The organism is Nocardia sp. NBC_01499 (assembly GCF_045040275.1).
GTDB lineage: Bacteria > Actinomycetota > Actinomycetes > Mycobacteriales > Mycobacteriaceae > Nocardia.
In genome coordinates this window covers 10,228,817-10,283,473 of the sequence record NZ_CP109426.1, presented here as the reverse complement: position 1 = coordinate 10,283,473, position 54,657 = coordinate 10,228,817, and the positions used below count along the sequence as shown (strand labels likewise).

Sequence of the window (54,657 nt, the reverse complement as noted above, 5' to 3'; positions counted from 1 at the left end):
TGGCGGCGAACGCCGCGTCAAATCGCCTGCGCAGCTCGAGAATTCGCAGGTCAAGGGCCCTGACATGGACCGAGGATCGGCGCGGATCACACGAATGTGACTCAGACCACCGAGACTTCGCTCGAACGCCCCCAGCGGGCCTGCTCGAGCACCCCGTCAGTTGGCCAGCGCGTGCTGTGCCCCGCGATGCAGCGGGACCGGGTTCGTATCGCGCGCGGTGTCGCGCACGATCCCCTTGGCCGCGGCGTTCGCCTGTTCCAGTTGCGGTTTGCGATCGAAGAGCGCCTTGGTGAGGACGCAGGCGACATCGGCGTCCAGGTTGTCGCGAACCAACAGCACGTTGGGCACGACGATGGACGGCACATCTTCAGGCAGTCCATAGGTAGCCGCCGGAATGGCGCCCACCTCGTACACCGGGCTCAGGATGCGCATGCCTGCCAGCACGCCGGAGGTGTCGAGGAGACGGAACTTGTCCTTCCCGCCCGCGAACAACTCGGTGATGCCCGGTGTCGGCAGTCCACCGGAAAAGAACAGTGCGTCGAGCGAGCCGTCCTTCATACCGGCGACCGCCTTGGGGAGATCCAGGTGATTGACCGCGATGTCACTGTCCGGGTTCAGGCCGCCGGCCCGCAGGATGCGGCGGGCGAGCACCTCGGTGCCTGAGGTGGGCGAGCCGGTCGATACCCGCTTGCCGCGCAGGTCGGCGATGGAGGTGATGCCGGAACCGGCACGCACGACCACCTCTGTATAGCTGGGGTAGAGCCGCGACAGCGCCTGGACCGGCTGCTTGTCGCCGTCGAAGGTGCCGATGCCGAGCACCGCGTCGGCGGCGATATCGGCGAGCGAGAACGCCACCTGGTACTTGCCTGCCACCAGCTGCTGGATGTTCTGTACCGATGCGAGGGTTTCGGTGGCCGTCGCCGTGACCTTGCCGTCGGTGGCCAAAGAGATCTGATCGGCGTAGGCATTGCCGAGCGCCGAGTACACACCGGTCGCGTTACCGGTGGCGATATCGACCTTGGTTCCCTGCTTCACCTGGCAGGTAACCGGAGCACCCGAGTCGGTGGGCGGCCCGTCCTGATGCTCGCCGCAGCCCGCGACGAACCCCGCCGACACCGATACCACGGCGAAAACGATCGCCACTCTTCTCATCTCGTCCTCCCTGGAGCGAGCCGAGCGACCGCAACGGCCGCGACCAACCCGCTCGTCCACCTACTCGACGCCCATGCGGGCAGCTCCACGTCATCGACCACCGGCGCCGATCCGCCGCGGTGTTCGACAAGGCGAGACGATATCAACGCACGGCCCCCAGCTAATGAAAAGCGTTGGTATCTGGTCGATTTTCAGCGCCGCAGCAAAGGCGCAGCGGACGCTGCATCCGGTTCGCCTGCCGCGCGAATGAGTTTGGCGCCGACGTCGTGCAGCAGGCGCTTCATCTCCGGTGGTTCCTTGACCTCGAACTCCACGCCGAGGTGGGCGATGCGGAGGGCGATCCATTCCAGGGAGTCGGCGCTGGTCCGGATCAGGCAGCTGCGGTCGTCGATCGGCTCGACCTCGTCGGGGCGTACGCGAAAGATTTCGGCGAGTTGCTCGGCGGAGGTGTGTACGAGGAAGACCACGCTGTGCGTCGGGCGTGAGCGGGCCAGCTGGCTGGTGACGAATGCCGCGGCGTCGGCGGCGGGCAATTCCCTTGGTGCGCAACGTACTCCGGTCGGGAACGGGGTGTCGATCCGGTCGACGCGGAAGGTCCGCCAATCGGCACGGTCCACGTCCCAGGCGACCAGATACCAGCGGCGACCCGCGGAGACGAGGCTGTGCGGCTCGGCGAATCGTTTGCTCTCGGTGTCGTCCTTGGCGTGATAGTGGAAGCGGATGCGCTCGCCGTCGCGGGCCGCGGCGGCCAAGACGACCAGGGTCTCCGGGTCGACGCGCGGTCCGGCGGCCGGGCCGCCCATCGAGACGGTCGCCGAATCGATGGCGTCCACCCGCCCGCGTAGCCGAGACGGCAGCACCTGCTGGAGTTTGACCAGGGCCCGCGCGGCCGACTCTTCGATGCCAGCGACCGAACCCTGTGCGGCGCTGCGCAAGCCGAGGGTGATCGCCACCGCTTCTTCGTCGTCGAGCAGTAGCGGCGGCAGATCGGTGCCAGCTTCCAGGCGATAGCCGCCGACCGAGCCGAGGCTGGCGTGTACGGGGTACTCCAGTTCACGCAGCCGTTCGATATCGCGACGCACGGTGCGCACGGTGACGCCGAGGCGGTCGGCCAGTTCGGGGCCGGTCCATTCGCGGCGGGTCTGCAGGAGCGACAGCAATTGGAGCAGTCGTGCGGCGGTCTCGGTCACCGTTTCAGTATGGCTCGCAATGAGGACTGATCCTGACCTCATTGCCGCATACCGTGGATATCGTGAACGCAGAGCGAGACACCATCCAGATCGTCGGAGCCCGCGAGAACAACCTGCGCAACATCTCGCTGGCGATCCCGAAGGGCAAGATCGTGGTCTTCACCGGGGTGTCCGGGTCAGGCAAGTCATCGATCGTCTTCGGCACGGTCGCGGTCGAGTCGCAGCGTCAGCTCAACGAGACCTACACCTGGTTCATCCGCAACCGGCTACCGAAGTACGAGCGCCCCGAGGCCGACGCGATCGACAATCTGGCCCCCGCCGTGGTGGTCGACCAGCGGCCGATCGGCGGCAACTCCCGTTCCACGGTCGGCACCATGACCGACATCCAGTCGGTCATCCGGGTGCTGTTCTCCCGGCACAGCGAGCCGAGCGCCGGTGAGGCGACGAGCTATTCGTTCAACGACCCGCTCGGCATGTGCCAGGAATGCGGCGGGCTCGGCCACGTGGTGCGGCCGGATATGGACAAGCTGCTCGACACCGACAAGTCGCTCAACGAGGGCGCGATCATCTTCGCGCCGTTCGCCATCGGCACCTTTCAGTGGCAGCTCTACGCGCAGTCGGGGCTTTTCGACCCGGACAAGCCGTTACGCGACTTCAGTCCGGAAGAATGGCAGGTGTTCCTGCGCGGCAACGGCTTTCGGGTGCCTCGGCCGAACAAGACCGGGGGCACCGGCAGCAACGCCTACGAAGGTCTACTCGAACGGCTCGATCGCCTCTACATCAAGCGCGATCTCAGCTCGCTGTCGGACAGGAACCGGGCGGCCGCACGAGAAGTGGTCACCGAGGAGGTGTGCCCGGCCTGCGGCGGGGCGCGGCTGAGCACGGCCGCGCTGGCCAGCCGGATAAACGGGCTCGGCATCGCCGACTACGGCAGGTTCGAGGTGACGGATCTGATCGAGGTGCTCGGGTCGATCGATGATCCGATGGCCGAGGTGATCGCCGGTGCCGCCGTCGCTCGGCTGCGAAGGATCGAGGAGGTCGGTCTCGGCTATCTGTCGCTGGATCGGGAGACGTCGTCGCTGTCCGGTGGCGAGGCGCAGCGGCTCAAAGTCGTTCGGCACCTTGGTTCGAGCCTGACCGGCATGACCTACATCTTCGACGAACCGAGCGTCGGCATGCACCCGCGCGACGTCGGCCGACTCAACAGCCTGCTGATCCAGTTGCGCGACAAGGGAAATACGGTGCTGGTCGTCGAGCACTCCCCCGATGTCATCGCGATCGCCGACCAGGTGGTCGACATGGGCCCCGGCGCGGGCGCGCACGGCGGGCAGATCGAATTCCAGGGCACTGTCGAAAAGCTGCGCGCCTCGGGCACTTTGACCGGTGAGCGGCTGCGCCGGGTGCAGCCGGTCAAGGCGGCGACCCGCACGCCGACCGGCTGGCTGACCGTTACCGACGTCGATCTGCACAACCTGAAGAATGTGACCGCGCGGTTCCCGACCGGTGTGCTCACCGCGATCACCGGTGTTGCTGGTTCGGGCAAGAGCACGCTGGTCTCCGGCGCGTTCCTGGCCGCACATCCGGACGCGATCGCGGTGAGCCAGTCGGCGATTCACGCGTCCCGCCGCTCCAGTCCCGCCACCTATATCGGCATCATGGATCCGCTGCGGCAGTTGTTCGCCAAGGAACACGGCGTGAAGCCCGGCCTGTTCAGCTTCAACTCCGAGGGCGCCTGCCTCGAATGTGGTGGCGCCGGCGTCATCTTCACCGATCTGGCGTATATGGATCCGATCACCACCGTGTGCCAGACCTGCCACGGCAGGCGATTCCGGCCGGAGGTGCTCCCCTATACGGTGCGCGGCGCGTCCATCGCCGACGTGCTGGATATGACCGCCGAGCAGGCCCTCGACTTCTGGGACGGCAACGCCGACAGCAAGATTCGCACGCCATTGCGTTCGCTCAACGAGGTCGGCCTCGGCTACCTCACCCTCGGCCGTTCGCTCAGCTCGCTGTCCGGCGGTGAACGCCAACGCATCAAGCTGGCCGATCACCTGCATCGCAGCGGCCGGGTCTACGTCCTCGACGAACCGACCACCGGCCTGCACATGGCCGACGTCGACACGCTGATGGCGCTGCTCGACCGCCTGGTCGACGCGGGTAACACGGTGATCGTCATCGAGCACGACCTCGATGTGGTCAAACGCGCGGACTGGGTCATCGACCTCGGCCCGGACGGCGGCAAGCACGGCGGCGAGATCGTGTTCACTGGCACGCCCGCCGCGCTGCTGGCGGACGAGAACTCGATCACCGCCGACTACCTGCGGCGCAGCATGGCCGAAGCGGCTTAGGTCGCACACCGGGCGGCCCGGCCGAAATACGCCGCGTTGAAACGCGAACCGTAGCCGCGAGGATGATGAGTGTATGGCTATGTGCGAAGTGGTGAGAGCTGGCGCCTTTGCGCTGATCTACGATCCAGGGGTCGGGGAGCCCGAGGCGTGGTACATCAACGATCACACGATCGTTCAGGACGCCGAGGGGAAGTGGCATCTGTTCGGCATCACGCACCCCGAACCCGCGAATCCGTTCGAGGAGGTCGAGTTCGCGCATGCGACCGCGGACCAACTGCTCGGGCCGTGGACCAAGCAGCCGCCCGCGCTCGAGGTCGACCCTGACTATGGCGAGACCCATCTGTGGGCGCCGCATGTGATCGCGGCCAATGGGCAGTACTACATGTTCTATGCCGGAGGCGGCGACGATCGGACCGCCGTCGAGATCAACCTGGCCACCTCGACCGACCTGTTCACCTGGGAGCGTGCGTCTTCCGGCCCGCTGTTCCGTGACGGCTACGACGCGCGCGACCCGATGGTGACCAGGGTCGGCGACCAGTGGGTGATGTACTACTGCGCGACAAGCGATCCCACGGGCGGCAACCACGTGGTCGCCTATCGCACCAGCACCGATCTGCTGCAGTGGAGCGACCGGAACATCGCCTACACCGACCCGACCACGGGCACCGAGGCGGGAAATACCGAGTCCCCCTTCGTCGTACAACAGGATGGCTGCTGGTACCTGTTCATCGGACCACGCCCGGACTATGTCGGCACCGATGTGTTCTTCAGCGACAACCCCTTTTCCTTCGACATCGGCAACACGGCGGGCCATATCCGATCCCACGCGGCCGAACTGGTGCAGGACGGCACGAGCTGGTGGATCAGCAGCGCGGGTTGGGGCCAGGGCGGTGTGTACCTCGCACCGCTGACCTTCCCATCGCCGTGCGATCCGAAAGCCGTGCCCCAGTAGTCGATTCAGGCGGCCCGGCCCGGCGCCGACAACCGCCTGGCGCGCTGGATGGCGGCGATGATCTCGGCGGCCCATTCGGCCGGATTGTGCTGTCCGAGTGACTCACTCAGGCGGGCCATCCGTTCCCGGCGTTGTGTGGCAGGAAGATTCAATGCTCGGTGCAGCGTGTCAACGAGGTCGCTCGGTGAATTCGGCTCGGTCAGCAAGGCTCCGGTCGCCAACTGTTCGGCGGCGCCGGTATGCCGGGAGAGCACGAGCGCGCCGCTGCGGCCAACGGCCCACTGGGCGGCGATGAATTCCTTCGCGGTCAGGTTCATGCCGTCCTGTAGTGAGGTCACCCAGAACACGTCCGCGGCGAGGTAGTGGTCGATGACCTCGGGGAAGCTCAGGAATGCCGGGAAGTACTCGATGGGTTGCCATTCGCCGAACGCCCAGGCGCGGTTGACCTCGTCGACGCGGCGCTCGAGGGCCTGTCTGGTCGCGTCGTAGGCGGCAATGCCGGGTTCGGGTGGCGGGCAGACGAGCCGGAAGCGCAGCGCGCCACGCAACTCCGGATGGCGGACGAGTAGCTCCGCGATGGCGTCGACCTTCTGCACGGGCGCTTTGATGTAGTCCAGGCGTTCGACCGAAAGCACTACGGGGCCAACGGTTCTCCGCCGGTCGAGCGGGCGGGTGCTGGCAAGCTCTTCGATCGCGGGGCGGTCGATGCCGAGCGGATGAACGCCGACGCGGGGCGGTCGCGCGAGGTCGGAGAGCGAACCGAGGAAGCGTTCGGCGAAGACCCCGGTGTGGAAACCGGCCCAGTCCAGCCCACCGAGCGAGGCGCGGATCTCGGCGGCGGGCGGCAGGGCGGCGAACACGTCCGGCTCGGGAAATGGCGTGTGGTGGAACAGGCCGAGTCGCAGGTCGGGTCGTGTCTCGCGCAGTCGGCCCGGCACGAGCCACAGGTTGTAGTCGTGCAGCCACACCGTCGCGCCGGGCGCGGCCCGGACGCTGATGTGGTCGGCGAAGCGCATGTTCACCGCGCGGTAGGCGGCCCATGCGGCGGGGTCGAAGCGCAGTCGGTGCGGTTGCGACATCAGGACCGGCCAGAGCGCTTCCTTGCAGGCTTTGTGGAAGTATCCGCTCCACTCGGCCGAGGTCAGCGGCAGGAAGGCGAGTGGAAGGCCGGTGTCGTGATCGTCGAGGTGGGCGGCGGATTCGTGGGGTTCGATGACCACACCCGTTGCCCATACCGCGCGCAGGTCTCCGGTGAACACGCTGTTCAGGGTCGGCAGGATGCCGTTGGGGCTCGACGGGGTGCGCCAGCCGTCGGCGGTCCAGGTGATCGGTGCGCGGTGGTATCCGATCACCAGTGGGTAGTCGGGCTCGACCCAGCCGAGTTCCTGTAGCGCGGCGAGGATGCCCGCGGCGCCGGGCCGGTCTGGCCGATGCGCCGCGTCCGCGGTGGGGGTCGCGTCGAGCAGGGCGCGTTCGGCGTTGCCGACGATGACGCCGTGCGCGCCGCGGCCGAACATCGAACGGTCGTTGCCGGAATCGCCAGCGACCAGGACCGTGTCGAGCGCCCAGCCTTGCGATTCGGCGAGCGCGACGAGTGCGTTGCCCTTGTTCGCTCGCGCGGGCAGCACGTCGAAGTAGGTGTTCGCCGAGTACTGCCACGAGCAGCCGAGTGCCAGGACAGTGTCGGTCAGTTCTCGTGTCAGGGCCTGGGGCGGCAGGTGGAACGAGCAGCGGCCGTCCTGGGCGATACCGTCCTGGTAGGTCAGTGCCGGAAAGTGCCGTAATGCGGCGCGGACATGTTCGGCGCCGGGCCAGTCGGCGCGCAAGGCCGTTTCCAACGCCGTCATGGGGGTCAGGTCCGTGCCGTCGATGATGCTCGCACCGACATCGGCGATGATCCACCGTGGCTGCGGCACAAGAGGATCACGCAGCACGTCGCGGATCGACTCGATCCCGCGGCCCGTCGCGAAGACCACCGTCACCTCGGGGTGACGGGTCAATGCGTTCTTCAGCCGCAGCCGATCGGCGTCGGTGCCGCCGAGCAGGGTGCCGTCCAGGTCGGTGACCAGGATGTTGCCGGAGCCGACGGCGCTCGCAGCGACACCGCAACATCGATTGCCGGATGAACTGGCTTCCGGCTCAACAGATTTGGAACCATCGCCGGTTGCCATCCATACAACGATAGCAGGCACGCATCAGGGAATCGGCGCGAACTTCAGATAGTCCGGGCGCCCGGCACCTTCGCGAGCCACCGCGGCAACTCCGTCAAGTCCGGTGCGGCACTGGACCCGAGGGCCGTGGTCGCCGCCGCGCCACAGGCCACCGCGGTCGCGAGGCAATCGGGCAGCGAATGTCCGGTCAGGTGAGCGTGCAGGAAGCCCGCGTCGAAGCAGTCGCCCGCGGCGGTGGTGTCGACGACATCGACAGGGACGGCGTCGATCTCGCACCGCAGACCGTCCCGGACCGCGATGGCTCCGCCGCTGCCCCGCTTGACAACGACCGTATCCACCAGGCCCGCAAGGATATCGACGGCGGCGTCGAGCGTGGCCGCGCCGGTAAGTCGCAGTGCCTCATCGGCGTTGGGCGCGAAAAAGTCCACCTCGGCGAGGATCTCGCGCACCGTCGGCGTATCCAGGGTGCACGGGACGTCCTGGCAGTCCATGAACACCTGGGTGCCGAGCCGATGCGCGACCTGAAGGGCGGCCCGCACGCCCTCGCCGTATTGCAGCTGCGGCAGGATCACTAGTCGTGGCCGGTATTCCCGCAGCAGTACAGCGAGCGGGTAGGGCGTGACCGGGTCCTGATAGCTCACCATCGCCCGGTCCTCGGCCGACGACAAAGCCGCTGTCACGCTGCGTACCGGCACCGTGTGCATGCGAAAGCCGGTGTCGTCGAGACCTTCCGCGCTGGCCGCGGCCAGCACCTGCTCGCTGAACAGATCGGTGCCGAAGTCGGTCGACCACACCACGTCGTGCCCGAGCCTGCGCATCGCCATCGCGGGCGTGAACGCGCCGCCCGGCAGTATCGCGAAGCCGCGAGCAAACACCTCGGTACCGGGTCGAACGGGCCGCGAGAGGCCCTGGAAGACGAGATCGGCGAAGTAGGCGCCGACTACGAGCACCTCGCCGCGGTATCGCCGACTGTTCGATGAGGTCGCGGCATCGACCCGCCCCGCCGGGTCCGTTCCCATCCGGCGAGATTAGCAAACCGCGCGCCATCGACGTGGTGGTCGAACGATTTCGCGAATCCGCCCAAAGGCGCTGTTCTGCCTGGTAATTCTTGAGTCGAACCGGATATTCGCGCGGAGGGACCGGCATGGCCCGTATCGGTGTTATCAGCATGTCCGACGGTCGCGACTATGTGCACGCTGGCATCGCGGACTTCATCAGAACGACCGAGGACCACTTGGTCGCGGCGCTGACGCGGGCCGGGCATGAGGTGGTGCGCGGCACGGAAACGGTCAGTGACAACGCGCTGGCCAGTTCGGTGGCGCGTGGCGTGGCGGCGGCCGAGGTCGATTTGACCGTATTCCATTACGCGGTCTGGGCTTTCCCGCATTTCACGATGCTCGCCGCGGGCGCGACGCCCGGCCCGCTACTGCTGCTGTCGAATATCGACCCGGTGCAGCCGGGCATGGTCGGCATGCTGGCCGCCGGTGGCGCGCTGGATCAGATCGGTCGCACGCATGCCCGATTGTGGGGTGATCCGGACGATTCCGCGCTCATCGACGCGATCGGCGTGCGGGCGAGCGCGGCCGCGGCGGTAGCGAGCTTGCGCGGCAGCACGTTCGGGCGGTTCGGCGGACGACCGATGGGGATGAACACCGCGGTCGCCAATACCGATCAGTGGCAACGGATCTTCGGCATCGACGTCGAGGAGATCGATCAGTGGGAGATCGTGCGGCGGGCCGAGCTGGCCGACGCGAGCGAGGCGAAGGCGGCGCGCGAGTGGCTGGAACAGCATGCCGCCGGCGTGCACTACGACGGCGCGAAGCTGACGCCGGAAATCCTGGAGCGCCAGATCCGTTCGTATCTGGCGGTGCGTGAACTGATCGCCGAATGGCGGCTCGACTTTTCGGGCATCAAGGGTCAGCCCGAACTCACCCAGTACTTCGCGACGATGGATATCACCGAGGCGTTCCTCAACGATCCGTACGACTGGAACGGGCCGAAGGAAACCCACGTGTGCGCCACCGAGGCGGACATGGACGGCGCGCTCACCATGCAGCTGCTCAAGCAGATCGCCGGTACCCCGGTGCTTTTCGCGGATGTCCGGCACTATCACGCCGACCGCGACATCTGGGATCTGTGCAACTCCGGCCAGCACGCGACGTGGTTCGCCGCCCGCAGCGCGGACCCGGCCGAGAACCTCGCCAAGGTGCACCTGTACCCGGAGGTGTTCTTCTTCCCCGCCGGTGGCGCCTCGGTCCATCACCTCGCCGCACCGGGCGGCATGACGCTGGCCCGCCTCACCCGCAAGGACGGCGAGTATCGAATGCAGTTGATGCTCGGCGAGTTCGAGACCTACGACGACCAGACCAACGAAGCGCTGATGAAGCAGTCCACCTGGGAATGGCCGCACGCGTTCGCCCGGCTCGATGCCCGCGCCGAGGATTTCCTGTCGCGCTTCGGCGCCAACCACATTCACGCGGTACCCGGCGACCATCGGGCGGCACTGCGGGCGGCCTGTGATCTGCTCGGGGTCACCCTCGACGAGTTCGTCCGGTGACGAGGTTCCTCGGCGTCGACATCGGTACCTCGAGCTCGAAGGGCGTGCTGACCGACGAGCACGGCACCGTTCTCGCTAGATCCGAACGGGCGCATGGTGTTTCGACGCCGCAGCCGGGCTGGGTCGAGCACGATGCGGAACTGGTGTGGTGGGCGGACTTCGTCGCGATCATCGGCGACCTCGTTGCCGCGGCGGACGGCGCGACTCTGGACGGACTAGCCGTCTCTGGCATCGGCCCGTGCCTGCTCCCGGCCGACGCGAACGGCCACCCGCTGCGTCCCGCCATCCTCTACGGCGTAGATACCAGGGCGACCGCCGAAATCGCCGAACTCAACGCCGAATTCGGCGCACCGGCGGTGCTGGAACGCGCCGGTTCGCCGCTCACCAGTCAAGCCGTCGGCCCGAAGCTGCGCTGGCTGGCCCGGCACGAGCCGCAGGTCGCCGCGGCCACCAGTATGCTGCTGATGGCGAGTTCCTTTCTGGTACACCGGCTTACCGGCCGCTACGTGCTCGACCATCAATCGGCCAGCCAGTGCGTCCCCATGTACGACCTGCGGCGCCGCGAATGGGCCACCGACTGGGCCGAACAGGTGGCGCCCGGCTTACGACTGCCCGAACTCGCCTGGCCGACCGAGGTGATCGGACACGTCTCCGCCGACGCGGCGGCGAGTACCGGTCTCCCCGTTGGCCTTCCGGTCACCACCGGCACCATCGACGCCTGGTCCGAGGCCGCCAGCGTCGGCGTTCGCGCGCCGGGCGACGCGATGATCATGTACGGCACCACCATGTTCCTTGTGCAGGTGCTGACCGACCCGCGCCCGCACCCCGGTCTGTGGGGCACCTGCGGAACATGGCCTGGCACATACACTCTCGCCGCTGGCATGGCCACCTCCGGCGCGGTGACCGACTGGCTGCGCAACCTGGTCGGCGGCGAGTTCGCCGACCTCGTCACGGAGGCCGCGCATGCGCCGGCGGGCAGCCGGGGACTGCTGGTGCTGCCCTATTTCGCCGGAGAACGCACTCCCCTGTTCGACCCGGACGCCAGGGGCATCATCGCGGGCCTGACCCTCGGACACGGCCGCGCCGAGCTGTATCGGGCGGTGTTGGAGGGCATCGCGTACGGGGTGCGGCACAATCTCGCGGCGATGACCGAGGCCGGTGGGCAGGCCGCGCGGCTGGTCGCGGTCGGTGGCGGCACCAAGGGCGGGCTGTGGACGCAGATCGTCTCCGATGTGACCGGGCTGCCGCAACAACTGCCCGCCGATACGATCGGCGCGTGCCTCGGCGATGCCTTACTCGCGGCCGAGGCGGCGGGTGTCGACACCGTCGGCTGGAATCCGGTTGTCGCCACCGTCGAGCCCTATCCTGAACGCACCGAAGAATACGACTCGTACTATCAGCGGTACCGCGAACTGTACGAATGCAGTACCGCTATCACGCATTTCCTCGCGAGCGAGCAAAAACGCAAGGGGGTGCTGTCCTGATCCTCGCCGATCATGCGAGGATGCAGGGTTGCTCCGTCGATATCAATACGAGGATCTCATGCCCACTGTCGCCCTGAACCCGCACAACTTCGAAGCCATCATCACCCGCAACCCCATCGTGCTCGTCGATTACTGGGCGGACTGGTGCGGATGGTGTACACGTTTCGCGCCGGTCTACGAATTCTCGGCCGAGCGGCACCCCGACGTCGTGCACGGCACCGTCGACGCCGTGGCGGAGGAGGCGCTGAAGGAGGCGGCGGAGGTCAGCGCGTACCCGACGCTGATGGCGTATCGCGAAGGCCTGCTGGTTTATAACGAGGCGGGATACCTCGAGCCGGAAGCACTCGAAGAGCTGGTCCAGAACATAAAATGGATGGATATGGAAAAGATCCGTCGCGAAGTGGCCGAGCAGATGCCGTTCGATCCGAACGGCGCGATCGTCACGGCGACTCCAGGGGCGAGTACCCGGATGGCGGGACTCGCGCCAACTCCTAGTCGATATGGATGGCCAGGCTTGTGACTCCGGACCTATGGCAGCTGGACAACACGCGCACTCGGTCGATCAGCGCCGAGAATCCGACGGGCGCGCCGGGCGCGGGTGGTCGCGCGACCACCGGCACCGGCGCGAACGCGGCGCGATTCCTCGGTGTCGGGTGGAAGATATCGCCCTCGATCTTGGTGGCGGACGGCGAAACCGCTACCCTCGCAGACATTTCCGGCCCCGGCGTGCTACGGCACTTTTGGCTGACGACCGACCGCACCACGCTGCGGGCGCAGACGCTGCGGGTGTACTGGGACGACGCTGCCGAGCCCGCGATCGAGATGCCGCTGGGCGACTTCTTCTGTAACGGTTGGGACCAACTGGCCCTGGTCGACTCGGAGATGGTCGTCGTCAATCCGGCGGGCGGCTTGAACAGCTACTGGCCCATGCCTTTTCGCGGGCACGCCAGGATCACGCTGGAAAACAACTCCGGTCATACGGTTCCGGTGTACTACCAGGTCACCTACACCGAGGAGGACGTGCCGGACGCCGCCGGATACCTGCACACCCGGTGGTCGCGCAACAACCCACTGGGTAGCCCGGCCATCCACACGATCGTCGACGCCGTGCCGGGCCCGGGGCGTTATGTCGGTACCTACCTCGCGATGCAGCCCAATGCCTCCGGCTGGTGGGGCGAGGGCGAATTCAAGTTCTATCTCGACGGCGACACCGACTTCCCCACCATCTGCGGCACGGGCACCGAGGACTACTTCGGCGGCGCGTGGAATTTCGATATCGACGGGACGTTTCGCCAGTATTCCACGCCGTATCTTGGACTGGTCCAGGTGATACCGCCCGATCAGGCCTACCAGCCGCAGCAGCAATTCGGCATGTATCGGTGGCATGTGCGCGACCCCATCTGCTTCGACAGCGCGCTGCGCGTCACCGTGCAGGCGCTCGGCTGGCAGGACCCGCAAACCTATCTGCCACTGGAGAACGCGGACATCGCCACCACCGCGTGGTGGTATCAGGCCGTAGCGTCAGGGTAATTCGTCGGGCTCGGCCGCCAACTCGGGCGCTGCCGTCAACTCGTCGATATCCAGCGCGAGCAGCGCGTCGGCGCGGGCCATCGCGTCGTCCATGGTTGCCTCGATGCCGTCCAACACCGACATGCCGCCGAGCAGACTCTCGAAATCGCGGAGCACGGACTGCACCTCGGCGACGGCCGGGTCGACCCGGTACCAGGCGACGGCGTCGCACCACCAGGGGTTTTCGTCGACCCACGCGAACATGACGTCACGGACCAGGCGGGCGTCGGGGGTGTACACCTGGAAATGCTCGTCGGACCCGGCCGCGCGATGCTCGATCTCGTAGACGCCGTCGGGCAGCAGACGGGTCTGGATGTACGCGTCATCGCCGCGGTTGATCACGATGAACGGGCATTCCGGATCGGGTGGCTCATCGAACAGCTCGGTGAGCACATCGTCGGTCAGCTCCGGCACCGGTGTTCCGTCACCGGTCCGGACGTGCACGTCGGCAGGTCGGTCCGGATCGTCAGTCACCGGGCCAGTGTGCCCGATCCGGCGGTCGAAAACCCGAAATGCGCCGTGCGGAGGCGTTTCGGGTGCAAGGTGGAGCTATGTGCGCGGCGACGGTGGCCGGGGTGGACAGCTCCACCCAGTCCTGCAAAGTGGTGATCTGCGATGCGGCGACCGGCGAGATATTGCACCAGGCGCACGCACCGCATCCGGACGGCACCGAGGTCGCGCCGCAGGCCTGGTGGGACGCGTTGTGCACGGCGGGCGCTGGTTTGCTCGAGCATGTGGACGCCATAGCGGTGGCGGGTCAGCAGCACGGCTTGGTCGCGCTCGACGCCGAGGGGCGGCCGGTGCGCGACGCGCTGCTGTGGAACGACGTCCGCTCCGCCGCTGCGGCCGACGAACTGATCGCCGAACTCGGTGGCCCGCAGGCTTGGGCCGATGCCGTCGGCAGTGTCCCGCTCGCGGCGTTCACCGTGACCAAGCTGCGCTGGCTGGCCGATCACGAGCCGGACCTCGCCGACCGCACCGCGCGGATCATGCTGCCGCACGACTACCTGACCTGGCGGCTGCGCGGCGGCCCCTCGGTCGAACCGACCACCGATCGCGGCGACGCCTCGGGTACCGGCTACTGGTCACCGGCCGACTGTGACTATCGCAAAGATCTACTCGCCCTTGGCTTTCGCGGCCGGACGCCCGAGTTGCCCCGGGTGCTCGCGCCGTCCGAGGCCGCGGGGCGCACCCCGTCCGGGGTGCTCGTCGCGGCGGGGACCGGTGACAATGCCGGTGCCGCACTGGGTCTCGGCATCGGCGATGGCGATGTGGTGGTTTCGCTCGGCACCAGCGGCACCGTCTTCGCCCGCGCCGCCGCGCCGAGCGCCGATGCGACCGGCGCGGTGGCCGGATTCGCCGACGCGACAGGGGCATTCCTTCCGCTGGTGTGCACCCTCAATGCCGCACGCGTCCTCGGATACGCCGCCGATTTGCTCGGTGTCGAGCTCGCCGCGCTCGAATCGCTTGCCGCGCAGGCACCGCCGGGCGCCGAAGGACTCGTCCTGCTCCCCTATCTGTCCGGCGAGCGCACCCCGAACCTGCCGCACGCCACCGGGAGCCTGCACGGTCTGCGTCCAGAGACCATGCGCCCCAGCCACTTTGCCCGCGCTGCCTTCGAGGGCATGCTCTGCAACATGGCCGAGGCGCTCGACCATCTCCGCGCGCGAGGTACGGGGGTGCGTCGCGTGTTGTTGATCGGAGGGGCCGCGCGTTCGCCGCTGGTCGCCGAGATCGCCGCGCAGATCTTCGGCGTCCCGGTCACCGTTCCCCAGCCGATCGAGTACGTCGCGCTCGGCGCGGCCCGTCAGGCTGCCTGGGCGCTGAGCGGCGCGGCGCAACCACCGACCTGGCCCGCCCGCACCGCCGCCGAGGTCCCCGTCCCGAGCGAACCCGCGATCGGTCGCCGCATCCGTGCGGAATATCAACGGGCGCAAGGAGATCTCTACGGCCGATCCGGTGCGGGGATAGCTACTCCGGCACCACGGCGTCGACGGCGGCGGCGAGGTCACGAGTGAACCGGGTGGCAAGCAGGTAGCGACCGGCGTCGGCGGGGATGGCCTCGGGTGGCTGTCCGTGCGACGATGTACGCAATACCGGTAGTACCAGATACCGTCAGACATGGAGTGGCGCAGATGACGCAGTACGACGTGGTGATTCGCGGCGGGTCGGCCTTCGACGGCGCGGGATCGCCACCGCGTATCGCGGATGTCGGCGTCAAAGACGGCAAAGTGGTCACGATCAGCGAGTCACTGCCCGATGGCGTGCGGAACGTCGACGCGACCGGCAAATGGGTCATTCCGGGCATGCTCGACGTGCACACCCATTACGACGCGGAAGTGCTCGGCAATCCCGGGCTCGGCGAGTCGGTGCGGCACGGGGTCACGTCGGTGGTGATCGGGAATTGCTCGCTGTCCACGGTGTATTCCGGCGCCGACGATTGCGCGGATATGTTCGCCAGGGTGGAGGCGCTGCCCTGGGATGCGGTGCATTCGGCGGTCAAGGAGCACAAGACCTGGGACGGCCCGCGCGCCTATGTCGAGTCGCTCGCGTCGCGTCCGCTCGGCGCGAATGTCGCCGCGCTACTTGGTCATTCGGATATTCGCGTCGCCGTCATGGGGCTCGGTCGCGCGGTGGACCCGCAGGCGACACCGACCGGCGATGAGCTGAATCGCATGCGGCAGATGCTCACCGACGCGCTCGATGCCGGATTCCTCGGCCTGTCCACCATCCGCAGCTCGTTCTCGAAGCTGGAGGGTGTGCGCTTTCCGACCAGGCGGCTGCCGTCGACCTACGCCAGCTGGCACGAATACGCGGCGCTGAACAAGATTCTGCGGCACCGCGATCGGATCCATCAGAGCACACCGAACCTCACCTCCCGGCTGGAGATCGCGCGCTACTTCGCGCAGAGCGCTGGCCGATTCCGCAAGCCGCTCAAGACAACCCTGATCGCGGGCATGGACGTGAAGGCCGATCGCACGACGGCGCGCGCCGCGACCGCGGCGGCGTGGATCGCGAACACCGTTGGCGGGGCCGAGTTTCGGTGGCAGCACCTGCCGGTGCCGTTCGAGGTCTATGCCGACGGCGTCGATCTGGTCGTCTTCGAGGAGTTCGGCTCCGGTGTCGCGGCGCTGAACATCCGCGACGTGATGAAGCGCGGCGAGTTGCTCGCCGACGAGTCCTATCGCAGGCAGTTCCGCAAGGATCTCGCCAAGAAGTACGGTCCTCGGGTGTGGCATCGGGATCTGTACGACGCGCAGATCGTGTCCTGCCCGGAGGCCGAGGTGGTCGGCAAGTCGTTCGGCGAGGTGGCCGACGAGCGCGGCATCCACCCGGCCGACGCGCTGCTCGACCTCGCCGTCGCACACGGCGCGAAACTGCGCTGGCGCACCGTGATCGCCAACGATCGCGACGACGTGCTCGACCGGCTGCAACGCTCGCCCAATGTCCAGGTCGGATTCGCCGATTCCGGTGCGCACCTGCGCAATATGGCCTTCTACAACTTCGGTATTCGCATGCTGGAGCGGGCGCATCAGCGCAAGTTCATGCCGATCGAGGCGGCGGTGCACCGGCTCACCGGCGAGCTGGCCGATTGGTACGGCCTTGACGACGGCCGCCTGTGCGAGGGCGCCCGCGCCGATATCGCCGTCATCGACCCGGCGGGCTTCGACGGTTCCAGCGCCGAGTACGCCGAAACGCCGTTCCCCGGCATCGCGGGGCTCGACCGGATGGTCAACCGCAATGACCAGGCCGTCGCCGCCACCCTGGTGGGCGGCCATCTCGTCTACGAGTACGGCACCTTCGCCCCCGGTTTCGGCACCACCCTGCACGCGGGCACCTTCCTCACCCCTGCCTAGCCAGCGCGACACGCCGTTGTGAAACGGCGAGAACCCACTCTGCGCCATACCGTCCAGTTTTAGGCATAGCATCGCCGGACGGGACTTTCCCGACAAAATCCGAAGTAAGTCCGCGGCAGCGGCCCGTTCCGGGCACCTCCCGGGCGTGTGGCATCTCAGAACGTGGGGGATCACGGCGAGGAGCGACGATGACGGATAGCGCGGTGCATGCGGCGATCACGGCGGAGCGGACCGATCTCGCCGAAATACTGACGGGCCTCGATGCCAAAAGCTGGGACGCGCCGACGCTGTGCCGCGGCTGGCGGGTGCGCGAGGTCGTCGCGCACATCACCCTGCCCTTCCGCCTCTCCGAAGCCCGCTTCGCACTCGAAGTGCTGCGGGCGGCAGGGGATTTCAACCGAATGGCCGATCATGCCGCCCGGCAGGACGCGGCCAGGTTCACCCCCGAGGATCTGCTGAAGTCACTGTGGGACAACGTCGCTCACCCCTGGACACCGCCGGGTGGCGGCTTCGAGCACGCGTTGAGCCATGACGTCATCCACGGCCTTGACATCACCGTCGCCCTCGGGCTCGACCGAAACGTCCCCGAGGACCGACTGCGCCGCGTGCTGGACGCCGTAAAACCCCAGTGCGTCAAGTTCTTCGGGGTCGACCTCGACGGAATCCAGTTGTGCGCAGAGGATCTCGACTGGACCTACGGTTCCGGCGAGATCCTCTCCGGCGCCGCCCAAGACCTACTGCTGGTCCTGTGCGGACGCATCCTGCCCGACGGGAAGCTGCACGGGATGAAGGCCGATCGGTTCTCCCGCGCCGGGCAGCGGGGCCGTCACCGCAGGCACCGTTCACAGCCCCGGCTACGCACCGAGAGTCACTGGCAGAAAGTGTAACCACGGCGCGTTCGTAGCCGTGCCGATGTCGAGCCCATCATGCAGATTGCGGCCGGTCTCCACCAAATGGCCCGATTGGGTGGCGCCCCGGCGCGGGGAGCGGGATGATCGCGGGCGGAGGCGACACTATGACCGATACCGAGGTGCGTAGAGCGATTACGGGTGAGCGGACCGATCTTGCTGAGCTATTGGCTGGGTTGGACGCCGAGAGTTGGGATGCGGCGACGCTGTGTCGGGGGTGGCGGGTGCGTGAGGTGGTCGCGCATATGACGATGCCGTTTCGGTTGTCGGGGGCGCGGTTCGCGCTGGAGATGGTGCGGGCGGTGGGGAGTTTCAATCGGATGGCCGATCGGACGGCGCGCAACGATGCTGCCGAGCTGACGGCGGAGGATCTGTTGAAGTCGCTGTGGGACAACGTCGCTCATCCGTGGAAGCCGCCGGGTGGTGGGTTCGAGGGGGCGTTGAGTCACGATGTCATCCACGGTTTGGATATCACGGTCGGCCTGGGGCTTGACCGAAAGGTGCCGGAAGATCGGCTGCGCCTGGTGCTCGACGCCATCAACCCGAAGAGCGTCAAGTTCTTCGGGGTCGATCTCGAGGGAGTCGAGCTACGCGCCGACGATCTGGACTGGAGTTACGGGTCAGGCGAGGTCGTGTCCGGCGCCGCGCAGGACCTATTGCTGGTGTTGTGCGGGCGCACGCTGCCCGCTGGAAAGCTGAACGGCGACAAGGCGCGGCGGTTCACCCGCACCGCCTAGTCGGGACAATAATCGCGCGCTCCGAATGACCTGGTCGCGTTACAGTCAACCGGGTGAACTGGAGCGCGCCCGACCGCACCCGAACCAGACCGCCGCAGATCAGCGACGAACGGCCGATGCGGCAGAGCTGGCTCGACTATCACCGTGACACGCTGCTGGTGAAATGCGCGGGGCTCGATGCGAAGCAGCTCAAGCAGCGTTCGGTCGAACCGTCGACGATGTCGCTGCACGGCATGGTCCGGCACATGACCGAGGTGGAGCGCGGCTGGTTCCGCCTCGCCGCCGCGGCCGAAGACATCGAGTACATCTACTGCAGTGAAGACAACCTGGACGGCGACTTCGACGACACCGAACAGGCCGACGCCGCAACCGATTTCGCGACATTCCGGCGCGAGATCGAACTGGCCGACGCGGCGGTGGCCGACCTGCCGCTCGACCACATCTTCCGGCATCCGCGGCGACCCGAACTGGAGTACAACCTCCGGTGGGTCTACATGCACATGATCGAGGAGTATGCCAGGCACAACGGCCACGCCGACCTGCTCCGCGAACGCATCGATGGCGCTACCGGCGACTGACCCGATCAGAGGCCGTGTTCACTGACCCATGCCGCGACCTGCGCTCGTGATTCGAAGCCGAGCTTGGTGAGAATGTGGTCGACGTGGCTTTCCGCGGTGCGAATCGAGATGACCAGTTCGGCGGCGACGCGTTTGTTGCTGTAGCCGGCGGCGACCAGTCGCGCCACGTCCTTCTCGCGGCGCGTGAGCTGTTCGTCGGCAACGGTTTTCGGCGGCGGCGCGGCAGGCTGTTCGACGCCGAGGGCGTAGTGCACCGCCTCATCCAGTGTGAGCGCGACGCCGCTGCCGTACGCGGAACTAAAGTCCTTGTCCCCCATTGCATTAAGCACTTGCAGCCGGACCTTCTCGCCGACCGCGTCGGTCATGGCGTGCGCGAGACGCTGCGTGCTGCCGCGCCGCACCGTCGTCGCGGCCCCCATCAACCGTGCGGCTCGACGCTGATCACCGCCGGCGGCCGCCGCCCAGGCGAGCCCGTCGAACGCGGACGCCGTCCACACGCACCGATCGAACAACCGCAATAGCTCGACCGCGCGGCGCAGATCCTCGATCGCCTTGTCCTCGTTGCCGTTTCGCCAATGGTTCGTCCCGACCGCCCACGACGCCAGGCCACCGAGCAGATGCGAACCGTGTTCCACCGACTTGGCCATGAACTGCTCCGCCAGCGTGCCCGCACGCTCATCCTCCAGCACCATCGCGCACACATACCCGAACGCGAGACATTCCATCTCGGTGCCGTGGTGCCCACACGCACGAGCCCGCACGGCGGCGCTCTCGGCGATCTCGAGTGCGCGCATCGGGTCCGCCTCGGCGAACGCAAGCACAGACGACAGCAGCAGCGCCTCGACCAACACCTCCTCGGCGGCCAATTCCGTTGCTATCGCCACACATTCGCGCAAGAACTCGTGCGCCGACACGGTGTCCGAGAGCATGGCGGCGATAACCGACGCGGCGGCCAGCGCCCGCGCCCGGTCGGTGGTGTGCGCGAGATCCTTGCCGAGCGCGTCCATCAGCCAGCGGTAGCCCTCGAGGAAGAACCGGTAGTGCTCCCAGAACGGCCGCAGCTCGCTGGCGATCTGGAGCCCTCGGTGCGCACCGGCCGGGTCGGCGAGCGCGAACTGCAGTGCCGCACGCATATTCGCGTGTTCGCGGGTGACGTCGCGGAACCAGATGACGTCCGCGTCACCCCAGTATTCGACACGTCCCCGCTGCGCGACCCGATAGTAGTGGTCGCGGTGCCGAATTCGGACCGCGTACTCGTCGCCGTGTGCCGTGAGCCGCGCCAGCGCGAACTGCCGCAGCGGCTCGAGCATGGTGTAGCGGCCGGTGCCGTCGCTGTCGTTGCGATGGCTCAGCACGGACTTGTCGACCAGGCCGGTGAGCGCGTCGAGCAGCGCGCCGGGCGGGTCGAGCACGCACACCGCCTCGGCGGCCGTCAGGTCGAAGCCGCCCGCGAACACCGCCAGCTGCTCCCACAGGAGTTGTTCGTTCGAGGTACACAGGTCGTAACTCCAGCGAATGGCCGCCTCGAGTGTCTGCTGTCGTTGTGGTGCGGTGCGCAGGCCGGTGGTGAGCAGGCGCATGGTGTCGTCGAGGCGTTCGAGCACCTGGGCGGGGGTGAACGCCCGCAGCCGCAACGCCGCGAGCTCCAGTGCCAGCGGAATGCCTTCCAGTCGAAGGCAAATCGCCGCGAGCGTGCCGAGATTGGCTGCGGTGACCTGGAATTCGGGATTGGCCGCGGTGGCGCGGTCGATCAGCAGCCGCAGGGCCGGGTTGTCGGCCGCGTCGACTTCGCCGGAGTCCTCGGCTATTTGGGGCACCGGCAGCGGCGCGACGGGTAGCACCTGCTCCCCCACCACGCCGAGCGGCTCTCGGCTGGTCGCCAGCACGCGCATGTCGGGCGTGCTGGCGATCAGCCGATCGACGAGTTCGGCGCAAGCGTCGATGAGGTGTTCGCAGTTGTCGAGGACCAGGAGCAGGTTTTTGCCGCCGAGGTACTCGGTGAGGCTGTCCAGCGGGGCGCTGGTGTCGTCGCGCAGGCCGAGCGCTTGCGCGACGCTCAGCGCCACCAGTTCGCCGTCGTTGACGTGGGCTACCTCGACCAGCCACACACCGTCGGGAAAGGCCCGCCGCACCGTGTCGGCCACCCGCCGGGCCAGCCGGGTCTTGCCGACCCCGCCCGGCCCGGTCAGGGTGAGTAATCGGGTGCTCGACAGCAGTTTCCTGGCGGCGGCGACTTCGCTGCCTCGCCCGACGAAGCTGGTCACTTCGGCGGGGAGGTTTCCTGTCACGTACCGCGCCACGCCGATTACCTTCGCACGGACGCCCCGCATAACCCGGCGTTTTGCCCGAACATGCCGTGTCAGGACGTCCGGACCGTCGGATAGACGGTGTCGAACAGATCGCGCAGCTCGACCGCGGTGATCTCGCGACCCGTAGCGTCGGTGTGTGCCTGCACGTGTCTGGCGAAGTCGATCTGCCGGTGCCGGGGCAGGTCGATGCCGAACTCCGTCTTCAGCAGGTAGGCGATGCCGCCCTTACCCGACTGCGAATTGACCCGGATGACGGCGTCGTAGCTGCGGCCGATGTCGGCCGGGTCGATCGGCAGATACGGCACCTGCCAATCCAGTTGGCGTTCCGGGATTCCCGTCCGCGCCGCCCGTGCTCGATGCGCGACCATGCCCTTGTTGATCGCGTCCTGGTGGGTGCCGGAGAACGCGGTATGCACGAGATCGCCCACGTACGGGTGCCGTTCGTGCACCGGCATGCGGGTGCAGTATTCGACGGTCCGGCGGATCTCGTCGATATCAGCGAAGTCGATCATCGGATCCACCCCCTGCGCATGCAGATTCAGCGCCAGGGTGGCAATGTCCACATTGCCGGTGCGTTCGCCGTTGCCGAACAGGCAGCCCTCGACGCGTTGCGCGCCAGCGAGCACCGCCAGTTCGGCGCAGGCGATGCCGGTGCCTCGATCGTTGTGCGGGTGCACGGACAGGATGACGCTATCGCGGCGAGCGAGGTTGCGGTGCATGTATTCGATCTGGTCCGCGTAGACGTTAGGGGTGGCGACCTCCACTGTCGCAGGCAGATTCAGGATCACCGGACGTTGCGGGGTGGCGTCCCACAGCGTCGTCATCCGGTCGCACAGGTCGAGCACGTAGTCGGGCTCGGTCAAGTTGAACACCTCGGGCGAGAACTGGAACCGCACGTTCGGCAGGTCAGCGGTGAGCTCGAGCACGTCGCGACCACCGGCCAGGATCAGCTCGCGCAGCGCGGCACGGTCCTTGCCGAGCACCGTGTTTCGCCAGGCGGGTGCGGTCGCGGTGTACATGTGGATGACGACATTGCGCAGGCCGCGCACCGATTCGACGGTACGTTCGATGAGATCGGTTCTGGCGGGGGTGAATACGACGATGGCGACGTCGTCGGGCACGAGGCCGCTGTCGGCGAGCAGCCGGACGAAGTCGAAGTCGGTCTGCGAGGCGGACGGATAGCCGACCTCGATCTCCTTGTAGCCCATGGCGACCATCAATGCGAAGAAGCGGCGTTTGCGCTCGGGGTCCATGGGTTCGGCGAGTGCCTGGTTGCCGTCGCGCAGGTCGACCGGAACCCACAGTGGTGCCTCGGTAATCCGCGCGTTCGGCCAATCACGCTGGGCGAGTGGCACTTCCACCCGGTCGTAGACGGATCGGTAGCGGTGCGAAGGCATCTGGGAGTGCCGCTGCGGATTCCATGCGGGTGCGTCATCGGGAATCGCACCGGCGGGTGTGTTGATCGTCGGGAAAGACATGGGTCTGCTTTCTGGCAGTCACGAAACAGAGGTGACCGGCCACGACGAAGCCCCACGGCGGGGGGCCGGTCGGTCAGGCCCCGCCGTGGCGGCTAAGCAGAAGCATGGTGCGCATGATGGCTAGACTATACACAACTCCTCAGACAAGTAGAGAGGTTGCGATGGTTTCGCAGGTACGGCGGCACCCGCTGGCCGCACAAGCGGCAGAGCTGTTGATGATGCGCGTCAAAGCGGGCGAATGGCCGCTCGGACACCGGCTTCCGGGCGAGACGACGCTTGCCGCGCAGCTCGGCGTCGGGCGTTCGACACTGCGCGAGGCGATCCGCGAACTGGCGGGCAAGGGCGTGCTCGACAGCCGTCAGGGCGCGGGCGTGTTCGTCACCGCGCTGGACGCGAAGGACGACTGGGACGTGGTGCTGCGCCGCGCCACCATCGCCTCGGTGATCGAGGCGCGCATCGCCATCGAGGCCGAGGCGGCCGCGCTCGCCGCGCACCGCCGCACCCGCGCCGACCTGCGCATCATGCGCGCCACCCTGGCCGCGCGCGAGGCGAACGGCGAGCCGGTGGCCGAGCACGTCGACGCGGACATGGCATTCCACCGCTCGGTGCTGGTCGCCGCGCACAACGAGGTGCTCGTCCAGCTGTTCGACACCTTCCTGCCCCGGCTGCGCCTGGCGATGATCGACATGCTGGTGATCCACCCGGTCCCGTCCGAGCAAGCCGACCATGCCGCGCACGAACGTCTCGTCGAGGCGATCGTCGCCCGAAATGCCACGGCCGCAGCGGAACTCAGCCGCTCCCATCTGACGACATTGAAGGAGGCATTCACGTGACCGGAGCTCCGGTGCTCGAACTGACGGACGTGACGTTCCGCCGCGAGGGCAAGAAGATCATCAACGGCATCTCGCTGACCGTGCGCGCTGGCGAACACTGGGCGCTGCTCGGGCCGAACGGCGCGGGCAAGAGCACCCTGCTCGGTTTCTGCGGCGCCGTCACCTTTCCCACCACGGGCGCGGTTCGGGTGCTCGGCGAACAGCTCGGCCGCGTCGAGCTGCAACGCCTGCGCCACTCGATCGGCCACGTGAATCCGCGGCACCCGCTGCGCTATCCGCTGACGATCCGCGAGGTCGTGCTGACCGGTCTCACCGCGACCATCGACACGCCGATGCGCTGGACGCCCACCTCGGACGAGCTCGTCCGCGCGGACGCGATGATCGACACGATCGGCCTCACCGGCAAGGCCGACAACGTCTGGCCGACCCTGTCCCAGGGCGAGCGCGGCCGCACGCTGATCGCCCGCGCCCTCATCGCCGAACCCCGGCTGCTGCTGTTCGACGAACCCTCGACCGGCCTGGATCTCGCCGCACGCGAACAACTCCTGGAAACCATCGACACCCTCGGCGACACCCACCCCGAGGTCGCGTCGGTCCTGGTCACCCATCATCTCGAGGAACTCCCGAGCACCACCACGCATGCGCTGCTCATCGCCGACGGCAACACCGTCGCCGCGGGCCCGGCTCGAGAGATCCTCACCACCGACAACGTCACCGCCGCCTTCGCCCACCCCGTCGAAGTCCGCTACGACGGGCGCTGGACCGCCCGCGCCGCGCACACCACGCCCGCCTGGCCCACCTGACGGCGCCACGCCGCTGAGCGTGGCGCCGCACCGGTCAGAGCAGGCCGAGCAACTGCAGGTTGGTGATGTACTTGACGATGATCGGCGCCGTGACATGCGGAATGTCTTTGTCCGGACCGACTTTCGCGTCCTGCACCGCCGCACGGAACCGCTCGGTTGGCGCAAACGACCCGCGGATCGGCTGCTCCGGGCGCTGATAGTTGTGCAGTAGCGGCAGCAGCGAACGCTGACGCTGCTGTTCCGGCAGCGCGCGCAACGCCGTCTCGAACCGCCGCAACCAGGCGTCGTACTCGGCGATCCGCTGGATCGAGTACCCGGCGTCGACCAGCCAGTCGATGTACTCGTCGAGCCCGATGCCGTCGTCATACGGGTTCATCACGTGATAGGTGTTGAACCCGTCCACCGCCTGCTCGCCGAGGGTGGATATCGCCTCGGCGATGAAGTCGACGGGCAACCCGTCGTAGTGCGCCCGCTGCCGGTTACCGTCCGCGTCGGTCTCGTAGAACGAGTACGGCGCGATGCCGGACGCCACCACGCTCAGCATCATCCGGGTGAACATGTCCGGCAGGTTGAGTTGCCCTTCGTAGCGGCTGCTCACCAGGATCATGTCGCAGCGGAAGACGGCCACCGGAAGGCCGCACAGGTCGTTGGCCTCCCGCAGCAGCACCTCCCCGGCCCACTTGCTGTTCGAGTAGCCGTTGGCGTAGCTCTCGTCGACTTTGCGGGCCGGGCTGATGACGCGGATATCGGCGTCCTCGGTGAACGACGACGGTTCGATCTGCGCGCCGACGCCGATGGTCGACACATAGGTGAACGGCTTCAGCTTCGTGGTGAGCGCGATGCGGATCAGCTCCGCGGTGCCCAACGCGTTCGGCCCGAACAGCTGGCTGTAGGGCAGCACGTGATTGACCAGAGCCGCCGGATCGACGATCACGTCGACCGTATCGGCCAACCGCTGCCACGTGTCCTGATCAAGACCGAGGTTCGGCTCGCCCTTGTCACCGGCGATGACCTGCAGATGCGCCGCGGCCAGACTTCGGTAGTGCCGCAACAACTCCGGATCACCGCTGTCGAAGATCTTGTCCAACCTGGCGCGCGCGGCGGCGTCGTCCTTGGCCCGGACCAGGCAGATCAGCGTGCCGCCGACCAGGGCCAACCGTTCGAGCCATTCCAGCGCCAGGTAGCGGCCGAGGAAACCGCTCGCGCCGGTCAACAGGACGGTCCGTACCTCGGCGCTCGGGCGCGGCAATGTGGCAGCGGCGGCCAATGTTTCGGCATCGATGAACTTGTCCAGGGTGAGATCGCCGGCGAGCACCTCGCTGGCGTGGCGGCCGTGCACCGTCGCGAAGGTCGGCCGTTTCGAGCCGGTGGTCCGCTCCGCCTCGATGTAGTCGGCGATGGCCTGGAGATCGGTCGCCGGGCTGACGATGACGCCAACCGGCACGTCGACATCGAAGATCTCGTGCAGCAGGTTGGCGAAGGTCAACGCGGACAACGAGTCTCCACCGAGATCGGTGAAGTGCGCGTCGGGTCGCCGATCGGCGGCCGAAGCGCTCAGCAGCGCACCGGCGGCGCGGCTGACCGTCTCGAGCACCGGGCGATCCGCGCCGTCGCGGCGCAGCGCACGCAGCTCGTTGACCTGTCCTTCGGCCAGCTCGAGGTAGAGCTGTTCCAGACGCTCGCCGTAGTGCTCCTTGAGCTTCGGCCGCGCTAGCTTGCGGATGCCGGTCAGCAGGCCGTTCTCGAGCGTGAAAGGTGTTGTCTCGATGAGGAAGTCACGCGGGATCTCATAGGACTGCAGTTCGGCCGTCTTGGCGACCTGCTGTAGCGAGTCACCGATCAGCGACTTCAGTGCGGCGATATCGTCACCGTTGCGCGCGAGGACGTCCGCGGTAGGCACCACGACCGCGAGCAGGTAGGCGCGAGCGCTGTTGCCGTACAGGTAGATCTGCTCGACCAGCGGGCTGTTGTCGAACACCGCCTCCAGCGTCGAGACGGTGACGAACTCGCCCTGCGACAGCTTCTGCACGTTGTTGCGCCGGTCGAGGTAGACGAGTTGATCGGGCCCGGTCTCGGCCACCACATCGCCGGTCCGGTAGTAACCGTCCTCGTCGAAGACCGACTCGGTGACCTCCGGCCGTTTGTAGTAACCGGGGAACAGATCTTTCGATCGGACGAGCAGCTCACCCCGGGGATGCGGCCGGTCAGTGCGGAAGTAGCCCAGGTCCGGCACGTCGATCAGCTTGTAGTCGATGACCGGTGGACGCCGCACCTGTCCGTCGATGAATACGGCCCCGGACTCGGTCGAGCCGTAACCCTCCACCAGATGCAGGTCGAGGTAGGACTCGACGAACGTCCTCATCTCCGGCGAGATCGGCGCGGAGCCGGTGAGTGCCGTGACGTACCGGCCGCCGAGCAGCGTTCGGCGCTGCTCCACCATCACCTCGGCTTCGAGGGCCGCCCGGTCGCCGCCGTCGGCGGAGCGCCGATCCAGCTCGCTGTGGAACTCCTGGAACAGCATGTCCCAGATCCGCGGCACGAAGTTCAGCTGAGTCGGCCGCACCAGCGCGAGATCGTCCAGCAGGGTCGACAGATCGCTCCTGGCCGCGAAGTAGGCCGTGCCGCCGCTGGCGAGCGTCCAATACAGCATGCCGCGGCCCATGAGATGGCTCATCGGCATGAAGTTGAGCGTGATCGCCGGGTCGGGGCTGCCCTGTCCCCATGCCTCCTTGGTCGACTTGCGCCAGAAGTTGGCGACCAGACGCTCGGGGTACATGGCGCCCTTGGGCGCGCCGGTGCTGCCGGAGGTGTAGATCAACAGGGTCAACGGATCGGCCTCGTCGGCAACGACATCCGTTGCGGGCAGCGCCTTTCCGCGGTCGATGACCTCGGCCAAGGTTTCGAGCACGACCGGGCTGCCCGCCTCGGTCAACCGCGCCCGCGCGGCGTCGAACGCCTCGCGCCGCTCATCCGCCTCGGGTTGGTAGTCGAAGACGACCAGCCGCGTGGGTGACTCGGCGGTCAGCACCAATTCGACGGCGTCGGCGAGAAAGTCGGCACTCGAGGCGATTACCCGCGGCTCGGTCTCCGCGATGATCGGACGCAGCTGCGCGACCGGCGCGCTGGTCTGCAGCGGCACACACACCGCGCCCACCTGGACCAGCGCCATATCGAGGGTCGTGTAGTCGACGCTGGTGAAGCCGAGGATGCAGACGCGATCGCCGGGCCGCACCGCGCTATCCGCGAGGGCGCTGGCGATCGCGTCGATACGCTCCCCCAGCTCGCGGTATGTGATGGTGTCGAAGCTTGGCAGCAGGTCAGGCGTAACCCGGCCGGTCTTCGGATCTTCGTCGAACCGCACGGCACGTTGGCCGAGCGCGGGACGGTCGGCGTAACCCTCGAGCACCGTCCGCAGGATCTGGGGCAGCCGCAGGTCCGGTTGGTCGAGCGCCTCGGTGACCGCCTCGTTGGGCAGCGCTGCGACGAACTGGGGATCATTGGCGTGTAAATCAGCGATGCGGCGTGCGAGCCGCTCCTCGCGGGGATCAATCGACATAACAGGTCCACCTCCACGACCAGTAGCAAAAGCTTGACGGGAACAGGTAGAGACTCGTCGGCGCAACGCGCCGAACATCATTAGCTTAGCAAAGCTAACGGAATCTACGGCTGACAATCTGCTGTGAATCTGCCTCCGCGTTCCGTGTGCCGGGGCCCCGAAGCCGTTGCCACCCAATATGAAATGCCAACCTTCAACAACTCGTCGACGACCGAGGTGATCGTATAGCCCGCTAGACCACACGCATGCCAGGTGCCGCTCGCAAGATATCCGGGCAGAATTTCTGGCGAGGTGTCGATTCGGGCGGCCGCCGTTCGATGCATTGAAGTGAGGATCGAACGATCTTGACGACAACGAGCAAAGGACGCGACATGCGCTACATGATGCTGATCCACGTCGACCCGACCACCGCGCCGGAGCCGGACGAGGCGCTGTACGAGCAGGTCGGCAAGGTGATCGAGGAGATGACCAAGGCGGGCGTGCTGCTCGACACCAACGGCCTTCGCCCGATCACCGAGGCCACCAAGATCAGTCAGAGCGGCGGGAAGCAGACCGTGCTCGACGGTCCGTTCACCGAGTCCAAAGAGGTTGTCGGCGGATACTGCATCCTGCAGACGAAGTCGAAGGAGGAGGCGATCGAGTGGACGTCACGCTTCCTCGGCGTCCACGGACCGGACTGGGATATCGACATCGAGATCCGGCAGATCGACGAGCCTGCCTGATCGGGCCCGGCGGATGAGCCCGGACCGGTCGCCCGATCAGACCAACCGCGCCGTGGAAACGGTCTGGCGGATGGAATGGCCGCGGCTGGTCGCGGGCCTCACCCGCGTCGTCGGCGATATCGACGCCGCCGAGGAACTGGCGCAGGACGCGCTCGTCGCGGCGCTGGAACAGTGGCCGCGCGACGGGGTGCCGCCGAATCCCGGTGGCTGGCTGATGCTTACCGCCAAGCATCGGGCGATCGATCGGGTGCGCCGCCAGCAGACCTTCGCCCGCAAGCTCGCGGTGCTCGGCCATGAACTGGTGACCGAGCAGCAGCCGGAGGTGCCGGAACTGGTCGAGGACGATCTGCTCCGGATGATGTTCACCGCGTGTCATCCGGTGTTGCCCGAACAGTCCAGGGTGGCGTTGACGCTGCGGCTGCTCGGCGGGTTGACCACCGAGGAGATCGCCCGCGCCTTCGTTGTCGCGGAATCGACGGTGGCGCAACGTATTGTCCGCGCCAAACGGACCATCGCCGCGAAGCGGGTGCCCTACGAGGTGCCCGGCGGCGATGAGCTGCCCGCGCGGCTGACCTCGGTGCTCGCGGTCGTCTATCTGATCTTCAACGAGGGGTATACGACGACCGCGGGCGAGGATTGGATCCGGGTCGAGCTGTGCCAGGACGCACTGCGCCTGGCCCGTATCCTCGCCGAGCTGCTGCCCGCGGAACCGGAGGCGCACGGGCTGGTCGCGCTGCTCGAATTGCAGGCCTCGCGGCTGCCAGCGCGCACCGGTCCCGCGAATGATGCTGTGCTGCTTGCCGATCAGAACAGAACGCGGTGGGATCGTTTGCTGATTCGGCGCGGGTTCACGGCGCTTGGGCGGGCCAACGCGGTCGCGCGGGACCGTGGCCTGCCGCCGGGCAGTTACGCGTTGCAGGCCGCGATCGCCACCGTGCACGCCATGGCGGCGACGCCGGCCGACACCGATTGGCGGCGCATCGCCGGACTGTATGCGGTTCTCGCCGAACGCTTTCCGTCGCCGATCGTGGATTTGAATCGCGCGGTGGCGGTGAGCAAGGTGCACGGTCCGGCGGCCGGTCTCGAACTCGTCGACTCGCTCGCGGCGTCCGGGGCGCTGTCCACCTATCACCTCTACAACGCCGTGCGCGGCGATCTGCTCGCGCAACTCGGTCGCCGCGACGAGGCGCGCGCCGAGTTCACCCGCGCGGCCGAGTTGACCGGAAACAAAGCCGAGCGGGCACTGCTGCTCGACCGCGCGAAGGACGGTCGCTAGTTCGGTTGTAACGCCGTGGTAATCGCCGCACCGCAATCGCGTGTGAGCATGCTACGAAATCGCTTACCTCCGAAAGGAATCCGGCCACGTGCGGCAGTTCTATCGAGCAGTGCTCCTGGACGACGACCATCGGCTGATCGGCTACGTCGAGCCCGGCGCGCAGCTCGAGGAACACGCGTGGATCGGCAACCACAGCGTGCAGGGCGTCGAACGGCTGCTGTCCGTGCCCGCCCGCGTGGTGTGGGCGCTGCGACTGGGCAGCGACCTCTACGACGCCGCGGCATCGGTCGCGCCGCTGGTTCCGCCGGAACACGGCTGCACCGGTCGGTTCATCCTCAACCACGATCGGTGCGGGTACGTGGACAAGGCGGCGGCGCGGGAGAACGCGTCGCGACGCCGCCGCCATCCACTGCCGATCCTCACCGCCGAGGGCGGCGCCGATGGGCACGCGTTGGCGGGAACGTGGGCGCGGGACCGGATCTCGGTCGGCGACAACGTGCCGGTGGGGTTCGAGCTATGGAAGTTCGATGTAGCGGAACTTCATCAGTTTCAGTAAATGGTGGGCAACCCACCGGCGACACGCGGCATCTCGACGGTGTCGTCCATACCTTTGGCGCGAACGTCGGCCAACCTGTCCAGGAACGCCTCCGCAGAGCCGAACCGGGCCGCAACCTGCGCTAACAGTTCTTCGGCTGGTTTCATGAAGTCCATGCCCTTCAGCATGACCGGTCAGATGTCCAACAGCATCGCTGTTAGCGCATAGTTTGCCGAAATGTCTTGCAGGGCCAGGAACCTGCTACCAGGTGGAAACGTTCGGCACCCTGCGCCTCAGGCGCGGCGGATCGGCTGCCAGGTTCGACTCGCGTCGGTGGTGAGGAAGATGCCGACGAGGCGGTAGACCTCGACGGGCTTTTCGACGACGAGCAGGTGCGAGGTGCCTGGAACGATGGCGAGCTCGGAATCCGGGATCGCACGGTAGAGGGCGATGGTGTGTTCCAGGCTCATCGCGTCGTCGTCGGCGGCGATGACCAGGGTCCGGCTTGCGATGCCGCCGAGTTCCTCGACGGTCATGGTCGGCTCCGCCCGCGCCATCCGGAGCACCTTCTCGGCGACGACACCGAAGTGTTCCTCACCGTCGGGCGACACCTCGCCGTAGCGGGCGGCCAGGCGCCGCATCGGTTCCTCGTGCGCGAAACCGTCAAGGACGCCGGGCAATACGCCGTCCCGGTGGAAGTTGGCGCTGATCGAGACGAGCTTGCGGACCAGATCCGGTCGGCGAATCGCGACAATCAGGGCGACGATCGCGCCGTCGCTGTAGCCGACGAGGTGCGCGGCACCGCCGACCACCGTGTCGAGGAACGCGATGGTGTCCTGCGCCATCAGGTCATACGAGATCGGGCCAGCGACGTCGGGGGTGCGGCCGTGTCCGCGCCGGTCCATCCGGAAGACCCGGAAATGCTCGGCCAGTCCGTCGACCGCGGGTTCGAAGGACCGCGAGTCCACGAATCCGCCGTGCAACAACAGCACCGGCTCGCCGTCGCCCGTTTCGTCATACCAAGTCCGGACGTCGCCGAGCAGCACATCATTAGCCATGTGTCGATCATGCTCGATGCGCGATCGGCGGCGCGAATCGCGCGCTGGAGCTTTATTACCGCGGCGGGTCGAGTCTTACTGCCACGGTTCGTGCTCAGCTCACGGCTCGGCGCGGTTCTCGGCTTCGGCAAGCTCCTTCAACGTCAACAGTTGCTTGCGCATCATGACGACGTCGCCGACGGCCAACAGCCGCCCGACTATCCATGGGCCGCCCATGCGCACCCGGGCGACCAGCCGTGTGCCCGCCCCCTCGGGGCGCACCGCATAGGTGACGGCGATCTTCCCGGTCACCAGGGTGATGTGCTGATTCAGCGCGAAGGAGACCAGGTCGAACTGTCCCATGAAGCGTTGCCCCACTTCGAGTTCGGTGAGATGCGGGTCGCGATGCCGTGGACTGGGGCGACCCCAGCGGTCGAGGAGGTCGTAACTGTATGGCGCGACCCGTAATTGACACAGCCAGGCGTAGACCAGGTCGTGCGGGGCTTCGACGCTGATGGCTCGATCCGCCTGCACGCCAACGGGTTGCAGGTCATCACACGTGAGCGAATCGCCGCACTCAGCTGCAGTGGCGCCCCACACCAGCCCGATCATGCCGCGGCCGCGATCTGGCGCAGCATGCGGCGCACCGCGATCTTGTGGCCGCCGGTGCCGATGACCAGCGCGCGGTAGATCTTGCCGTGCGGGCCAGGGAAATTCGCCCAGGACTTGGCGCGGATACGCGTTCGGCTCGACCCTTCCTCGTCGAGTTCGAAGACCAGGGCGTACCGCGAAAACCAGTGTCGCCCTTTCAAAGCCAGCCGGGCGGGCGGCTCCGCCGAATCCAGTACGAAGCCGGTCGGCACGGTAGCCGGGTCCGCCGGATCTTTGCAGACGACTTTCAGCAGTGCTTTCCAGGCCCGATCGCGATTCGCGTCGACGGATCTGGCATGCTCGTCGATATAAGACAAACGCTCCATATAGAAGGAACGTACTAGTAGATGGCGCCTCCCCGCAAGCACGACACCGACGTGATCCTCGACGCAACGCGCGCCCTGGTGCTCGCTGATGGTGCCCGCGCTGCCAGCGTGGCGGCGATCGCGGAGGCCAGTGGTGCTCCGGTCGGCACCTTGTATCACCGGTTCGGCAACCGTAATGGTGTGCTGACCGCCGCCTGGCTGCGGGCATTGGCACGTTTCCAGAGCGGAGTCCTTGCCGCCGCCGACCAACCCGACCCGGTCGAAGCCGGTGTCGCGATGGTCCGCGCCGCCCTCGCCTTCGGCCGCGAATTACCTGACGACGCAAGGCTTTTGCTGAACCTGCGCCCCAGCGACCTACTCGACGGCGGCCCCGACGACGACTTCCGCGCCCGCCTCGCCACCATGAACGCCCCCTTGTTCGAGCACCTCCGCCGCCTCGCCACCGCCATATTCGGCCGCGCGGGCGACCGCGAAATCGACGCCATCAGCCGAGCCGTCGTCGACCTCCCCTACGCCGCCCTCCGCCACCACGCCCACACCCCAACCCTCCCCGACTGGCTCGACACCGATCTCCCCACCGCCGCCCGCACCCTCCTCACCTCATACCGGGCTGATAGCTCGTCGAACGGGACATGACGGCGGCGCCACTCGCGATTCCGCGCCACCATGTCCCGCACGGCGAACACCCGCTCACCCAACGGGACATGACGGCGGAGCGACTCGCGGTTCCACGCCACCATGTCCCGCACGGCGAGCCCGGCGTTCGGCGGGGTCAGGCGGGGTCGGTGACGAGGGTGGGGGTTAGTTCGGTGAGGTCGGTGATGACGTGGGTGGCGAGGGCTAGGGCGTCGGGGGCCGGCGGGTATTCGGGGCGCGGGGCGGCGATGACGCGCATGCCAGCGGCGTGGGCGGAGCGCATGCCGTTGCTCGAATCCTCCACTGCGGCACAGTCGGCGGGGCGTTGCCGGAGGAACGCGGCGACGGCCACGTAGACGTCGGGGGCGGGTTTGCCGCGGTCGACCTCTTCGGTGGAGAAGGTGACGTTGAAGAATTCGATCAGACCGGTGCGACCGAGGACGACGTCGATCAGCGCCCGCGGCGACGAGCTGGCCACGCCGAGCGGCCACTTCTCGCTCATCCGCTGCACCGCGTCGATCGCACCGGGCAGCAGCGGCACCGCACGGTCGTAATGCGCGGCCATGCGCTCGATCACGTCGCGCGCCACCGTCTCCGGCGGTTCATCGACACCAAGATCCGTACTCAGGTATTCCGACCATTCGCGGGTGCTCATGCCCATCAACCGTTGCTGCGCATCGGGCAGCCACTGCCCACCCCGCTCCGCGACATACTCGCGGCGCACCTGTTCCCACACCGGCTCGGAGTCGATCAGTACGCCGTCCATGTCGAAGACAACTGCCGTAATACCCATCTACCCAACGCCTTTCGCCAGCCGGACCTGCCATTGCGCTCGGTGGTCGACGTGCATCGAGCCCGCGCCACCCACCTTCTGGTTCCTCCTGAGTAACCCTGATCGAAGATCGCGAACCAGCCTAGGGCACATCGGACGATTCAGACCCGACCAGCCGGGTCCGCCAAGGCGGCCCATGACGCGGGCATTCGGCGGGCAACCTATAACGTGTTCTGCATGAACGAACAACAGGCCGGTGACTCGCTGCCGAGCGAGGAGCACCATGAGGGCGCGTTCCGGCCGATGAGCGAGCTGATCAACGCACACGAGCGCGACGTCGACATCACCCGCGGCGGACCGCACTACGGCGAATTCATCGAGCAGGTGCGCGGGCTGATGGATCGCGTGCGGCTCTCCTCCCCCTCCGACGAGCTGGCCGTGGAGACGATCGGCCTGCTCAAGCAGCTCAATGACAAGCTGGACGCCGCGAAAGTCGACGAGTGGTCGACACCGAGCTGGACCAGGCACGACCTGCCCGGCCGCGGCAACATCACGCTGCCGCCGTTCATCATCGATCACGTCGACCGCGACGGCGTCGACGCCCGCATCACCTTCCGCACCTTCCACCTCGGCGGCAATAACGCCGCGCACGGCGGCGTGATCGCGATCGGCTTCGACGATCTGCTCGGCATGGCCGCGGCGGTATACGCGGGCGGCGTCACCAGAACCGCCTCACTCACCGTCGACTACCGCTCCATCACCCCACTGAACACCGAACTCCAACTCCGCGCCTGGGCCGAACGCCAAGAGGGCCGCAAGGTCTACGTCCGCGCCACCCTGCACGATGGCGACCGCCTCTGCGCCGAAGCCAACGGACTGTTCATCGTCCTCAAGCCCGGCCAGCAGTAACTCGCCACTTCGCCGCGAGATCGCCCCACAGCACGCGGTCTCGCCTGCCAGGAACGAATCAGCAGGCGATTCGTGCGCGGCCGCATGGAACGTACGCGGCAGGCGATACTCTGCGCGCCCAGGCATGCTATAGCGGCTCGGGACCCGCCACAGCCCGCGCACGGTCTCGCTGGCCGCGCACGAATCATCCAGCGATTTCGTGCGCGGCCGTATGGAACATACGCGGCAGGCGAAACTGTGCGCGCCCAGGTGTGTTGGCTACAGCGGCTCGGGGGCTGCCGTAGCCCGCGCGACCGAGTGTCGTACCGAATCACCGATACTCCATGCGGCGGCTCACGAGTGTCCCCCGTCCACGATCCACCCCCGATTTGCGCACAGTGCATTCATGCGTGAGATGTCCTGGCGGTCAGGGTATTACGGAGTCGGGCCCACGGACCGCCCTGGGCCGTTCCGCAGGCCCCGATACGTGCACACCGTGCATGTGTGCGCGAATTGCCTTGCGCGACACCAATCAGCGACCAGGGAAGTGTGCCTCTCGGTATGCCGCGAACCGTTCGTCGACTTGGTCGGCGGTGAGGCCGAAGTCGGCGAGGGTGTAGCGGTGGGCGGGTCGTGCCGCGCCGGAGGTGCTTTCCGCGTGTAGTGCGGTCATCGCCGATGTCGCGTCTTCGGTCAGGGGGAGGTCGAAGTGGCGGTAGATCGATTCGACGGTGCCGATCGGGTCGGCGACGAAGTCGTCGTAGTCGATGTCGCAGAATTGGGCGGCGTTGTGGCGCTTGCGGTCTGCGAGGAAGCGGTCGGCGCCGCTGGCCCAGAGGTCGAGTTGGGCGGTGCCGACCACGGGACCGCGGAACTTGTCGGACCAGCCGGCCGAGGCCTGCTCGTTCAGGCTGCACACCGAGGCGATGATCGTTCGTGGATCGCGGTGCATCTGGATGACGAGCGCGTCCGGATACACCTCGAAAATGGCATCGAGTGCGAACAAGTGGCTTGGGTTCTTCAACACCCAGCGCCGCCCGGCATCGGGTAGACCGATCAGCTGCAGGTTGCGCCGATGCCTGCGATAGGCGGCGGTCCAGTCCTGCTCGCGCAGCCACTCGGAATAGGTGGGTACGTAGCCGAGGCACTCATAGGACACCGACATGGCCGACTGTCGAAGCAGCTGCCAGCACTCCTCCACCTGGTCGGCGGAAATGTGGTGCACGCCCATGAATTCGGGATGCTCCACGTGATGCTTCTCGAACGCCGCCTCGATCCGCTGGTACACCGGATTGCTCGCCCAGGTCTCCCGCGGCGGCCGCGGCTGCGGCATCTCGGTGAGCCACATCTCCAAGCCCTGGTGCGCCGGGTCGGCGTTGAGCAGCCGGTGCACCGCCGTCGTGCCCGAACGCGGCAGCCCGGTCACGAAGATCGGCCGCTCGATCACCACGTCGGCGTGCTCCGGAAAGCGTTGCCACGCGGACTCACTGAGCAGCCGGGCGATCAGGGCCCCGCGCAGGAACGCGCGATTCACCTTGTTGCCGAACGGCGTCAGCTCCGCGTCCTTGGCATAGGACTCGAGCAGCACTTCGAGCCCGGCGCGGTAGTCGTCGGCACCGAAATCGTCGAGCCCGACGACCTTGGTCGCCGATGCGTGCAGATCATCGATGGTCCCGACATCGTCCCTACCGATCAACGTCATCTCCTCAATTGTGGTGCGGCAGAACCGCACCCGATCAGTGGTGGTATTCGCCGCCGTTGACATCGAGACAGGCCCCGGTGATCGCGCGCGCCATGGGCGAGGCGAAGAACACGACCGCGTCCGCGATCTCGTCGGGTTCGGGCAGCTTGCGCAGGTCGATGGTCTTGGCCGTCTCGGCGTAGACCTCGTCGGCGGTAATGCCGCGCTGCTCGGCCAGATAGTTGAAGTACCACTTCAGGTTGTCGGCCCAGATATAGCCGGGGGCAATGGTATTGACCCGGATGCCGCGCGGCCCGAGCTCGGTGGCCAGGCTCTGCGCCAGCGCGAGCAGGCTGGCCTTGGCCATCTTGTAGGGGCCGAAGGTGCGCCGCGAGTGCCGGAGCACCGCCGAGTTGATCATCACCACCGAGCCGCTGGATTCGGTGAGCGCGGGAATGAACAGCCGCGTCAACCGCAGCGCCGCAAGCACATTCGTCTCGAAACCGGCGCGCACCTGATCCAGGTCGACGTCGGCGAGGTCGACGATCGGCGGGATCGCGAACGCGTTGTTCACCAGCGTGTCCACCCGGCCGAACGCGGTGTGCGCGGCGTCGACCAGATTCGCCGCGGCGGCCTCGTCGTTGATATCGGTCGGCACCACGATCGCGCGCCTGCCGAGCTCGGTGATTTCCTTGGCCACCTCGGTGAGCCGCGATTCGGTGCGCGAGGCGAGCACGACATCGGCGCCCGCCTTGGCGCTCTGCACCGCGATGGCGCGGCCGAGCCCGGGACCAACTCCGGAGACCACAACAACCTTGTCCTGCAACAACATCAGCCGAGCATCCTTTCCGCGACGGCGGCCTGCCGTACCGCGATTCGTGCGCGCCATTCTTCCGGCGTGACGCGCGCCTGGTCGTGGAACGGAAGTCGCTGTGCCAGTTCGTCGACCGGCACCACCTCGACGGTCGGTCCGTCTTCGGGCTTCATGTCGCGGGAGAGTCGCTGCCAACGAAATTGCAGATACCCGCGATCGTGGCCGGTGCGTTCGATCCAGTTCGCCAGCCCCGGATTTCGTTCGCTGACCACCAACCGGATCATCCCGTCGGCGTCGACGTGCGCCTGGTCGGCGGTGAGGCTGGTCTGGTGGTTGATGTAGTCCAGCGACAGGTACCACATGCTGCCGAGCTGGAAACCCTGGTACGGCGCATCGGATTTCGGCACCGTGATGATCATCGCTTGATCGTCGTCGAGCTCGTAGTGGCCCGCCGAGGAGAACTGGGTGGTGAGACCGCCTGGCGTGGAACGGGGTTCGGTCATCGTGTTCACCGGCAGGTTCAGATAGAACCACTCCGGGAAGGCCAGGAAGGTCTTCAGCCGGGAGATCAGCATCTTGCCCGCGACGCCGTACCGCTTGGTCAGCACGTCCTTCGTGAGCGGCGGCGGTGCGTCACCCATGCCGTCGACCCGCGCGATCCTGATCGTGCCTGGCTTTTCGGCGGGCCAGTCACTGTAGACCTCGCGGACCACCAGCATGGCCGAGTCGGCGGCGAGGTGGACGTATCCCGGCCGCGATTCGCCGGGTCCGAGCTGCAGTTCGTAGGACCCGTCCGGCCCCACCTCCAGGGCACGGTCGTCGAAGGCGGTGAGACTGTCCGGCACATCGACCGGTGAGTAGTTGCCATTCAGTACCTGGAAGCTCAGATCCCTTGTGGTGCCGCGCTTTCCGGTCACCACGTATTCGGCGTCCGGCCGCAGGTAGGAGTGGAAGTAGAGCGTGTCCGGGTTGTCAAGGCCCATCTTCGTGTACGGCCCGGTCGACTGGACGAAGAACGGGAAGTCCCGCTCGTAGGCCCACGCCATCTGTAAGGCCGCGCGAATGCTGCCCGCCAGGTAGTCGTAGCCCTCGACGAGGTCCTGTTCGGTGCGGATGTGCGCGGCCTCGGTGATGATCTGCTCGGCGGCGGCGATGGCGTCCGCGAACGGCTGTGTCAGCAAAAGGTCTCCATTGAATCGCGGTGTTCCAAATACGTACCACTCTGGTACATTTCGTCTGAGGCAAGATTAGAACGTGTTCTAGGAGTGGTCAATGGTCAGCCGTAGATCCGCACCCACCGTGCGGGTGGTGCAGGTATTGGATTTCCTCGTCGAGCAGCGGGGCAAGCGCTTCGGCCTGTCCGAGCTCGCACGGGCGCTCGACCTGGCGAAACCGACCTGCCTCGGCATCCTGACCGAGCTCACCGCGGGCGGCTATCTGGTCCGCGACGCCGATACGTTGATCTACGGGCTCGGGCCCGCGCTGATCGCCGCGGGCCGAGTCGCCCAGGACAGCTTCGCGATTTCCGCGCTCGCCCGCGTTGAGCTGGAGAAACTCACCGCGCAGTACCGCACCACCTGCTCCGCGTCGGCCGTGGTCGGCGAGCAGATCATGGTCCTGGAAAGCACCGGACCCGGGCTGGTGAAGGTCGGCGCGGCCTACCATTTCGCGCCGCCGGTCGGCCTGATGTACGTGCTGTGGGATACCGACGCGGCGTTCAACGCCTGGCTGGCAAAACCACCGACGGTGCCGTTGCAGCAGGACGAGGCGCGATTGCGGCAGATCGTCGCGGAATGCCGCGAGCGCGGGTATCTGGTGGAGAGCCTGACCACCGCGGGCGGCAGGCTGTACTCGATGCTGGCCGGATTCGCCGCCCGCGATCTGCCCGATGAGCTGCGCGAACTGGTCGGCGACCTGGTGACGAGCCTCGGCGAGCGGGTGTATCTCGGCACGGATCTGCGGCCGCGCAAGGAACACCCCGTCAGCCTGCTCGCCGCACCAACCTACGGCGGCGACGGCAGGCAGAACATGGTGTTGACCATGTACGTCGGCGCGTCCATCACCGGCGCCGAAATCGACCGGCGTGGAACGGCTCTCGTCGCGGCGGCCGATGCCGTGACCACCGCTTCCGGTGGCATTCGACCCGCGAAGCAGTCATCCTGGACTTGATACCGACCGGCACGTCTCGGCTCCGGTGCCACCGGAATGCGGTGAGCTGTTGCCAACGATCGAAACGTGTTCTAGTTTTGCGGTGTGAGCCAGTACGCGAAGTCGACGGCGAGCACCTACGAGCTGCCTCATCTTGACGCGCTCGAGGCCGAGTCGGCACATATATTCCGTGAAGTAGCGGCAACATTCGAACGTCCGGTGTTGCTGTTCTCCGGCGGCAAGGACTCGGTGGTGATGCTGCACCTGGCGGCCAAGGCCTTCTGGCCCGCGCCGCTGCCGTTCCCGGTGCTGCACATCGACACCAGACACAACTTCGACGAGGTGATCGCCTTCCGCGACGAGACGGTCGCGCGGTTCGGGCTGCGACTGGTGGTCGGCAGCGTGCAGGACGATATCGACGCGGGCCGGGTCACCGAGGAGACCGGGCCGCGCACCTCGCGTAATCGGCTGCAGACCACCACGCTGCTGCGGTCGATCCAGGAGGGCGGCTACGACGCGGTCTTCGGCGGCGCGCGACGCGACGAGGAGAAGGCGCGCGCCAAGGAGCGCGTCTTCAGCTTCCGCGATCAGTACGGCCAGTGGGATCCGCGCAGCCAGCGCCCGGAGCTGTGGAACCTCTACAACGGCAGACACCGTGCGGGCGAACACATTCGGGTGTTCCCGCTGTCGAACTGGACCGAGCTCGACATCTGGACCTACATCGCCGCCGAGGGTATCGACCTGCCGCCGCTCTACTACGCGCATCGTCGACCGGTGGTGCAGCGTGACGGAATGTTGTTGGCGCACACCCGTTTTCTGGAATTGCTCGACGGCGAGGAACCACAGGAGGCGACGGTGCGGTTCCGCACGGTCGGCGATGCCACCTGCACCGGCTGCGTGGCATCGACCGCGGCCACCCCCGCCGAGGTGGTCACCGAGGTGGCCGCGGCCAGGGTCACCGAGCGTGGCGCAACCCGCGCCGACGATCGAATCTCGGAGGCGGGCATGGAAGATCGCAAACGAGAGGGCTACTTCTGATGACCGCAACACTGCTGCGTCTCGCCACGGCGGGCAGCGTCGACGACGGCAAGTCGACCCTCATCGGCCGCCTGCTCTTCGACTCGAAGACGATCTTCACCGACCAGCTCGCCGCCGTGGAGCGGACCAGCCGCGACCGGGGCGACGACTACCCGAACCTCGCCCTGCTCACCGACGGACTGCGTGCCGAACGCGAACAGGGCATCACCATCGACGTGGCGCATCGCTATTTCGCCACGCCCCGACGGAAATTCATCATCGCCGACACTCCGGGGCACATCCAATACACCCGGAACATGGTGACCGGCGCGTCCACCGCCGACCTCGCGCTGATCCTGGTCGACGCCCGCAAGGGCGTGGTCGAGCAGACCCGCAGACACGCGTTCCTTGCCAGCCTGCTCGGCATTCCGCACCTGGTGCTGTGCGTGAACAAGATGGACCTGGTCGACTGGTCGCAGGCCAGGTTCGAGGAGATCCGCACCGAATTCGCGCAATTCGCTTCGAAACTCGACATCTTCGACCTGACCTTCGTGCCGATGTCGGCGCTGGACGGCGAGAACATCGTGCACCGCGGCGCGAGCATGCCCTGGTATGAGGGCACTCCCCTGCTGCACCATCTCGAAGAGGTGCACATCGCCTCCGACCGTAACCTCATCGACGCGCGGTTCCCGGTGCAGTACGTAACCCGCAGCCACGCACAGGATTTCCGTGGTTACGCGGGCACGGTGGTCGGCGGGGTGTTCAAGCCCGGCGACGAGGTGGCCGTGCTGCCTTCGGGATTCACCACGACCGTCGAGGCAATCTGGGGTCCGGGCGGCAAGGCGGTCGCGGAAGCCTTTCCGCCGCAGGCGGTCACCATGCAGCTCGCCGATCACCTTGACGTGTCCCGCGGCGATATGATCTGCCGCCCGAACAACCGCCCCACCGCGGGCCGCGATCTCGACGCGATGGTCTGCTGGTTCGCCGACGAGGCACAGCTCACCCCCGGCTCGACCTACACCATCCGGCACACCACCCGCACCGCCACCGTCGAGGTGCGGACACTTGACTACCGGCTCGACGTCAACACCCTGCATCGTGACGAGAACGCGGAATCGTTGTCGCTCAACGAGATAGGCCGCGTCCAGCTGCGCACCCGGCAGCCGCTGCTTTTCGATCCGTATCGGCGCAACCGGTTCACCGGCAGCTTCATCCTCGTCGACGACACCACCAACAACACCGTCGGCGCCGGCATGATCACCGGCCCGAGCCTGCCGTCCTCGCGGGTGGTCTGGCATTCCACCGCGGTCGGCCGCGACGAGCGCGCGACCCGCGGTCTCACCGTCTGGCTGACCGGACTGTCCGGCTCCGGAAAGTCCACCGTCGCGGTGGAACTCGAACGCAGACTGGTCGCCGCGGGCCGTCCCGCCTTCCTGCTCGACGGCGACAACCTACGGCACGGACTGAATGCCGACCTCGGCTTCAGCGCCGCCGATCGAGTCGAAAACGTCCGCCGTGTCGGCGAAGTCGCCCGCCTGTTCGCCGAAGCCGGTGTGGTGGCGGTCGTTTCGCTGATCAGCCCGTACCGCGCCGACCGCGACCGCGTCCGCGCGGCACACCTGGAAGCGGGTATCCCGTTCGTCGAGGTCTTCGTCGACACACCACTGGACATCTGCGAATCCCGCGATCCGAAAGGCATGTACGCCAAGGCTCGTGCCGGTGAGATCCGCGGCTTCACCGGCATCGACGACCCCTACGAGTCCCCCACCGAAGCCGAACTCGTGCTGCGCCCCGACGACGGCGATCCGGCGGCGATGGCGGCAACCATCCTCGCCCGCCTGACCGGTCTCGACTAGACAGCCCGGTCGAGTGGACGTGCCGAGGTCGCACCACCCACGACCGGGATTCGAGCGCGATGGTCATCGGCATCGAGCGCGCCGGTCATTGGCGACACCCCCGAGCGGGCTTACCCTCGGGGACACCGATCCGGACGGGTGGGGTTCGGCCGTGGCCGCATGCCCTCGTCGAGGACGACAGAGAGCGGAGACATGGGACCACTGCACGGAGTGAAAGTCATCGAGATCGCCAGTCTCGCGCCCGGCCCGTTCGGCGCGATGATCCTGGCCGACCTCGGCGCGGAGGTGCTGCGCGTCGATCGCGGCGGCGCACCTGGTGCTGGCATCGTCTCGCCGGAGGGCCCGCTCGACCGTGGAAAGCACAGCATCACACTGGATCTCAAGCAGCCCGCCGAACGCGAGACGCTGCTCGCGCTCACCGATCACGCGGACGTGCTCATCGAAGGGTTCCGGCCCGGTGTCGCCGAACGCCTCGGCTTCGGTCCCGCCGACCTGGCCGCCCGCAACCCGCGCCTGATCTACGGCCGGATGACCGGTTGGGGCCAGGAGGGCCCGCTCGCGCACACCGCGGGCCACGATATCGACTACATCGCCATCTCCGGCGCGCTCGGCCTGGTCGGCCGCGCCGGGGAGCCGCCGGTGCCGCCCGCGAACATGCTCGGCGACTTCGCGGGCGGTGGCCTGCTGCTCGCCCTCGGCGTGCTCGGTGCGCTCTACGAACGCGAACGTTCCGGCAAGGGCCAGGTGGTCGACGCGGCCATGGTGGACGGATCCGCCCTGTTCACCGCGTCCATGCACGGCCTGCACCACCTCGGCCTGTGGAACTTCCCGCGCGGGGAGAACATGCTCGACGGCGGCGCACCGTTCTACGACACCTACGAATGCGCCGACGGCGCGTACATGGCGGTCGGCTGCGTGGAGATCCCGTTCTACAACCAGATGCTCGCCATCCTCGGCATCGACGACCCCGACCTGCCGTTCCAGCTCGACAAGAACGGCTGGCCCCGGCTCAAAGAGGTGCTCGGCGCCAAGTTCAAGGAACGCACCCGCGACGAATGGGCCGAGGTCTTCGCGGGTTCCGACGCCTGCGTCGCCCCGGTGTTGAGCCCGTGGGAGGCCCACGAACACCCGCACAACCAGGCGCGCAACGCCTTCATCGAGGTCAACGGCGTGCTCCAGCCCGCACCTGCCCCGCGCTTCGACCGCACGCCGATCGACACCCCGGCCCCGCTGTCCTCGGATCCGGAGCAGGTCCGAAAACTGCTGTCCGGCTGGGGTGTTCACGCCGAGCAGATCGATCGCGTCACGAGCTGACCCGACTTGGGCTCGAAGCCACTTCCCGTGCACTACCGTTGATGCATGCGCGGGGAGTGGCTGCTGATCGAGTGCATTCGCGATGCCACGACGGTGCTTGCCGTCGGCCGCGAGCCGGTCGACACCGGTGCCAACACGCGCTGGCCGACCTGAAAACGCTCACCGCCTAGCGCTGCCCGCGGGCTACCGCCCTGGTCAGGCTGTCGCGGGTCGAGACATCGACTTAGCCGCCCACACCTGCCACTCGGTAAGATACGGTGGTTGGCACATGTCTCGAAAGGACGGCTGATGCGGTCAACGCTGCTTTCCCGGCGCGATCTCGACTTCCTGCTCTACGAGTGGCTCAACGTCGAGGAGCTCACCAAACGTGGGCGCTACGCGGATCATTCGCGCGAGACCTTCGACGCGATCCTCGAGCTCAGCGAGCAGTTGGCCACCAAATACTTTGCGCCGCACAACAAGCTCAACGACGCGAACGAGCCGACCTTCGACGGCGAACGAGTCACCATCATCCCCGAGGTCGGCACCGCGCTGGAGGCCTTCGCCAAGGCCGGATTGCCCGCCGCGGCAATGGACTACGATCTCGGCGGCTCACAGCTGCCCGTCACCGTCACACAGGCGAGCTACGCGTGGTTCCAGGCGGCCAACCCCGGCACCGCTGGCTACTCGTTCCTTACCGTGGCGAACGCGAATCTCCTTCTCGCGCATACCGGTCCGGAGTTCACCGAGCGGTTCGTCCGCCCGATGCTCGCGGGCCGGTTCTTCGGCACGATGTGCCTGTCCGAGCCGCAGGCGGGGTCCTCGCTCGCCGATATCGTCACCCGCGCCGAGCCTCGCGATGACGGCACCTACCGGCTGTTCGGCACAAAGATGTGGATCTCCGGCGGCGATCACGAACTCGGCGAGAACATCGTGCACCTGGTGCTCGCCAAGATCCCCGGCGGTCCGGCGGGCACCAAGGGCATCTCCCTGTTCGTGGTGCCGAGGTTCCTGATCGAGGACGACGGCGCGATCGGCGAACGCAACGACATCGCGTTGGCCGGGCTCAATCACAAGATGGGTTTCCGAGGCACCGTCAATACCGTGCTCAACTTCGGCGAAGGCCGCTGGACGCCGGGCGGCTCGGCGGGCGCCGTCGGCTACCTGGTCGGCGAGCCGCACCGCGGGCTCAGCTACATGTTCCACATGATGAACGAGGCACGGATCGGCGTCGGGATGACCGCGGCCGCGCTCGGCTACACCGGCTACCTCGAATCCCTCGACTACGCCCGCACCCGCGCGCAGGGCCGGGCCAAACTGCCCGCCGATCCGGCCGCACCGCAGCGGCCGATCATCGAGCACGCCGACGTCAAGCGAATGCTATTGGCGCAGAAGTCCTATGCCGAAGGCGCACTGGCGCTCGGCCTCTACTGTGCCCGACTGGTCGACGAGCAGCACACCGCCGAATCCGAGGACGAGAAGCGGGCACTCACGCTGCTGCTCGATATCCTCACCCCGATCGCCAAAAGCTGGCCGTCGCAATGGTGTCTGGAGGCGAACAGCCTCGCCATCCAGGTGCTCGGCGGTTACGGCTACACCCGCGAGTACAACGTCGAACAGCATTACCGGGACAACCGCCTCAACCCGATCCACGAGGGCACCCACGGCATCCAGGGCCTGGATCTGCTGGGGCGCAAGGTAACCCAGCAGGGCGGCGCGAGTCTGCTCGCCCTCGGCGGACGAGTACAGAGCACCGTGGCGGCGGCTCGCACGGCCGGTGGCGAGGCGGGCGAGCTTGCCGCGCAACTGGATTCGGCATGGCAGCGCCTGGTAGAGGTGACCGCCGGACTGTTCGCGACCGGCGACTTCGAGTCCGCGTTAGCGAACAGCTCGGTCTACCTCGAAGCCTTCGGCCACACCGTGCTTGCCTGGATCTGGCTCGAACAGCTACTGGCCACCGCCGCGCACACCGGCGACTTCTACGACGGCAAGCGCCACGCGGCCCGGTACTTCTACCGATTCGAATTGCCCAAGACGGCACCGGCATTGGACCTGCTCGCCCGTCTCGACACCACCACCCTCGAAATGCGCGACGCCTGGTTCTGATTCGGTACACACGTCGAAGGATGTACCATTTTCCGATGACCACCCCGAACCAGCGAACCACCCGCCCGCCGGGCCGACCGGCGTCGGCGACCAGGGAAGAGGTCATCGACCTGGCCCGGCAGGCGTTCCTGGCCGGTGAGCGGGTGGACATCCAGGCGATCGCCGCGCAGCTCGGGCTCAGCCGTGCCTCGGTCTACCGCTGGTTCGGCTCCCGCGAGGGCGTGCTCGGCACCGTGCTCGCCGGTGAGTTCGCGGCGCTGCTCACCCGCGCCGACGCCAAGCGGCGCTCCACCGGGGCTCGGCGCATCCTCGACGTGCTGTACCGGGTCAACCGCTGGATGACCGACAACGTGCCGTTCCGGCGATACTTCGAGAACGAACCCCTGGCCGGGCTGCGGATTCTCACCGCGAGCGACGGGCCGGTGCAACCGCTGGTGGTCACCACGGTGCGCGAGCTGATCGCCCGCGCCCAACGCGAAGACGACTACCAGCCACCGGTGGAACCGGACCTGCTCGCCTACACACTGGTCCGCCTCGGCGAGGCGTTCCTGTACAACGATAATGTCGCAGGCATCCGCGGCGATGTCGACCGGCTGCACGAGGTGCAGGCCGCACTGCTCGGCATCCCCGAGGCGATCACGAGACCTTCCACCGGAAGCTGACATGTCGGACTCATTGCTACACAAGCGTTTTCCCGCCCTCGCCGATACCATCCCGTTCGCGCGGCTCGGTACCGCACCGACACCGATCCGCCCGCTCGAGGTCGGCACGACGGCTCCGCTGTGGTGCAAGGACGACAGCGGATACGGTGACGGCGGGTGGGGCGGCAACAAGGTCCGCAAGCTGGAATGGTTACTGCCCGAGGCACATCGGCGTGGTGCGCGAACCATCCTCACCGTCGGTGGCACCGGCACCAATTGGGGTCTGGCCACCGCGCTGTACGGACGCGAGCACGGCATCGACACCGCGCTCGTGCTGCTCGATCAACCGATGGACGAGCACGTCCGCGAACAGCTCGGCCGACTGGAGAAATCCGGTGCCACACTGCATTTCGCGCACACCAAGCGGCGGGCTCGGCTCACCGCACCCTGGTTGTATCTGCGGCACACCCATGGCCGCACCCGCCCGTACTTCCTACCGGTGGGTGGTTCGTCACCGATCGGGGCGCTCGGTTACGTCGAGGGGGCATTCGAGCTCGCCGATCAGATCGCCGCGGGCGCGATGCCCGAGCCGAGCCACCTCGTGACCGCCGTCGGATCAGGCGGTACCGCAGCGGGTTTGGCGCTCGGCCTGCGGCTGGCCGGGTTGACAACCCGCGTCGTCGGCGTCGTCGTCAACGACGCACTCCCCCTCGACGCCCCGCACATCGTCCGCCTCGCCCAGCGCGCCGAACGCCTCTTGCGTTCGCGCGGAGCACAATTCGAGCCGACGGGACTACGACCGGAGGATCTGACGATCACCAGGGACTGGCTCGGCCCCGGCTACGGACACCCGACGCCCGCCGCCAGGGAAGCGCAGGCTCTCGCGGCACAGGACGGGCTCCGGCTCGAAACCGTGTACACCGCAAAAGCATTGGCCGCCGTCCTGCATCTCGACACCGCGGACAGCTTCGCGGCAGGCCCCGTACTGTTCCTCAACACCTACGGGCCCCGGTAGTCAGGATCCGGGAATCGCGGCGAGTTGATCGAGAGCGCTCATGGTGTCCGCGTCGAGAGTGATGCGCCCGGCCGCGATGTTGTCCGCGAGATGGTCCGGGTTCACCGATCCGGCGATCAGCAGGGTGCGGACGTAGTGAGCTAGGTGCCAGGCCAGGCACACCTGCGCCGGTGTCGCGAGCACGGCAGCGGCCGCGGCGATCACCGTGGGGTGTTCGGTCGCCTTGGGGAAACCAGGAAAGGCGGAGCCGAGCGGAAAGAACGGCACCCACGCGATGTCGTGCTCGCGGCATACGTCGAGGACCGGTTCGCTGGCGCGGTCGAGCGGATTGTGGGCATTCTGCACACACTCGATGTCCGCGGCCAGCGCCTGACGGAGTTGTTCGACGGTGACGGCGCTGAGTCCGATGGCGCCGATCTTGCCCTCGGCCCGCAGAGCGAGCAGTTCGGCGAGCTGACTGTCGAGGTCGACAAGCTGATCGCCCTCGGCGCGGATACCGGGCGGGTTGTCCAGGCGGCGCAGGTTCACCACCGGCAGGTGGTCGATCCCGAGGGTGGCGAGATTCGCGTCGACCTGTGCGCGCAGTTGCTCGGGCCGTTGCGCCGCGATGAGCCCGCCGCCGGGTTCGTTGACCGCGCCGACCTTGCTGACCAGCACCAGGTCTTCGGGAAACGGAGCGAGCGCGTCCCGGATCACCGCGTTGCAGGCACCGTCGCCGTAGAACTGCGCCGTATCGATATGGTTCACGCCACTATGAACCACGTTGCGTAACACCGTGATTGATGTGTCGCGATCGACGGCGGTCTGCCCCGGTCGGTGGGCGACCAGCTGCATAGCGCCGAATCCGATGCGGGCGACCGGCCGTCCGGCCAGCAGTGCGACGCCACCGGGTTTGTCGTCGGTTCTCATCTAAGTCTTCCCGTCTCGCGTGGCATAGTCGTAATCGAACACTGCGGAGGACCCTCCGCTTAACCAACGGTAGCAGAAACGGAGGCACCTCCGATTGAATGATCGAAGCGCGACCACGGGCCGGGCCGACGCGCAACGCAACCGGCAGCGCCTCATCGAGGTGGCACGGCGGATGCTGGCCGACGGCGGAGCCAAGGTCGCGTTGGAGGCGATCGCGCGCGAAGCCGGGGTCGGCATCGGCACCCTCTACCGGCATTTCCCCACGCGGGAGACACTGGTCGAGGCGGTCTACCGCGCCGAATTGAGCCGATTGTGCGACAGCGCCGCGGAGCTGTTGGTCGATACGTCCGCCCGAATCGCGTTGCGCGCCTGGATGGATCGGTTTGCCGACTACGTAGCGGCCAAGCGTGAGATCGCCGACGCGCTGCGCGCGGTCATCGCGTCCGGCGCCGTCACCGCGACCGGCGCCCGCACCGAATTGGCGGCGGCGGTACAGACATTGCTCGACGCCGGTGTCGCCGAACGCACGGTGCGTCCGGACGTGCGTGCCGACGATGTCGTCGCCAGTCTCGTCGGGATCTTCCTCGCCGCCGGTCAGCCCGAACAGGCGACCCGGATGATGGATCTGCTCATGGACGGGCTGGTGGTGCGAAACACCTGACCCGGTCGCGGCATTCGAATCGGGCTGATCGAAATCCCCTCGCGCACAGGCACGGCGGGTCGCGGATCTGTGCTCTTCCTCACCTCCGCCCGTCACGCGTTGCCGCAGCCCACAGCCGGAAAACGGACAGTCAGCGGCTAAGCACACCGGTCAGTACATTGGAGGCGTGACTCTGCCGAATTGGCTCGATCTCGTTGCGCTTTCGGCGACCGCGGTGGCGGCGTTCTTCGGCTGGCGCCGGGGTGCGATCACCGCGGCGCTGGGCTTTCTCGGCATTATCGCGGGAGCCACCCTCGGCGCGATCATCGCGACGGTCGCACTCGCCCATGTGGCGCCGGGGAGCACTCGGTTGCTGATTGCCGTGCTCCTCATCGTCGGATTGGTCGCGGTCGGCGAGACCGTCGGTCACCGGCTCGGACATACCGCGCGCGCAAACGTGCGTAATCACGTCGCGCAGCGGGCGGACGCGGTCGGTGGTTCGGTGGCGCACGCCGTCGCGGTTCCGCTCGCGGTGTGGCTGTTCGCGGTGCCGCTGACCATGTCGCCGAGCCTCGCGTCGGCCGTGCGCGGGTCGGCGGTCGTGCGCACCGTGGACAATGTCTCGCCGTACTGGTTGGCGAGTCTGCCGAGCAAGCTCATCAGTCCGCTGGTCGATGCCGGGCTGGTGCTGCCGCTGGCGCCGCCGGATCCGAGCATTGTGCACAGCCGGGTGCCCACCGACCTCCAGCAGAGTGTGCTGCGCATCCGTGGCTCGGCGCCCGCCTGCAAGCGGGCGCAGTTCGGTTCCGGGTTCGTCATCGGGCCGGAGCGGGTGCTGTCCAACGCGCATGTGGTCGCGGGCACCACGACCATTTCCGTCGATACTCCGAGCGGTCCGTTGAACGCGACGGTCGTCCATTTCGATCCGGCGCTCGATATCGCGGTGCTTGCCGTGCCAGGGCTGCGGGCGCCGGTGGTGCCCGTCGCACCCGAGCCCGCCCTGCCGGGGGCCGATGCCATCGTCCTCGGCTATCCCGCCGGCGGGCTGTACACCGCGGCCGCCGCGCGCATCGAGACGCGCACGGTGAGCCGAGTGCCCGACATCTATCACAGCGCGACCAACGATCGCTCCACCTACACGCTGAACGGCGCTGTGCACGAAGGTGATTCGGGCGGGCCGCTCGTCGATACGCAGGGTCGAGCGCTCGGCCTGGTATTCGGCATCGACGAGGGAAACGGCGGCGTCGGACTTGCCTCGGATCTGCCCGAGCTGCTCCAGCGCCTTGGTCACACAGAGGAATCCGTCAGTGCCGTCGGTACCGGTCCCTGCGTGTTCTGAAGCCGTTACGCGGTGTCGGCGATGATCACCACGCCGCTCGACGCATCGAGCAGCGGAATCGTCCTTGCCGCGGCGTCATCGACGTGCACGCGGGGGTGCGGCGGGAGCTCGCCTTCGTAATAGGTTCCGGGACCGTAGAACTGGCCGTACTTGACGACCACGCCGTCGATGTCGAGGACGGCCGCCTCGTGGTCCTGGATGACCTGACCCCGGTCGCCCGCCGGTTCCCACGCGATGCTCTGCGCGAGGAATCGCTTGGCTCCGGCGGCGCGGGCGGCGGCGATGAGGTTGTGCGTGCCCTCCGTGCGAATGCGTGAGTTCGCGTCACCGGATTCGGCGAGCCGGGCGACGTCGTCGGGGAGATCGGTCAACTGGTGCATCACCATGTCGGGACCGAAGTCGATGACGGCAGCGGTGAGCGCGTCCAGATCGTAGACATCGCAGATCACCGGGACGGCCCCGGCGGCGCGCACCTGGTCCGCCTTGCTTGCCGATCGGGTCATCCCCGCGACCTCGTGTCCCGCCGCGACCAGCAGTGGCACCAACCGTGTTCCGATGACGCCGGTCGCCCCGGCCAGAAAGATCCGCATCATTCCACCCTAGTGACCTGCTCGGATGTGAGACGTTCAAGGTGTCGTCGGCGATGTGAGGAACCCGGATGCACGCATCAGTAGTAGTGGCCCTACCCCAAGGCAAGATTCGCGGCACCGCCACCGGATCGGTGTGCGCGTTCCTCGGAATACCCTATGCGGCAGCACCATTGGGTGCGGCGCTGTTCCAGGCACCCGGCCCGGCGCCCAGTTGGGACGGCGAGCGCGACGCCACCCGGTTCGGCCCCACCGCACCGCAACTCGGCTACCCGGAACCCTTGAGCGCCATCCTGCACAACCCGATCATCGAAGGCCCAGAGTTCCTCAACCTCAATGTGTGGACCCCTGATCCGACCACCTCGGGCCTGCCGGTCATGGTCTGGATCCACGGCGGCGCCTACCGTGTCGGCTCCAACGCCGTCTCGGTCTACAACGGCCATGCCTTCGCCCGCGACGGCGTCGTCCTGGTCAGCGTCAACTACCGCCTCGGCGCCATCGGCTTCGCGGCCGTCGACGGCGCCCCCACCAACCGCGGCATCCTCGACCAAATCGCCGCCCTGCGATGGGTTCACGACAACATCGCCGCCTTCGGCGGTGACCCCGACCAGGTCACCCTCTTCGGCGAATCCGCGGGCGCCATGAGCGTCGCGACCTTGATCGCCGCACCACTTGCCGCGGGCCTGTTCCACCGCGCAATCATCCAGAGCGGCAACGCAACCATCGCCTCCACCCTGGAAGACGCGCGTCTCGTCGCCGAGGAATTCGTCGGCCGACTCGACACCCCTCTCGACAGCACCGACATCCCCGCGCTACTCGCCGCCGAGCGAGACCTCGTGCTCGCCTTCGTGCTCGACCAGAACCCAGACCGCTGGGGCCGATCCACCATCACCGCGGGCTTGGGCCTGATGGCCTTCCTCCCCACCATCGACGGCGACACCCTCCCCCAACTCCCCCTCGACGCCATCGCCGCGGGCGCGGCCCGCGACATCCCCCTCATCGTCGGCACCACCGCCGACGAATTCCGCCTCTACTCCGCCCCAACGGGCCTCACCACCGCCCTGACCCCCGAAGCCCTCACCCAAACCCTCGTCACCCGCGGCCTCGACCCGGCCATCGCCAACACCTATTCAGCCAACCGCCCCAACACAATCCCCGGCGACCTCCTCGCCGCCATCCTCACCGACTGGGCCTTCCGCATCCCCGCCACCCGCCTGACCGAAGCAGCCATCACCTCCGGCGGCACCACCTACCAATACGAATTCGCCTGGCCCACAACCCATCTAGACCTGCGAGCCTGCCACGCCATCGAAATAGCCTTCGTCTTCGACACTTTGACCGCCGAGGGAACATCGATGATGCTCGGCCCCGTCACCCCACCCCAAACCCTCGCCTCCGAAATGCACCACACCTGGATCGATTTCGCCAACGGCCGAACCCCTTGGACCCCATACGATCTCGAAACCCGCTCCGTCATGACCTTCAACACCCCCCGCTCCCACCTCGTCTCGAACCCCCGCGCCGACGAACTCGCACTCTGGAGCCACGAAAACTGACCGTGCCGTCGATCACCCAACATGAGCGGCAATGACCCGCGCGCACTCCATCGACTCGACATGCGTGGTATCCACCTCCAGGTCATAGAACACCCCCGCATGCACCAAATCCGCCTGTGCCGCTGCCATTCCGGTGACTCGATCGCCCCGCGCGACCTCCCGACCCGCAGCAACCGCACTCTCGCACCGAACACCAACCCACAACACCCCAAGTCCACCCACCGCCTCCCGCCACCGCCGTTGAGACAACTCCCCACCAAGGAACACCTCATCGACAATGACCCGCGCACCCGCACGCACCATCGCCGCAACCCCACCGATCCACGCAGCCTCCAGCGACCGAAACTCCGCCCCGACCACGACCACACCATCCGCCCCGAACTCGATCCCCCGCTCCGACGCCCGCATCGACGCAGGCATCGCCTGGATCAACGTGTCAATTCCGAAGACCAGCCATGATCCGGCAGCACCGCCTGCAAACACCGACCGATCCCCGTCTTCCCCGAACTAGACCCACCATTGAGAATGATCATCTGAGTCGTCACCGCGCCACAGTAAAGGCGTCCCAGCAACGATCGAAACCCGATTTCCGAGCCCTTGCCGTAGCACCGCAGGATGGTGCGGCGCTCGACTATGACGAAGAAGCGACTCATTACGACCGGACGCGCAGGGGTTACCCAGAGCTCAGTCATCGGCCTCCGCACTCGACGGGTTGATCCCCTCCCGCAGCGTAATTCTCGACCTCGCCGTGCGCACCGGGATCGTGGCCGCCGAACTCGCCGCTCTCGGACACCGGCTGGTCGGCATGGATTTGTCACTCGGCATGCTGCGCCACGCTGCCCGACGACTACCGGGCCGAGCCGACGCCACCGCGATTCCCCTGCCGAACAGCTGTATCGACATGACAAGGTCGCCTCACCCCGCCTGGCGCGCTGTGGCTACCCGTCGGACCCGCGTGACGAGCTCGCGGTAGCCGACAAATCGAGGATCCAGGCACGACGCGACGCAGCCACGCTCAACAACGCCCAACCTTAGGCGCCGCAGTCCTCGACAAGCAGCCCCCCTTCCGAGACACGCTCCTGGACAAGCGATCACGGGGAACTGGTGGCGGCGGGCTCTCGCGATTTGCCGCCACCAGTTCCCCGTGATCAATCGTCCAGCCCTGGGAGTGGAGGGCGGTGCGGACTCGGTCGAGGATTGTGTGTGGGCGGTGGTGGAGGAGGGTGGCGTTGACGCGGATTACTCGCCAACCCAGTGATTCCAGGGTAGCTATTCGGTCGATGTCTTTTGTGCGTTGGGCTGGATCGGTCCAGTGGTGGGCGCCGTCGTATTCGACGGCGACGCGCCATGGTTGCCAGCCCATATCGACGCGGGCGATGAAGGCGGCGGAGGTGTCGCGGATCACCAGTTGGGTTGTCGGCCTGGGTAATCCGTTGTCGATCAGGAGGAGTCGGGTGTGTGATTCCTGGGGTGACTCGGCGCCGCCATCAACCAATGGCAGGGCCGTCGACAGGCGCCTCACTCCGCGCGCTCCGGGATGTTCGCGGGCCAGGTTCGCGACTTCCAGCGGATCAAGCCCCGTGGCCGCGCACAATGCGTCCAGGATCGGGATGGCCTGGTCGCGCGGCAACCGTCGGCCGAGGTCGAACGCGGTCCGCGCGGGTGTTGTCACCCGGAATCCGTCGACCTCGCAGCATTCGGATGGTTCGATGATTCCGCGCAGTGCGTGA

General features: G+C 67.2%; 47 protein-coding genes and 2 pseudogenes (1 of these 49 running past the window's edge). 29 read left to right on the top strand and 20 right to left on the bottom strand.

Features of this window, described 5'->3' with window-relative positions:
* Window positions 1-156: 156 nt before the first annotated feature.
* Together OG203_RS46240 and OG203_RS46235 are read right to left on the bottom strand one after the other, a co-directional pair.
* A complete protein-coding gene (locus tag OG203_RS46240) occupies window positions 157-1,152 on the bottom strand; it encodes a TAXI family TRAP transporter solute-binding subunit (RefSeq protein WP_405163546.1) in 996 nt (331 codons plus the stop codon).
* 191 nt (window positions 1,153-1,343) lie between these two features.
* A complete protein-coding gene (locus OG203_RS46235; RefSeq protein WP_405163545.1) occupies window positions 1,344-2,342 on the bottom strand; it encodes a helix-turn-helix transcriptional regulator in 999 nt (332 codons plus the stop codon).
* Window positions 2,343-2,404: 62 nt separating this feature from the next.
* Here OG203_RS46235 and OG203_RS46230 point away from each other — a divergent pair, with 62 nt between their 5' ends.
* Together OG203_RS46230 and OG203_RS46225 are read left to right on the top strand one after the other, a co-directional pair.
* Window positions 2,405-4,690 carry an ATP-binding cassette domain-containing protein gene (locus tag OG203_RS46230; RefSeq protein ID WP_405163544.1) on the top strand — a complete coding sequence of 762 codons (2,286 nt, stop codon included), beginning with the start codon at window positions 2,405-2,407 and terminating at the stop codon, window positions 4,688-4,690.
* A 73-nt stretch (window positions 4,691-4,763) separates the two neighbouring features.
* On the top strand, window positions 4,764-5,642 hold the full coding sequence (locus OG203_RS46225; protein WP_405163543.1) for a family 43 glycosylhydrolase: 879 nt from the start codon (window positions 4,764-4,766) through the stop codon (window positions 5,640-5,642).
* 5 nt (window positions 5,643-5,647) lie between these two features.
* Here OG203_RS46225 and OG203_RS46220 read toward each other — a convergent pair whose 3' ends face one another.
* Both OG203_RS46220 and OG203_RS46215 read right to left on the bottom strand, forming a co-directional pair.
* Complete coding sequence (locus OG203_RS46220) at window positions 5,648-7,813, bottom strand: HAD-IIB family hydrolase (protein WP_405163542.1); 2,166 nt, start codon at window positions 7,811-7,813, stop codon at window positions 5,648-5,650.
* Between the two features lie 44 nt (window positions 7,814-7,857).
* Window positions 7,858-8,832 carry a carbohydrate kinase family protein gene (locus OG203_RS46215; protein ID WP_405163541.1) on the bottom strand — a complete coding sequence of 325 codons (975 nt, stop codon included), beginning with the start codon at window positions 8,830-8,832 and terminating at the stop codon, window positions 7,858-7,860.
* A 125-nt stretch (window positions 8,833-8,957) separates the two neighbouring features.
* Between OG203_RS46215 and OG203_RS46210 the strand changes: the two genes are divergently transcribed.
* Genes OG203_RS46210 through OG203_RS46195 form a run of 4 tightly spaced genes read left to right on the top strand, consistent with a single transcriptional unit; the run spans window position 8,958 to window position 13,384 of the window.
* Window positions 8,958-10,370: an L-fucose/L-arabinose isomerase family protein gene (locus OG203_RS46210; protein ID WP_405163540.1), complete on the top strand. Its 1,413-nt coding sequence runs from the start codon at window positions 8,958-8,960 to the stop codon at window positions 10,368-10,370.
* On the top strand, window positions 10,367-11,854 hold the full coding sequence (locus OG203_RS46205; RefSeq protein ID WP_405163539.1) for an FGGY-family carbohydrate kinase: 1,488 nt from the start codon (window positions 10,367-10,369) through the stop codon (window positions 11,852-11,854). The genes OG203_RS46210 and OG203_RS46205 overlap by 4 nt, the downstream gene beginning before the upstream one ends.
* A 58-nt stretch (window positions 11,855-11,912) precedes the next feature.
* A complete protein-coding gene (locus tag OG203_RS46200; protein ID WP_405163538.1) occupies window positions 11,913-12,374 on the top strand; it encodes a thioredoxin family protein in 462 nt (153 codons plus the stop codon).
* Complete coding sequence (locus tag OG203_RS46195) at window positions 12,359-13,384, top strand: glycoside hydrolase family 172 protein (RefSeq protein WP_405163537.1); 1,026 nt, start codon at window positions 12,359-12,361, stop codon at window positions 13,382-13,384. Before OG203_RS46200 ends, OG203_RS46195 begins: the two co-directional genes overlap by 16 nt.
* Here OG203_RS46195 and OG203_RS46190 read toward each other — a convergent pair.
* Window positions 13,376-13,897, bottom strand: a complete 522-nt coding sequence (locus OG203_RS46190; RefSeq protein ID WP_405163536.1) for a hypothetical protein — start codon at window positions 13,895-13,897, stop codon at window positions 13,376-13,378. The two genes, OG203_RS46195 and OG203_RS46190, sit on opposite strands and share 9 nt — an antisense overlap.
* Window positions 13,898-13,974: 77 nt before the next feature.
* Between OG203_RS46190 and xylB the strand changes: the two genes are divergently transcribed.
* The 5 genes from xylB to OG203_RS46165 all read left to right on the top strand — a co-directional run bounded on the left by xylB (window position 13,975) and on the right by OG203_RS46165 (window position 19,503).
* The gene (gene xylB / locus OG203_RS46185) at window positions 13,975-15,441 is read left to right on the top strand and encodes a xylulokinase (RefSeq protein ID WP_405163535.1); all 1,467 of its coding nucleotides are present in this window, start codon (window positions 13,975-13,977) and stop codon (window positions 15,439-15,441) included.
* Between the two features lie 117 nt (window positions 15,442-15,558).
* On the top strand, window positions 15,559-17,280 hold the full coding sequence (locus tag OG203_RS46180; RefSeq protein ID WP_405163534.1) for an amidohydrolase family protein: 1,722 nt from the start codon (window positions 15,559-15,561) through the stop codon (window positions 17,278-17,280).
* A gap of 188 nt (window positions 17,281-17,468) precedes the next feature.
* Window positions 17,469-18,167, top strand: a complete 699-nt coding sequence (locus OG203_RS46175) for a maleylpyruvate isomerase family mycothiol-dependent enzyme (protein WP_405163533.1) — start codon at window positions 17,469-17,471, stop codon at window positions 18,165-18,167.
* A 128-nt stretch (window positions 18,168-18,295) separates the two neighbouring features.
* Entirely contained in the window at window positions 18,296-18,925 is a 630-nt protein-coding gene (locus OG203_RS46170) for a maleylpyruvate isomerase family mycothiol-dependent enzyme (protein WP_405163532.1), read from the top strand.
* A gap of 53 nt (window positions 18,926-18,978) precedes the next feature.
* A complete protein-coding gene (locus tag OG203_RS46165; RefSeq protein ID WP_405163531.1) occupies window positions 18,979-19,503 on the top strand; it encodes a DinB family protein in 525 nt (174 codons plus the stop codon).
* Between the two features lie 5 nt (window positions 19,504-19,508).
* On the opposite strand, the gene OG203_RS46160 is transcribed toward OG203_RS46165, so the two are convergent.
* Window positions 19,509-21,803: an ATP-binding protein gene (locus tag OG203_RS46160; protein WP_405163530.1), complete on the bottom strand. Its 2,295-nt coding sequence runs from the start codon at window positions 21,801-21,803 to the stop codon at window positions 19,509-19,511.
* Between the two features lie 80 nt (window positions 21,804-21,883).
* Window positions 21,884-23,209, bottom strand: a pseudogene (locus OG203_RS46155) (2-isopropylmalate synthase); the annotation flags it as partial.
* Window positions 23,210-23,451: 242 nt separating this feature from the next.
* On the opposite strand from OG203_RS46155, the gene OG203_RS46150 reads away from it, so the two are divergent.
* Complete coding sequence (locus tag OG203_RS46150) at window positions 23,452-24,123, top strand: FadR/GntR family transcriptional regulator (protein ID WP_405163529.1); 672 nt, start codon at window positions 23,452-23,454, stop codon at window positions 24,121-24,123.
* Window positions 24,120-24,926, top strand: a complete 807-nt coding sequence (locus OG203_RS46145) for an ABC transporter ATP-binding protein (protein ID WP_405163528.1) — start codon at window positions 24,120-24,122, stop codon at window positions 24,924-24,926. Before OG203_RS46150 ends, OG203_RS46145 begins: the two co-directional genes overlap by 4 nt.
* Window positions 24,927-24,960: 34 nt before the next feature.
* Here OG203_RS46145 and car read toward each other — a convergent pair whose 3' ends face one another.
* Window positions 24,961-28,482: a carboxylic acid reductase gene (car, locus tag OG203_RS46140; RefSeq protein WP_405163527.1), complete on the bottom strand. Its 3,522-nt coding sequence runs from the start codon at window positions 28,480-28,482 to the stop codon at window positions 24,961-24,963.
* 344 nt (window positions 28,483-28,826) lie between these two features.
* Between car and OG203_RS46135 the strand changes: the two genes are divergently transcribed.
* The 3 genes from OG203_RS46135 to OG203_RS46125 all read left to right on the top strand — a co-directional run bounded on the left by OG203_RS46135 (window position 28,827) and on the right by OG203_RS46125 (window position 31,036).
* On the top strand, window positions 28,827-29,204 hold the full coding sequence (locus tag OG203_RS46135; protein ID WP_405163526.1) for a YciI family protein: 378 nt from the start codon (window positions 28,827-28,829) through the stop codon (window positions 29,202-29,204).
* 13 nt (window positions 29,205-29,217) lie between these two features.
* Complete coding sequence (locus OG203_RS46130; RefSeq protein ID WP_405163525.1) at window positions 29,218-30,480, top strand: RNA polymerase sigma factor; 1,263 nt, start codon at window positions 29,218-29,220, stop codon at window positions 30,478-30,480.
* 88 nt (window positions 30,481-30,568) lie between these two features.
* A complete protein-coding gene (locus OG203_RS46125) occupies window positions 30,569-31,036 on the top strand; it encodes a hypothetical protein (protein ID WP_405163524.1) in 468 nt (155 codons plus the stop codon).
* Here OG203_RS46125 and OG203_RS46120 read toward each other — a convergent pair.
* From OG203_RS46120 to OG203_RS46105, 4 genes are all read right to left on the bottom strand, one after another.
* On the bottom strand, window positions 31,030-31,191 hold the full coding sequence (locus OG203_RS46120) for a hypothetical protein (RefSeq protein ID WP_405163523.1): 162 nt from the start codon (window positions 31,189-31,191) through the stop codon (window positions 31,030-31,032). The two genes, OG203_RS46125 and OG203_RS46120, sit on opposite strands and share 7 nt — an antisense overlap.
* A gap of 117 nt (window positions 31,192-31,308) precedes the next feature.
* On the bottom strand, window positions 31,309-32,073 hold the full coding sequence (locus OG203_RS46115; RefSeq protein WP_405163522.1) for an alpha/beta fold hydrolase: 765 nt from the start codon (window positions 32,071-32,073) through the stop codon (window positions 31,309-31,311).
* Window positions 32,074-32,172: 99 nt separating this feature from the next.
* On the bottom strand, window positions 32,173-32,586 hold the full coding sequence (locus OG203_RS46110) for a hypothetical protein (protein ID WP_405163521.1): 414 nt from the start codon (window positions 32,584-32,586) through the stop codon (window positions 32,173-32,175).
* Window positions 32,587-32,660: 74 nt separating this feature from the next.
* Window positions 32,661-33,029, bottom strand: a complete 369-nt coding sequence (locus OG203_RS46105) for a hypothetical protein (protein ID WP_405163520.1) — start codon at window positions 33,027-33,029, stop codon at window positions 32,661-32,663.
* A 21-nt stretch (window positions 33,030-33,050) separates the two neighbouring features.
* On the opposite strand from OG203_RS46105, the gene OG203_RS46100 reads away from it, so the two are divergent.
* Window positions 33,051-33,665 carry a TetR/AcrR family transcriptional regulator gene (locus OG203_RS46100; protein WP_405163519.1) on the top strand — a complete coding sequence of 205 codons (615 nt, stop codon included), beginning with the start codon at window positions 33,051-33,053 and terminating at the stop codon, window positions 33,663-33,665.
* Window positions 33,666-33,801: 136 nt separating this feature from the next.
* Here the strand turns inward: OG203_RS46100 and OG203_RS46095 are convergent, their stop codons facing one another.
* Window positions 33,802-34,458, bottom strand: coding sequence for an HAD family hydrolase (locus OG203_RS46095; RefSeq protein ID WP_405163518.1), 657 nt, complete (start codon window positions 34,456-34,458; stop codon window positions 33,802-33,804).
* A 216-nt stretch (window positions 34,459-34,674) separates the two neighbouring features.
* Between OG203_RS46095 and OG203_RS46090 the strand changes: the two genes are divergently transcribed.
* On the top strand, window positions 34,675-35,346 hold the full coding sequence (locus OG203_RS46090; protein WP_405163517.1) for a PaaI family thioesterase: 672 nt from the start codon (window positions 34,675-34,677) through the stop codon (window positions 35,344-35,346).
* A gap of 511 nt (window positions 35,347-35,857) precedes the next feature.
* On the opposite strand, the gene OG203_RS46085 is transcribed toward OG203_RS46090, so the two are convergent.
* From OG203_RS46085 to OG203_RS46075, 3 genes are read right to left on the bottom strand one after another with little or no spacing between them, the layout of a single operon-like run.
* The gene (locus OG203_RS46085) at window positions 35,858-37,027 is read right to left on the bottom strand and encodes a sulfotransferase family protein (protein ID WP_405163516.1); all 1,170 of its coding nucleotides are present in this window, start codon (window positions 37,025-37,027) and stop codon (window positions 35,858-35,860) included.
* A 34-nt stretch (window positions 37,028-37,061) separates the two neighbouring features.
* Window positions 37,062-37,838: an SDR family oxidoreductase gene (locus OG203_RS46080; RefSeq protein ID WP_405163515.1), complete on the bottom strand. Its 777-nt coding sequence runs from the start codon at window positions 37,836-37,838 to the stop codon at window positions 37,062-37,064.
* The gene (locus OG203_RS46075) at window positions 37,838-39,001 is read right to left on the bottom strand and encodes a hypothetical protein (RefSeq protein ID WP_405163514.1); all 1,164 of its coding nucleotides are present in this window, start codon (window positions 38,999-39,001) and stop codon (window positions 37,838-37,840) included. Before OG203_RS46075 ends, OG203_RS46080 begins: the two co-directional genes overlap by 1 nt.
* Before the next feature lie 91 nt (window positions 39,002-39,092).
* Here OG203_RS46075 and OG203_RS46070 point away from each other — a divergent pair, with 91 nt between their 5' ends.
* The 7 genes from OG203_RS46070 to OG203_RS46040 all read left to right on the top strand — a co-directional run bounded on the left by OG203_RS46070 (window position 39,093) and on the right by OG203_RS46040 (window position 47,896).
* The gene (locus OG203_RS46070; RefSeq protein ID WP_405163513.1) at window positions 39,093-39,989 is read left to right on the top strand and encodes a helix-turn-helix domain-containing protein; all 897 of its coding nucleotides are present in this window, start codon (window positions 39,093-39,095) and stop codon (window positions 39,987-39,989) included.
* Between the two features lie 84 nt (window positions 39,990-40,073).
* On the top strand, window positions 40,074-41,006 hold the full coding sequence (gene cysD, locus OG203_RS46065) for a sulfate adenylyltransferase subunit CysD (RefSeq protein ID WP_405163512.1): 933 nt from the start codon (window positions 40,074-40,076) through the stop codon (window positions 41,004-41,006).
* A complete protein-coding gene (cysC, locus tag OG203_RS46060) occupies window positions 41,006-42,841 on the top strand; it encodes an adenylyl-sulfate kinase (protein WP_405163511.1) in 1,836 nt (611 codons plus the stop codon). The genes cysD and cysC overlap by 1 nt, the downstream gene beginning before the upstream one ends.
* 192 nt (window positions 42,842-43,033) lie before the next feature.
* A complete protein-coding gene (locus OG203_RS46055; RefSeq protein ID WP_405163510.1) occupies window positions 43,034-44,155 on the top strand; it encodes a CaiB/BaiF CoA transferase family protein in 1,122 nt (373 codons plus the stop codon).
* Between the two features lie 288 nt (window positions 44,156-44,443).
* On the top strand, window positions 44,444-46,240 hold the full coding sequence (locus tag OG203_RS46050; RefSeq protein ID WP_405163509.1) for an acyl-CoA dehydrogenase: 1,797 nt from the start codon (window positions 44,444-44,446) through the stop codon (window positions 46,238-46,240).
* 35 nt (window positions 46,241-46,275) lie between these two features.
* The gene (locus OG203_RS46045; RefSeq protein WP_405163508.1) at window positions 46,276-46,902 is read left to right on the top strand and encodes a QsdR family transcriptional regulator; all 627 of its coding nucleotides are present in this window, start codon (window positions 46,276-46,278) and stop codon (window positions 46,900-46,902) included.
* Between the two features lies 1 nt (window position 46,903).
* Window positions 46,904-47,896 carry a 1-aminocyclopropane-1-carboxylate deaminase/D-cysteine desulfhydrase gene (locus OG203_RS46040; RefSeq protein WP_405163507.1) on the top strand — a complete coding sequence of 331 codons (993 nt, stop codon included), beginning with the start codon at window positions 46,904-46,906 and terminating at the stop codon, window positions 47,894-47,896.
* Here OG203_RS46040 and OG203_RS46035 read toward each other — a convergent pair whose 3' ends face one another.
* Window positions 47,897-48,805 carry an aldo/keto reductase gene (locus OG203_RS46035; protein ID WP_405163506.1) on the bottom strand — a complete coding sequence of 303 codons (909 nt, stop codon included), beginning with the start codon at window positions 48,803-48,805 and terminating at the stop codon, window positions 47,897-47,899.
* A gap of 94 nt (window positions 48,806-48,899) precedes the next feature.
* Here OG203_RS46035 and OG203_RS46030 point away from each other — a divergent pair, with 94 nt between their 5' ends.
* On the top strand, window positions 48,900-49,466 hold the full coding sequence (locus OG203_RS46030) for a TetR/AcrR family transcriptional regulator (RefSeq protein ID WP_405163505.1): 567 nt from the start codon (window positions 48,900-48,902) through the stop codon (window positions 49,464-49,466).
* 166 nt (window positions 49,467-49,632) lie between these two features.
* Window positions 49,633-50,784, top strand: a complete 1,152-nt coding sequence (locus OG203_RS46025) for a MarP family serine protease (protein WP_405163504.1) — start codon at window positions 49,633-49,635, stop codon at window positions 50,782-50,784.
* A gap of 5 nt (window positions 50,785-50,789) precedes the next feature.
* Here the strand turns inward: OG203_RS46025 and OG203_RS46020 are convergent, their stop codons facing one another.
* Window positions 50,790-51,374 (bottom strand): NAD-dependent epimerase/dehydratase family protein, encoded by a 585-nt coding sequence (locus tag OG203_RS46020; RefSeq protein ID WP_405163503.1) that lies wholly within the window; start codon window positions 51,372-51,374, stop codon window positions 50,790-50,792.
* A gap of 68 nt (window positions 51,375-51,442) precedes the next feature.
* Between OG203_RS46020 and OG203_RS46015 the strand changes: the two genes are divergently transcribed.
* Window positions 51,443-52,927, top strand: coding sequence for a carboxylesterase/lipase family protein (locus OG203_RS46015; protein WP_405163502.1), 1,485 nt, complete (start codon window positions 51,443-51,445; stop codon window positions 52,925-52,927).
* A 12-nt stretch (window positions 52,928-52,939) separates the two neighbouring features.
* Here the strand turns inward: OG203_RS46015 and cpt are convergent.
* Window positions 52,940-53,460: pseudogene (cpt, locus tag OG203_RS46010) on the bottom strand (chloramphenicol phosphotransferase CPT).
* A gap of 179 nt (window positions 53,461-53,639) precedes the next feature.
* Between cpt and OG203_RS46005 the strand changes: the two are divergent.
* Window positions 53,640-53,900 (top strand): class I SAM-dependent methyltransferase, encoded by a 261-nt coding sequence (locus OG203_RS46005; RefSeq protein WP_405163501.1) that lies wholly within the window; start codon window positions 53,640-53,642, stop codon window positions 53,898-53,900.
* Between the two features lie 42 nt (window positions 53,901-53,942).
* Here the strand turns inward: OG203_RS46005 and OG203_RS46000 are convergent, their stop codons facing one another.
* Window positions 53,943-54,657 carry the 3' portion of a DUF559 domain-containing protein gene (locus OG203_RS46000; protein ID WP_405163500.1) on the bottom strand. The gene runs 197 nt beyond the window's last position, so 715 of the gene's 912 nt are visible here — the last part of the coding sequence; the start codon falls outside the window, past its right edge; the stop codon is at window positions 53,943-53,945.

What these genes read in the sequence shown, in the direction of transcription:
- OG203_RS46055 (WP_405163510.1), top strand. Translation starts at nt 43,034, where the DNA reads ATGGGACCACTGCACGGAGTGAAAGTCATCGAGATCGCCAGTCTCGCG.
- OG203_RS46240 (WP_405163546.1), bottom strand. Translation starts at nt 1,152, where the DNA reads ATGAGAAGAGTGGCGATCGTTTTCGCCGTGGTATCGGTGTCGGCGGGG.
- OG203_RS46130 (WP_405163525.1), top strand. Translation starts at nt 29,218, where the DNA reads ATGAGCCCGGACCGGTCGCCCGATCAGACCAACCGCGCCGTGGAAACG.
- OG203_RS46200 (WP_405163538.1), top strand. Translation starts at nt 11,913, where the DNA reads ATGCCCACTGTCGCCCTGAACCCGCACAACTTCGAAGCCATCATCACC.
- OG203_RS46120 (WP_405163523.1), bottom strand. Translation starts at nt 31,191, where the DNA reads ATGGACTTCATGAAACCAGCCGAAGAACTGTTAGCGCAGGTTGCGGCC.
- OG203_RS46180 (WP_405163534.1), top strand. Translation starts at nt 15,559, where the DNA reads ATGACGCAGTACGACGTGGTGATTCGCGGCGGGTCGGCCTTCGACGGC.
- OG203_RS46015 (WP_405163502.1), top strand. Translation starts at nt 51,443, where the DNA reads ATGCACGCATCAGTAGTAGTGGCCCTACCCCAAGGCAAGATTCGCGGC.
- OG203_RS46225 (WP_405163543.1), top strand. Translation starts at nt 4,764, where the DNA reads ATGGCTATGTGCGAAGTGGTGAGAGCTGGCGCCTTTGCGCTGATCTAC.
- OG203_RS46085 (WP_405163516.1), bottom strand. Translation starts at nt 37,027, where the DNA reads ATGACGTTGATCGGTAGGGACGATGTCGGGACCATCGATGATCTGCAC.
- OG203_RS46095 (WP_405163518.1), bottom strand. Translation starts at nt 34,458, where the DNA reads ATGGGTATTACGGCAGTTGTCTTCGACATGGACGGCGTACTGATCGAC.
- OG203_RS46220 (WP_405163542.1), bottom strand. Translation starts at nt 7,813, where the DNA reads ATGGCAACCGGCGATGGTTCCAAATCTGTTGAGCCGGAAGCCAGTTCA.
- xylB (WP_405163535.1), top strand. Translation starts at nt 13,975, where the DNA reads ATGTGCGCGGCGACGGTGGCCGGGGTGGACAGCTCCACCCAGTCCTGC.
- OG203_RS46080 (WP_405163515.1), bottom strand. Translation starts at nt 37,838, where the DNA reads ATGTTGTTGCAGGACAAGGTTGTTGTGGTCTCCGGAGTTGGTCCCGGG.
- OG203_RS46045 (WP_405163508.1), top strand. Translation starts at nt 46,276, where the DNA reads ATGACCACCCCGAACCAGCGAACCACCCGCCCGCCGGGCCGACCGGCG.
- OG203_RS46210 (WP_405163540.1), top strand. Translation starts at nt 8,958, where the DNA reads ATGGCCCGTATCGGTGTTATCAGCATGTCCGACGGTCGCGACTATGTG.
- OG203_RS46100 (WP_405163519.1), top strand. Translation starts at nt 33,051, where the DNA reads ATGGCGCCTCCCCGCAAGCACGACACCGACGTGATCCTCGACGCAACG.
- OG203_RS46170 (WP_405163532.1), top strand. Translation starts at nt 18,296, where the DNA reads ATGACCGATACCGAGGTGCGTAGAGCGATTACGGGTGAGCGGACCGAT.
- cysC (WP_405163511.1), top strand. Translation starts at nt 41,006, where the DNA reads ATGACCGCAACACTGCTGCGTCTCGCCACGGCGGGCAGCGTCGACGAC.
- OG203_RS46035 (WP_405163506.1), bottom strand. Translation starts at nt 48,805, where the DNA reads ATGAGAACCGACGACAAACCCGGTGGCGTCGCACTGCTGGCCGGACGG.
- OG203_RS46115 (WP_405163522.1), bottom strand. Translation starts at nt 32,073, where the DNA reads ATGGCTAATGATGTGCTGCTCGGCGACGTCCGGACTTGGTATGACGAA.
- OG203_RS46150 (WP_405163529.1), top strand. Translation starts at nt 23,452, where the DNA reads ATGGTTTCGCAGGTACGGCGGCACCCGCTGGCCGCACAAGCGGCAGAG.
- OG203_RS46195 (WP_405163537.1), top strand. Translation starts at nt 12,359, where the DNA reads ATGGCCAGGCTTGTGACTCCGGACCTATGGCAGCTGGACAACACGCGC.
- car (WP_405163527.1), bottom strand. Translation starts at nt 28,482, where the DNA reads ATGTCGATTGATCCCCGCGAGGAGCGGCTCGCACGCCGCATCGCTGAT.
- OG203_RS46040 (WP_405163507.1), top strand. Translation starts at nt 46,904, where the DNA reads ATGTCGGACTCATTGCTACACAAGCGTTTTCCCGCCCTCGCCGATACC.
- OG203_RS46020 (WP_405163503.1), bottom strand. Translation starts at nt 51,374, where the DNA reads ATGCGGATCTTTCTGGCCGGGGCGACCGGCGTCATCGGAACACGGTTG.
- OG203_RS46050 (WP_405163509.1), top strand. Translation starts at nt 44,444, where the DNA reads ATGCGGTCAACGCTGCTTTCCCGGCGCGATCTCGACTTCCTGCTCTAC.
- OG203_RS46175 (WP_405163533.1), top strand. Translation starts at nt 17,469, where the DNA reads ATGACGGATAGCGCGGTGCATGCGGCGATCACGGCGGAGCGGACCGAT.
- OG203_RS46090 (WP_405163517.1), top strand. Translation starts at nt 34,675, where the DNA reads ATGAACGAACAACAGGCCGGTGACTCGCTGCCGAGCGAGGAGCACCAT.
- OG203_RS46215 (WP_405163541.1), bottom strand. Translation starts at nt 8,832, where the DNA reads ATGGGAACGGACCCGGCGGGGCGGGTCGATGCCGCGACCTCATCGAAC.
- OG203_RS46070 (WP_405163513.1), top strand. Translation starts at nt 39,093, where the DNA reads ATGGTCAGCCGTAGATCCGCACCCACCGTGCGGGTGGTGCAGGTATTG.
- OG203_RS46105 (WP_405163520.1), bottom strand. Translation starts at nt 33,029, where the DNA reads ATGGAGCGTTTGTCTTATATCGACGAGCATGCCAGATCCGTCGACGCG.